Annotated in this window: 53 protein-coding genes and 2 pseudogenes (2 of these 55 running past the window's edge); 33 read left to right on the top strand and 22 right to left on the bottom strand. The window is 62.4% G+C overall.

The window, feature by feature from the left end; all coding sequences use genetic code 11:
- Both AC3WJW_RS21630 and AC3WJW_RS21625 read right to left on the bottom strand, forming a co-directional pair.
- Positions 1–1,306 carry the 5' portion of an aldehyde dehydrogenase family protein gene (locus AC3WJW_RS21630; RefSeq protein WP_493727313.1) on the bottom strand. It extends 185 nt beyond the left edge of the window, so only the first 1,306 of its 1,491 coding nucleotides appear in the window; its start codon is at positions 1,304–1,306; the stop codon falls past the left edge of the window.
- A 101-nt stretch (positions 1,307–1,407) separates the two neighbouring features.
- Positions 1,408–1,797: a c-type cytochrome gene (locus tag AC3WJW_RS21625; RefSeq protein WP_218484066.1), complete on the bottom strand. Its 390-nt coding sequence runs from the start codon at positions 1,795–1,797 to the stop codon at positions 1,408–1,410.
- A 283-nt stretch (positions 1,798–2,080) separates the two neighbouring features.
- Between AC3WJW_RS21625 and AC3WJW_RS21620 the strand changes: the two genes are divergently transcribed.
- The 3 genes and pseudogenes from AC3WJW_RS21620 to AC3WJW_RS21610 all read left to right on the top strand — a co-directional run bounded on the left by AC3WJW_RS21620 (position 2,081) and on the right by AC3WJW_RS21610 (position 5,584).
- Complete coding sequence (locus AC3WJW_RS21620; protein ID WP_493727312.1) at positions 2,081–3,403, top strand: alginate export family protein; 1,323 nt, start codon at positions 2,081–2,083, stop codon at positions 3,401–3,403.
- 15 nt (positions 3,404–3,418) lie between these two features.
- A pseudogene (locus tag AC3WJW_RS21615) lies at positions 3,419–4,729 on the top strand (methyl-accepting chemotaxis protein); the annotation flags it as partial.
- 15 nt (positions 4,730–4,744) lie between these two features.
- Positions 4,745–5,584, top strand: coding sequence for a methyl-accepting chemotaxis protein (locus AC3WJW_RS21610; protein ID WP_493727402.1), 840 nt, complete (start codon positions 4,745–4,747; stop codon positions 5,582–5,584).
- A 559-nt stretch (positions 5,585–6,143) separates the two neighbouring features.
- On the opposite strand, the gene srmL is transcribed toward AC3WJW_RS21610, so the two are convergent.
- On the bottom strand, positions 6,144–7,289 hold the full coding sequence (srmL, locus tag AC3WJW_RS21605) for a PheS-related mystery ligase SrmL (RefSeq protein ID WP_493727401.1): 1,146 nt from the start codon (positions 7,287–7,289) through the stop codon (positions 6,144–6,146).
- Positions 7,290–7,616: 327 nt separating this feature from the next.
- Between srmL and AC3WJW_RS21600 the strand changes: the two genes are divergently transcribed.
- From AC3WJW_RS21600 to AC3WJW_RS21590, 3 genes are read left to right on the top strand one after another with little or no spacing between them, the layout of a single operon-like run.
- Complete coding sequence (locus tag AC3WJW_RS21600) at positions 7,617–8,930, top strand: amino acid permease (protein WP_493727311.1); 1,314 nt, start codon at positions 7,617–7,619, stop codon at positions 8,928–8,930.
- Complete coding sequence (locus AC3WJW_RS21595; RefSeq protein ID WP_493727310.1) at positions 8,923–10,203, top strand: aspartate aminotransferase family protein; 1,281 nt, start codon at positions 8,923–8,925, stop codon at positions 10,201–10,203. Before AC3WJW_RS21600 ends, AC3WJW_RS21595 begins: the two co-directional genes overlap by 8 nt.
- 9 nt (positions 10,204–10,212) lie before the next feature.
- Complete coding sequence (locus tag AC3WJW_RS21590) at positions 10,213–11,229, top strand: phosphotransferase enzyme family protein (RefSeq protein WP_493727309.1); 1,017 nt, start codon at positions 10,213–10,215, stop codon at positions 11,227–11,229.
- A gap of 178 nt (positions 11,230–11,407) precedes the next feature.
- Here AC3WJW_RS21590 and AC3WJW_RS21585 read toward each other — a convergent pair whose 3' ends face one another.
- Both AC3WJW_RS21585 and hpaC read right to left on the bottom strand, forming a co-directional pair.
- On the bottom strand, positions 11,408–11,704 hold the full coding sequence (locus tag AC3WJW_RS21585; RefSeq protein ID WP_493727308.1) for a DUF6124 family protein: 297 nt from the start codon (positions 11,702–11,704) through the stop codon (positions 11,408–11,410).
- 477 nt (positions 11,705–12,181) lie between these two features.
- A complete protein-coding gene (gene hpaC / locus AC3WJW_RS21580) occupies positions 12,182–12,694 on the bottom strand; it encodes a 4-hydroxyphenylacetate 3-monooxygenase, reductase component (protein WP_007978142.1) in 513 nt (170 codons plus the stop codon).
- 260 nt (positions 12,695–12,954) lie between these two features.
- Here hpaC and AC3WJW_RS21575 point away from each other — a divergent pair, with 260 nt between their 5' ends.
- Complete coding sequence (locus AC3WJW_RS21575) at positions 12,955–13,584, top strand: response regulator transcription factor (protein WP_493727307.1); 630 nt, start codon at positions 12,955–12,957, stop codon at positions 13,582–13,584.
- A 291-nt stretch (positions 13,585–13,875) separates the two neighbouring features.
- Here the strand turns inward: AC3WJW_RS21575 and feaR are convergent, their stop codons facing one another.
- From feaR to AC3WJW_RS21530, 9 genes are all read right to left on the bottom strand, one after another.
- Positions 13,876–14,796, bottom strand: a complete 921-nt coding sequence (gene feaR, locus AC3WJW_RS21570) for a transcriptional regulator FeaR (protein WP_493727306.1) — start codon at positions 14,794–14,796, stop codon at positions 13,876–13,878.
- A gap of 152 nt (positions 14,797–14,948) precedes the next feature.
- A complete protein-coding gene (locus AC3WJW_RS21565) occupies positions 14,949–15,899 on the bottom strand; it encodes a PDR/VanB family oxidoreductase (RefSeq protein WP_493727305.1) in 951 nt (316 codons plus the stop codon).
- A gap of 140 nt (positions 15,900–16,039) precedes the next feature.
- Positions 16,040–16,780 carry an SDR family NAD(P)-dependent oxidoreductase gene (locus AC3WJW_RS21560; RefSeq protein ID WP_407802492.1) on the bottom strand — a complete coding sequence of 247 codons (741 nt, stop codon included), beginning with the start codon at positions 16,778–16,780 and terminating at the stop codon, positions 16,040–16,042.
- 10 nt (positions 16,781–16,790) lie between these two features.
- Positions 16,791–17,291 carry an aromatic-ring-hydroxylating dioxygenase subunit beta gene (locus tag AC3WJW_RS21555; RefSeq protein ID WP_407802493.1) on the bottom strand — a complete coding sequence of 167 codons (501 nt, stop codon included), beginning with the start codon at positions 17,289–17,291 and terminating at the stop codon, positions 16,791–16,793.
- Positions 17,288–18,571 (bottom strand): aromatic ring-hydroxylating oxygenase subunit alpha, encoded by a 1,284-nt coding sequence (locus tag AC3WJW_RS21550; protein WP_493727304.1) that lies wholly within the window; start codon positions 18,569–18,571, stop codon positions 17,288–17,290. Before AC3WJW_RS21550 ends, AC3WJW_RS21555 begins: the two co-directional genes overlap by 4 nt.
- Before the next feature lie 23 nt (positions 18,572–18,594).
- A complete protein-coding gene (locus AC3WJW_RS21545) occupies positions 18,595–19,719 on the bottom strand; it encodes an amidase (RefSeq protein ID WP_493727303.1) in 1,125 nt (374 codons plus the stop codon).
- Positions 19,716–20,201 carry a nuclear transport factor 2 family protein gene (locus tag AC3WJW_RS21540; RefSeq protein ID WP_493727302.1) on the bottom strand — a complete coding sequence of 162 codons (486 nt, stop codon included), beginning with the start codon at positions 20,199–20,201 and terminating at the stop codon, positions 19,716–19,718. The genes AC3WJW_RS21545 and AC3WJW_RS21540 overlap by 4 nt, the downstream gene beginning before the upstream one ends.
- 3 nt (positions 20,202–20,204) lie before the next feature.
- A complete protein-coding gene (locus AC3WJW_RS21535; protein WP_007978123.1) occupies positions 20,205–20,576 on the bottom strand; it encodes a hypothetical protein in 372 nt (123 codons plus the stop codon).
- 30 nt (positions 20,577–20,606) lie between these two features.
- Positions 20,607–21,776 carry an acyl-CoA dehydrogenase family protein gene (locus AC3WJW_RS21530; protein ID WP_493727301.1) on the bottom strand — a complete coding sequence of 390 codons (1,170 nt, stop codon included), beginning with the start codon at positions 21,774–21,776 and terminating at the stop codon, positions 20,607–20,609.
- Positions 21,777–21,845: 69 nt separating this feature from the next.
- On the opposite strand from AC3WJW_RS21530, the pseudogene AC3WJW_RS21525 reads away from it, so the two are divergent.
- From AC3WJW_RS21525 to AC3WJW_RS21485, 9 genes and pseudogenes are all read left to right on the top strand, one after another.
- Positions 21,846–21,923 (top strand): annotated as a pseudogene (locus AC3WJW_RS21525) (outer membrane lipoprotein carrier protein LolA); the annotation flags it as partial.
- Positions 21,924–22,110: 187 nt separating this feature from the next.
- On the top strand, positions 22,111–23,583 hold the full coding sequence (locus tag AC3WJW_RS21520; protein ID WP_493727300.1) for a PAS domain-containing sensor histidine kinase: 1,473 nt from the start codon (positions 22,111–22,113) through the stop codon (positions 23,581–23,583).
- Positions 23,584–23,805: 222 nt separating this feature from the next.
- Positions 23,806–24,954, top strand: coding sequence for an amine dehydrogenase large subunit (locus tag AC3WJW_RS21515; protein WP_493727299.1), 1,149 nt, complete (start codon positions 23,806–23,808; stop codon positions 24,952–24,954).
- A gap of 11 nt (positions 24,955–24,965) precedes the next feature.
- The gene (locus tag AC3WJW_RS21510) at positions 24,966–25,505 is read left to right on the top strand and encodes a MauE/DoxX family redox-associated membrane protein (RefSeq protein ID WP_493727298.1); all 540 of its coding nucleotides are present in this window, start codon (positions 24,966–24,968) and stop codon (positions 25,503–25,505) included.
- A gap of 5 nt (positions 25,506–25,510) precedes the next feature.
- Positions 25,511–26,131: a methylamine dehydrogenase accessory protein MauD gene (gene mauD, locus AC3WJW_RS21505; RefSeq protein WP_095968172.1), complete on the top strand. Its 621-nt coding sequence runs from the start codon at positions 25,511–25,513 to the stop codon at positions 26,129–26,131.
- Between the two features lie 18 nt (positions 26,132–26,149).
- Positions 26,150–26,671 (top strand): methylamine dehydrogenase light chain, encoded by a 522-nt coding sequence (locus tag AC3WJW_RS21500; protein WP_007978110.1) that lies wholly within the window; start codon positions 26,150–26,152, stop codon positions 26,669–26,671.
- A 232-nt stretch (positions 26,672–26,903) separates the two neighbouring features.
- Positions 26,904–27,455 (top strand): cytochrome C, encoded by a 552-nt coding sequence (locus AC3WJW_RS21495; protein WP_493727297.1) that lies wholly within the window; start codon positions 26,904–26,906, stop codon positions 27,453–27,455.
- Positions 27,456–27,506: 51 nt separating this feature from the next.
- Positions 27,507–27,719: a DUF4287 domain-containing protein gene (locus AC3WJW_RS21490; protein ID WP_493727296.1), complete on the top strand. Its 213-nt coding sequence runs from the start codon at positions 27,507–27,509 to the stop codon at positions 27,717–27,719.
- A 14-nt stretch (positions 27,720–27,733) separates the two neighbouring features.
- On the top strand, positions 27,734–28,405 hold the full coding sequence (locus AC3WJW_RS21485) for a class I SAM-dependent methyltransferase (RefSeq protein WP_493727295.1): 672 nt from the start codon (positions 27,734–27,736) through the stop codon (positions 28,403–28,405).
- 494 nt (positions 28,406–28,899) lie between these two features.
- Here the strand turns inward: AC3WJW_RS21485 and metE are convergent, their stop codons facing one another.
- The 3 genes from metE to AC3WJW_RS21470 all read right to left on the bottom strand — a co-directional run bounded on the left by metE (position 28,900) and on the right by AC3WJW_RS21470 (position 34,285).
- Positions 28,900–31,188 carry a 5-methyltetrahydropteroyltriglutamate--homocysteine S-methyltransferase gene (gene metE, locus AC3WJW_RS21480; RefSeq protein WP_493727294.1) on the bottom strand — a complete coding sequence of 763 codons (2,289 nt, stop codon included), beginning with the start codon at positions 31,186–31,188 and terminating at the stop codon, positions 28,900–28,902.
- A gap of 145 nt (positions 31,189–31,333) precedes the next feature.
- Positions 31,334–31,705 (bottom strand): nuclear transport factor 2 family protein, encoded by a 372-nt coding sequence (locus AC3WJW_RS21475; RefSeq protein WP_493727293.1) that lies wholly within the window; start codon positions 31,703–31,705, stop codon positions 31,334–31,336.
- Positions 31,706–32,056: 351 nt separating this feature from the next.
- Positions 32,057–34,285, bottom strand: a complete 2,229-nt coding sequence (locus tag AC3WJW_RS21470) for a TonB-dependent hemoglobin/transferrin/lactoferrin family receptor (RefSeq protein ID WP_493727292.1) — start codon at positions 34,283–34,285, stop codon at positions 32,057–32,059.
- 243 nt (positions 34,286–34,528) lie between these two features.
- Between AC3WJW_RS21470 and AC3WJW_RS21465 the strand changes: the two genes are divergently transcribed.
- The 8 genes from AC3WJW_RS21465 to AC3WJW_RS21430 all read left to right on the top strand — a co-directional run bounded on the left by AC3WJW_RS21465 (position 34,529) and on the right by AC3WJW_RS21430 (position 41,546).
- The gene (locus tag AC3WJW_RS21465) at positions 34,529–35,329 is read left to right on the top strand and encodes an energy transducer TonB (RefSeq protein WP_493727291.1); all 801 of its coding nucleotides are present in this window, start codon (positions 34,529–34,531) and stop codon (positions 35,327–35,329) included.
- A 17-nt stretch (positions 35,330–35,346) separates the two neighbouring features.
- Positions 35,347–36,417: a hemin-degrading factor gene (locus tag AC3WJW_RS21460; protein ID WP_493727290.1), complete on the top strand. Its 1,071-nt coding sequence runs from the start codon at positions 35,347–35,349 to the stop codon at positions 36,415–36,417.
- 12 nt (positions 36,418–36,429) lie between these two features.
- On the top strand, positions 36,430–37,314 hold the full coding sequence (locus AC3WJW_RS21455) for a heme/hemin ABC transporter substrate-binding protein (protein WP_493727289.1): 885 nt from the start codon (positions 36,430–36,432) through the stop codon (positions 37,312–37,314).
- 50 nt (positions 37,315–37,364) lie between these two features.
- A complete protein-coding gene (locus AC3WJW_RS21450) occupies positions 37,365–38,348 on the top strand; it encodes a FecCD family ABC transporter permease (RefSeq protein ID WP_162130359.1) in 984 nt (327 codons plus the stop codon).
- Positions 38,348–39,115, top strand: a complete 768-nt coding sequence (locus AC3WJW_RS21445) for a heme ABC transporter ATP-binding protein (RefSeq protein WP_493727288.1) — start codon at positions 38,348–38,350, stop codon at positions 39,113–39,115. Before AC3WJW_RS21450 ends, AC3WJW_RS21445 begins: the two co-directional genes overlap by 1 nt.
- Positions 39,116–39,170: 55 nt before the next feature.
- Positions 39,171–40,055 carry a ChaN family lipoprotein gene (locus AC3WJW_RS21440; protein ID WP_493727287.1) on the top strand — a complete coding sequence of 295 codons (885 nt, stop codon included), beginning with the start codon at positions 39,171–39,173 and terminating at the stop codon, positions 40,053–40,055.
- Positions 40,056–40,429: 374 nt separating this feature from the next.
- Positions 40,430–41,035: an SCO family protein gene (locus AC3WJW_RS21435; protein WP_429389471.1), complete on the top strand. Its 606-nt coding sequence runs from the start codon at positions 40,430–40,432 to the stop codon at positions 41,033–41,035.
- A gap of 1 nt (position 41,036) precedes the next feature.
- Positions 41,037–41,546 carry a copper chaperone PCu(A)C gene (locus tag AC3WJW_RS21430; protein ID WP_493727286.1) on the top strand — a complete coding sequence of 170 codons (510 nt, stop codon included), beginning with the start codon at positions 41,037–41,039 and terminating at the stop codon, positions 41,544–41,546.
- Between the two features lie 262 nt (positions 41,547–41,808).
- Here AC3WJW_RS21430 and AC3WJW_RS21425 read toward each other — a convergent pair whose 3' ends face one another.
- Both AC3WJW_RS21425 and AC3WJW_RS21420 read right to left on the bottom strand, forming a co-directional pair.
- Positions 41,809–42,225 carry an organic hydroperoxide resistance protein gene (locus AC3WJW_RS21425; protein WP_095968188.1) on the bottom strand — a complete coding sequence of 139 codons (417 nt, stop codon included), beginning with the start codon at positions 42,223–42,225 and terminating at the stop codon, positions 41,809–41,811.
- 123 nt (positions 42,226–42,348) lie between these two features.
- On the bottom strand, positions 42,349–42,678 hold the full coding sequence (locus AC3WJW_RS21420; protein ID WP_493727285.1) for a hypothetical protein: 330 nt from the start codon (positions 42,676–42,678) through the stop codon (positions 42,349–42,351).
- A 183-nt stretch (positions 42,679–42,861) separates the two neighbouring features.
- Between AC3WJW_RS21420 and potE the strand changes: the two genes are divergently transcribed.
- From potE to AC3WJW_RS21385, 7 genes are all read left to right on the top strand, one after another.
- Positions 42,862–44,271, top strand: a complete 1,410-nt coding sequence (gene potE, locus AC3WJW_RS21415; protein WP_493727284.1) for a putrescine-ornithine antiporter — start codon at positions 42,862–42,864, stop codon at positions 44,269–44,271.
- Complete coding sequence (locus tag AC3WJW_RS21410; RefSeq protein WP_493727283.1) at positions 44,268–46,553, top strand: Orn/Lys/Arg family decarboxylase; 2,286 nt, start codon at positions 44,268–44,270, stop codon at positions 46,551–46,553. Before potE ends, AC3WJW_RS21410 begins: the two co-directional genes overlap by 4 nt.
- Before the next feature lie 183 nt (positions 46,554–46,736).
- Positions 46,737–47,138 (top strand): hypothetical protein, encoded by a 402-nt coding sequence (locus tag AC3WJW_RS21405; protein WP_015094584.1) that lies wholly within the window; start codon positions 46,737–46,739, stop codon positions 47,136–47,138.
- Positions 47,138–47,677 carry an HD domain-containing protein gene (locus tag AC3WJW_RS21400; protein WP_428607769.1) on the top strand — a complete coding sequence of 180 codons (540 nt, stop codon included), beginning with the start codon at positions 47,138–47,140 and terminating at the stop codon, positions 47,675–47,677. Before AC3WJW_RS21405 ends, AC3WJW_RS21400 begins: the two co-directional genes overlap by 1 nt.
- Positions 47,678–47,871: 194 nt before the next feature.
- On the top strand, positions 47,872–49,485 hold the full coding sequence (locus AC3WJW_RS21395; protein ID WP_493727282.1) for an arylsulfatase: 1,614 nt from the start codon (positions 47,872–47,874) through the stop codon (positions 49,483–49,485).
- 69 nt (positions 49,486–49,554) lie between these two features.
- Positions 49,555–50,823: an OmpP1/FadL family transporter gene (locus AC3WJW_RS21390; protein WP_493727281.1), complete on the top strand. Its 1,269-nt coding sequence runs from the start codon at positions 49,555–49,557 to the stop codon at positions 50,821–50,823.
- 50 nt (positions 50,824–50,873) lie between these two features.
- Positions 50,874–51,548, top strand: a complete 675-nt coding sequence (locus tag AC3WJW_RS21385; protein ID WP_493727280.1) for a DUF3313 domain-containing protein — start codon at positions 50,874–50,876, stop codon at positions 51,546–51,548.
- Between the two features lie 147 nt (positions 51,549–51,695).
- On the opposite strand, the gene ligD is transcribed toward AC3WJW_RS21385, so the two are convergent.
- Both ligD and AC3WJW_RS21375 read right to left on the bottom strand, forming a co-directional pair.
- Positions 51,696–53,723 carry a DNA ligase D gene (ligD, locus tag AC3WJW_RS21380; RefSeq protein WP_493727279.1) on the bottom strand — a complete coding sequence of 676 codons (2,028 nt, stop codon included), beginning with the start codon at positions 53,721–53,723 and terminating at the stop codon, positions 51,696–51,698.
- 393 nt (positions 53,724–54,116) lie between these two features.
- A complete protein-coding gene (locus AC3WJW_RS21375) occupies positions 54,117–54,845 on the bottom strand; it encodes a tellurite resistance TerB family protein (RefSeq protein WP_493727278.1) in 729 nt (242 codons plus the stop codon).
- Between the two features lie 257 nt (positions 54,846–55,102).
- On the opposite strand from AC3WJW_RS21375, the gene pcsA reads away from it, so the two are divergent.
- Entirely contained in the window at positions 55,103–55,825 is a 723-nt protein-coding gene (gene pcsA, locus AC3WJW_RS21370) for a phosphatidylcholine synthase (protein ID WP_007978340.1), read from the top strand.
- A gap of 2 nt (positions 55,826–55,827) precedes the next feature.
- Positions 55,828–56,214, top strand: a complete 387-nt coding sequence (locus AC3WJW_RS21365) for a DUF488 domain-containing protein (RefSeq protein WP_493727277.1) — start codon at positions 55,828–55,830, stop codon at positions 56,212–56,214.
- A 122-nt stretch (positions 56,215–56,336) separates the two neighbouring features.
- Here the strand turns inward: AC3WJW_RS21365 and AC3WJW_RS21360 are convergent, their stop codons facing one another.
- On the bottom strand, positions 56,337–56,743 hold the 3' portion of the coding sequence (locus AC3WJW_RS21360; protein ID WP_493727276.1) for a class I SAM-dependent methyltransferase. It continues 406 nt past the right edge of the window; only the last 407 of its 813 coding nucleotides appear in the window; its start codon lies beyond the right edge, outside the window; it ends in the stop codon at positions 56,337–56,339.

Genomic DNA, 56,743 nt, shown 5'->3' with positions numbered 1-56,743 from the left:
CGTTGGTCCACAGGCTGGCGGCCAGGCCGTAGCGGTTGTCGTTGGCCAGTTCGATCACGGCGTCTTCGTCGTCGAATGGCATCACGCCCAGCACCGGGCCGAACACTTCTTCGCGGGCCACGGCCATGCTGTGGTCGATGTCCGCCAGAATGGTCGGCTGCACGAAGAAACCATCGCCCTCCAGCAACTCACCGCCAGTCACCACCCGTGCACCTTCCTGGCGGGCCAGTTCGATGTGCTTGAGCACGCTTTGTTGTTGCTTGCGCGACACCAGCGGGTTGATCGCCGCGTCACCGTTCATGCCCGCGCCAATCGGCATCGCCGAGACCGCGGCGGCCAAGGCCTCGACGAATTTGTCGTGGATCGAACGGTGCACATAGAAGCGCGATGCCGCGGCGCAGACCTGGCCGTTGTTCAGCAAGCCACCGAGGATCGCGCCTTGCACGGCTTTTTCGATGTCGGCATCGGCAAGCACGATCATCGGGTTCTTGCCGCCCAGTTCCAGGGAGAAGCGCGTCATGTTTTCCATGCACGCCACGCCGACGCTCTTGCCCACGGCGGTGGAACCGGTGAACGACACCTTGCTTACCAGAGGATGCTGGGTCAACACACCGCCAACGGAAGCACCGCCACCGGTGACTACGTTGAATACACCGGCCGGGATGCCCGCGTCCAGCGCCAGTTCAGCCAGGCGCATGGCGGTCAACGGGGTTTCCATCGCCGGCTTGATGATGACGGTACAACCAGTGGCCAGGGCCGGCATCAGCTTCCAGGCGGCGATCAGCAGCGGGAAGTTCCACGGCACGATGCCAACCACCACGCCCACCGGCTCACGTTTGGTGAACGCGGTAAATTTGGCGCCCGGTGGCAGCGGGATCGACACGTCGAAGGTCTGCCCTTCGATCTTGGTCGCCCAGCCGGACATGTAGCGCATGAATTCCACAGTGGCGTTCAGGTCCAGCGCGCGGGCCATGTTGATCGATTTGCCCTGGCTCAGTGTTTCCAGCTGGGCCAGTTCTTCGGCGTGTTCTTCGACCAGGCGGGTGAAGTTCAGCAGGATGCGCTCACGGTCGGCCGGGCGCAGGCTCGACCACACGCCGGATTTGAACGCCTTGTGCGACGACTGTACGGCGCGCTCGACGATCTCCAGCGGCGCATCCAGGGTTTCGCACAGGGTTTGCCCGGTCGCCGGGTTGACCACGGCGATGCTGTCGCCCTCGGCAAACACCCACTGGCCGTCAATGAAGCAGCCGTGACGGCGCTCAAGGAATGCAGCCACCTGGGGCAGGATTTCAACGTTGCTCATAAATCACCTTTCATTCAGGTGCAGGAGCCGACTCAAGGCCGTCTTCGCTGGCAAGCCAGCTCCCACAGGGGTTGGTGGTTGTCAGGCGGAAATTCGACTGATCAGTGTTGTTCTTTGAGGAAGCACGCGACCGCCTGACGGTCGTCGGCGGATGCAAGGCCCATGTACGGCATGTAGGTGCCCGGCACGTAGGCCTGGGGCTGAGTGATCAATTGCGTGATGTTCTCGGCTTGCCAGCTGACGTCTTTGTCGCGCATGGCCTGTGAGTAGCTGAACCCTGGGAGCGAGCCGGACTTGCGCCCGTACACGCCGAACAGGTTCGGCCCCATCATCCCGGTCGTACCCTTGGTCACCGCGTGGCAGACACTGCACTCAGTGGCAAACACTTCGGCACCACGCTGGGTATCCGTGGCGCACTCGGCGGCAGACACCGCCTGAACCAGGGTGAAGGACAGCAAGCCGATGAGGGGCAAACGCAGCGAAGTGAACATAAGAAAACGCCCTTGAAAATCCACGCGCTCGCCGGCAGGCGAACGCCAACATCAAAAAATGCCGAGGCCAGGGTGCTTCGGCAGCTTGGTGGGGATTGTCGGTGGTCGCCGGCACGCAGGTTTTGCCCTGCGTGCCAGTTATGTTGGCGGGGCTGCCAATCCGGACAATCTGGCATGCACAACCAACTAATTGGCAAACAGGGAAAAGGGCAAACGAAAGCCGCGACTTAGTATCCGGGCAGACCGCAAACCTGCGCTCAAGAACAAGAACGGATGCCACACCATGCTCAAGTCCCCCTTGCTTCGTCTCTCGACGCTCGCGCTGATGATCAGCGCCGGCCAGGCCAATGCCTATGAGCTGTACGCCGATGACGACAGCCATCTGAACGCCACCCTCGAAGCCGCGTTCGGCATTTTCCACAGCCAGGAAAACTACGCCCTGTCCGGCCGTCTCGACGAAGGTTCCTCGTCGTGGCGTGAGGGCTACATCAAATACGGTTTGAGTTTCGACAAGGGCCTGGGCGGTGCGGGCACGGCTTACGGCGCGGGCAACCTGCTCAGCTCCGGCACCTGGGGCGACGGCGATGCCGCCGGTTTCAGCGATGGCTCGGAACGCACCACCAAGTTCGAAGACGCCTACCTTGGCTGGCGTTCGGCCGATCTGTTCAGCGCCTTGGGCAGTGACGGCGTCGACCTGTCCTTCGGCCGCCAGAACATCGTGGTCGGTGATGGCTTCCTGATCGACGGCGACGCCCTGAACATGGGCAAGGGCCTGGCCGACGGCGAGTTCAACCGTGGCGGCGCCTACTACCTGGCCGCTCGCAAAGCCTTCGACGAAACCGCCGTATTGCGTCTGGGTGGCAAGGAAGGCTGGCGCAGCGACCTGATGTGGCTCAAGTCCGACAACCGCGCCCAGGCCAAGACCGAAATGTACGTCGGCACCCTGGAGCACGTGGCCGAGGCCGGCACGGTGGGCCTGACCTACATCAAGACCACCGACATCGACGAGCAGTACGCCTCGCCGATCCAGCTTGAACGCGACGGCATGAAGACCTACAGCGTGCGCGCGGCGGGCAATGCCGGGGTGAAAGACCTGTTCCTGTCCGGCGAATACGCCAAGCAGGACAAACCCCACGCCGCCACCGAAGACGCCTGGTACCTGGAAGCCGGCTGGACCTTCTCCGACGCGATCTGGACCCCGAACGTCAGCTACCGCTACAGCCGCTTCTCGGAAGGCTACGACACCTTGTTCTACGGCATGAGCCGCGGCTATGGCACCTGGTTCCAGGGTGAAGTGGCGGGCAACTACGCCGGGCCGTTCAACAGCAACTCGCGGATTCAGAACGTCGGGCTGAAAGTCTCGCCGCTGGAAAACCTGAACCTGGGCGCGCTGTACTTCAACTTCGACACCATCGACCGCAGCCTGGGCAATACCGACGGCCACGAAGTCGACCTGTATGCCGAATGGCACGTCAACGACCACCTGACCGTGATGCCGCTGGTGGGCATCTACCAGCCGGACAAGAGCGCCGAAAACGGCGGCACGCAACTGGGCAACAACGACCGGAACGTCTACGCCCAACTGCTGTTCGTCACCGGTTTCTAACCTCGGTCGTGGGCAATGGCGGCGTCATTGCCCACGTGGAAAAAGGTATTTCCAATGCACAAAAAACTCCTGACGATCCAGAGCAAGATCGCCCTCCTCGCCGGGCTCTGCCTGCTGCTGGTCGTCGGCTTGTTGATGGGTTTGTCGCTCTATCAGACCCACAAGAGCAGCCAGCAGGTTGCGCAAGCCAGCGGCGACATGCTCGCCAATGCGGCCAGGGAACACATGCAGGCCCTGGGCACAGTGCAAGCCATGCAAGTGCAACGCACCTTCATGCAGACCCACGAATATGGCCAGGGGTTATCGCGCTACCTGTTGTACCTGCGACAGCTGCAACAGCAGGGCAGCCTGACCCGCCCGCAACTGCGCCGGGAGCTGAGCACCCAGCTTCACCAGGCCCTGATCGACAAGCCCGACCTGCTCGGGCTTTATGTCATTTTCGAACCCGGCGGGCTTGACGGCGACGACGCCGCTTTCGCCCACCAGGCGGACATTGGCAGCAATGAAACCGGGCGCTTCGCCCTGTATTGGGTGCAGAGCAAACCCGGCGAACTGCAAGCGGTGATCGGCGACGAAGGCCTGCTCGCCAACACCGAGCCGGGGCCCAGCGGCGCGCCCTACAACGCCTTCTATACCTGCGCTCGCGACACCCGTCAGGCCTGTGTGCTCGAGCCTTATTTCGACGAGGCGTCCGGCAGCCGCAAACTGGTGACCAGCGTGGCCTTCCCGTTGCTGGAAAACGGCAAGGTGATCGCCGTGGTCGGGCTCGACATCAACCTCGCCGCCCTGCAACAGAACAGCCAGGCCAGCGCCCGTGAGTTGTTCGAAGGCAACGGTCAGATCAGCATCGTCAGCCCGCGCGGGGTGATCTCCGCCGACAGCCAGGACGTCAGCCGTCTCGGCCAGCCGATGGACAACGCCGAGGTGATGGACGCCTTGCGCCAGGGCAACCCCAAAGTGTTTGTCGACGCCCGGCAGATCAAGGTGCTAGAGCCGCTGTCACCGATTGCCGGCGCCGTGCCGTGGGGCGTGTTGGTCGGCGTGCCGCAAGAGGTTTTGCTGGCGCCGGTGACCACCTTGCAGAAGGAACTCGACGCCCAGGGCGTGCAAAGCACCGCGCTGGAATTGCTGCTCGGTGGCGGTTCGGCCCTGCTCGGCCTGCTGTTGATCGGGTACACGGCGCGGCGCATTACCCGGCCGCTGCAAGTGCTGACCCGCGTGATGGAGGATATCTCCCTCGGCGAAGGCGACCTGACCCGGCGCCTGCAGGTGCAATCGCGGGATGAAATCGGTCAACTGGCGACCGCCTTCAACCGCTTTGTCGAACGCATCCACCAGTCGATGCGCGAGGTGTCCTCGGCGGCCCTCGGTGTCAATGAAGGGGCGCGGCGCGTGCTGAATGCATCGAACGCTTCGCTGAGCAATTTCGACGATCAATCCACCCGCACCAGCAGCGTGGCGGCGGCGATCAACCAGTTGGGCGCGGCCGCCCAGGAGATCGCCCACAACGCCAGCGATGCCTCGCACCAGGCGTCCGGTGCCCGGCAACAGGCCGAGGACGGACGCCAGGTGGTGCAACGCACGATCGAGGTGATGAACGAACTGTCGGGCAAGATCAGTGCCTCGTGCGCCAACATCGAAGTGCTCAACGACAAGACCGTGAACATCGGGCAGATCCTCGAAGTGATCAAGGGCATCTCCCAGCAGACCAACCTGCTGGCACTCAACGCGGCCATCGAAGCGGCGCGGGCCGGTGAAGCGGGTCGTGGCTTTGCGGTAGTGGCGGACGAAGTGCGCAGCCTGGCCGGACGCACCCAGGCCTCGGCGCTGGAGATCCAGCAGATGATCGAGGAGCTGCAAGTGGGCGCACGGGAATCGGTCACCACCATGACCGAGAGCCAGCGCCACAGCGAAGAAAGCGTCACCATCGCCAACCTCGCCGGCTCCCGCCTGGGCAGCGTGACCCAGCGCATCGGCGAGATCGACAACGTCAACCAGTCCGTGGCCGCCGCCACGGAAGAACAGACGGCGGTGGTCGAGGCCCTTAATGTCGACATCACCCGGATCAACAGCCTGAACCAGCAAGGGGTGGAGAACCTGCAAGCAACGTTGCGCGCCTGTACCGAGCTGGAGCAACAGGCCGGGCGGTTGAATCAGTTGGTGGGGAGTTTTCGTATCTGAGATTTGGGTTGCCTGACACGCAGCCATCGCGGGCAAGCCCGCTCCCACACTGGATTTTTGGCGTACTCACTTCTTGTGTTCACCAGAGATCCCTGTGGGAGCGGGCTTGCCCGCGAAGAGGCCAGCACATCCAACATCATCATCGACTGACACTCCGCCTTCGCGAGCAAGCCCGCTCCCACATCTGGATTTTCTGCCACACACAATTTTCAGGTGCACCACAGATCCCCTGTGGGAGCGAGCCTGCTCGCGATGAAGCCAGCACAGCCAACATCACCGTCGCCTGACACCCCGCCTTCGCGAGCAAGCCCGCTCCCACATTTGGATTTTCTGCCACACACAATTTCCAGGTGCACCACAGATCCCCTGTGGGAGCGAGCCTGCTCGCGATGAGCCCAGCACATCCAACATCACCGTCGCCTGACACCCCGCCTTCGCGAGCAAGCCCGCTCCCACATTTGGATCTCTGCCATACACAAATCTTGTGTTTACCAGAGAACCCTGTGGGAGCGGGCTTGCCCGCGAAGAGGCCAGCACAGCCAACATCCATGTCGACTAACTAAACATTGGGAAGATCCATCCTGTAACCCGCACCCGGCGCTCCTTCATGCAGCGCCACTTGAAGGTTCGAATACAGGGCATTCGCCTCAGCAGTGGTGATTGATCTCGAACAATCACGCAGTACAACCCGTAGCAGCACATTCTCCTGGCCCGGCAGCAATCCGAGGCGATCAATGGCCTGCGCAGGCAGTTCCGTGAACGCCCAACGCCCTTTGATCTGCATTTCCTCGATCCAGTCTGAACAATCGCCAGCAGCCTGCAGCATCCTTTCAGTCAACACCTCCTCGCTTAGCCCCGGCGTTACCGCCAACGAAATATCACGCGTAATCGAAGGCAAACGAGAAACCGCGCTCCACGGATTCAGATCGTGCATCTGTGCCTGTACCCGTTCGTTCTGATCGCGCAGCAAACGAATATCAGGGATACCTTTTCGCAGCATTGTCAGGCGATCCAACCCCATTCCCAGCGCCAGTCCTCCATGACGCAAAGGATCGATCTTCAGTCGCTCCAACAACGATTTGGCAATTCGACCGCACTCCAGAACCTCTACCGGGACGCCGTCATTCAACAGATTTACTTCGATCCCGCCCTCAGTGTAGTGATGCGGACTATCACTGTAGATCCAAGGCATATCAGGCACGGCAGAATTGAGGATATCGCCGACCAGGCAAAGCAGATTCTCATGCGTCGACAAATCAGGATCACCGAGCACCCAGATATCCATCTGATGTGGCTCCGCGCAATGCCAACGGTCCCGGCTGTCGCGCCGAAAAGTGATACCAGGCGCCGCCAATAATATTGACTGTCCTGGCTGACGTAGCTTGGCCGCTCGCTGAAGCGCAGACGGAATTTGGCTAGTGGTTTGCGTCCGTAACAGAGACCACTCGTCAACCCATCGAGTGTGTGCACTCCCAAGCGTAATCTCAGATGGGTCATAACCAAGCAATCCGTAGTTTTCTTCAGCGGAGACAATCCTCGGGCCCGTTTGCATTTGCGCTTGTGGCCAGCCTTTATCCGTTATCCCCTGAAGGACCTCCTTCAGCAATAATCGAATGGCGTGATCGGGTGCAGCGGGTTCTGTTAGATCAGCCAGCAAAAGGGCTTGTTTGAGCCCTATGTCCGTAATGGTTCGCTTTGAAGACATCTCCATATTTTTTCTGCCCTGAATTCCGGATACACAGAACCGGCACAGTACACAGACATGGACAGGTATAGCCGCAGCACCAGAAAAATCAGATCGGACTGACAGCCATGTCTTACCCCGCATATGGAGCGCAAAAGTCCCACCCAAATCTGGCACCCACAACCAACCACATGGCACACACGCACACCTGCCGCGCCACACCCCCGGCGTAGTATCGAAGCCGACCTCTGGGGCACAACCCGCTCCAACGTGCCCTGCAATGCAACGCTGAACCCCTCCACATCTCACTAAAACAATAAATCGGCCTTCGGGTCGCGGGAGATTTCTGTGCTCAAGAAAAGTGCGCTGGGCTGGCCAAAGATTGCCGGCCTCGGAATTGCGTTGGTGGTGGCCGGGCAGTTTTCCGGCTGGAACTTCGGGCTGGCGGCCGGTGGCTGGTTGAACATGCTGATCGCCACGTTGTTGATGGCCCTGCTCTGCGGCGGCCTGGCCTTGTGCGTGGCGGAACTGTCCACGGCGTTGCCCAGCGCTGGCGGCGTGTTCGTGTATGCGCAAAGTGCGTTCGGGCCGTTCGTGGGTTATCTGGTCGGCGTCGCCTGTGCCTTGGCGCTGACCATCGGCACCGGGGCGGCGGCGACGTTCATCTGCGCCTACACCGAATCGATTTTCGGCCTCGGTGGCTGGCCGGTGAAGATCGCCCTGTTCGCGGTGATCATCGGCATCCACATGCGCGGCGTCGGTGAGGCCATGGGCCTGACCTTCATCGCCGGCATCATCGCCGTGGTCGCCCTGCTCACCTTCGGCGTGGCCATGGCGCCCCATGTCGAACTGGCCAACTTGCTGAAACTGCCCGCCAACGTCGCGACACCCGTGAGCCTCGGCGGCATCTTCGCCTGCGTACCCTTCGCGATCTGGTTGTTCATCACGGTCGAGCAAACCGGTTCGGCAGCCGAGGAGGCGCACAACCCCGGCCGCACCATGCCACGGGGCATTCTGGCGGCAATCGGCACCTTGCTGGTGACGGCGCTGGTGGTGCTGGTCTGCGCACCCGGTGCCGGTGGCGTCGAGCTGGTCGGTTCGGCAGGCGATCCGCTGTACGCCGCGATGTCCAGCGGCAGCGCCTTCGGTGACGGCTCCTGGCTGGCCAAGGTGATTGGCTGCGGCGCGGTGTTCGGCCTGATCGCTACCTTCTTTTCGCTGGTGTTCGCCGCGTCCCGGCAGTTGTTCGCCATGGCCCGCGACGGCCTGTTCCCGCAATGGCTGGGCAAGACCGGCAAACGCGGCACGCCCTGGCCGGCGCTGTTGCTGATCGGCGCCATCGGCCTGCCGCTGTCCGAAGTGGACCCGGCCACGGTGATGCTCGCGGTCGTGCTGCTGCTCAACGTTGGCTACCTGTTCATCTTCGCCGCGTACCTGCGCATCAAGACCCGCCAGCCTGACCTGCCACGGCCCTTCACCTTGCCCGGCGGCAAACTGGTTGCCTGGCTGGGCCTGGCCCTGACGCTGGTGGTGATCGCCGCCTGCTTCCAGCTCGACCTGCTGATGCTGATCGCCCTCGCCGTGACCTTCAGCCTGTGCATTTTCAACTATCTGCTGCGCAACCGTCGCGCCACCGTCATTGAGGTTCCGGACCATGCCTGAAGACACTCTGCTGCAACGCCGCCATCGCGTACTGGGCAGCGCCTCACCGCTGTTCTACGACAAACCCTTGCACCTGGTGCGCGGCGAAGGTGTCTGGCTGTTCGACGTCGACGGTCGTCGCTACCTCGACGTCTACAACAACGTGCCCTGCGTCGGTCACTGCAACCCTCACGTGACCGAGGCCATGCACCGCCAGGCCACTACGCTGAACATCCACACCCGCTACCTCGACGAGCAAGTGGTGCGCTACGCCGAACGCCTGACCGCGACCTTCGGCGAGTCGCTGGACACCGCGATGTTCACCTGCACCGGCAGCGAGGCCAATGAGCTGGCGCTGCGTCTGGCACGCTTTGCCAGTGGCGGCACCGGCATCATCGTCAGTGACTACAACTACCACGGCAACTCGGCGTCGCTGGCGCAAGTCACCACCGCCCTGCCCTCGCCGGAACCCTTCGCCGCCCATGCCCGCGCCGTGCCGATTCCATGCCTGTACCACGCGCCGGCCGGCACCACCGAGGCGCAACTGGCCGAACAATACGCGGCCAACATCGCCGCCGCGATTGCCTCGATGCAGGCCCAGGGCATTCGCCCGGCCGCGTTGCTGATCGACACCCTGTTCGCCAACGAAGGCCTGCCACGGGTGCCGGCCAGCTTCGTCAACAAGGCCGCCGCGCTGATCCGCGCCGCCGGCGGACTGTTCATCGCCGACGAAGTGCAGTCCGGCTTCGGCCGTACCGGTGATCATCTATGGGGTCATCAGGCCCACGGTGTGGTGCCGGACATCGTCACCCTCGGCAAACCCATGGGTAACGGCTATCCACTGGCCGGGTTGATCACCCACAAGGCCCTGGTCGAATCCTTCGGGCGCCACGCGATGTACTTCAACACCTTCGGTGGCTCGCCCGTGGCGGCGGCGGTCGGCATGGCGGTGCTGGACGTGATCGAACAACAGCAACTGCTGAAAAACGCGCAAGACGTCGGCGCTTACGTGCAACAACGCCTGCAAGCGCTGGCCGCCAGGCACTCGATCATCGGCGACGTGCGCGGCAAGGGCCTGTTCTTCGCCATGGAATTGGTGCGCGACCACGCCAGCAAGGAGCCAGCCGGCCTGGAGGCACGCAAGGTGGTCAACGACATGCGCGAGAACGGCGTGCTGATCAGCAAGATCGGCGCCGGCGACAACATTCTGAAGCTACGACCGCCGCTGGTGTTCGGCCGCGATCACGCCGACCTGTTTGTCGACACCCTGGACCACGCCCTGAGCGCGATTTGAGGCCCTGCCATGACTGAATTCCACACCCTGTCACACGACCAGCAAGTGGCCCGCCTGCACGAACTGGCGCGCCATGCCCTGCAACAATGGGACGGCGAGTTCGCCGACATTGAACTGGTGAAGTTTCGCGAGAACGCGGTGTTCTCCGCCCACCGCCACGATGGTCAGCGGGTCGCCTTGCGCATCCACCGCAATGGCTATCACGGCGAAGCCGCGCTGCGTTCCGAGCTGCAATGGATGGAGGCACTGGCCGGCGCCGGCATCACCGTGCCGCAGATCATCCGTGCGCAGAATCAAAGCCATCTGGTCGAAGTCACCCATCAAGCCATTGGCGAACCGCGCCACATCGACATGCTCGCCTGGCTGCCGGGCGCCACCGCCGGTACCTCGGAGAACGGGGTGCAGGCCGATACCGAAATCGATTTTCTGTTCCGCGAGGCCGGCGCGATTGCCGCGCGCATTCACCTGCATTCGGCGGATTGGCAGCAGCCGGACGAGTTTGTCCGGCACGCCTGGGATGAAGAAGGCTTGATCGGCGTCAATCCGTTCTGGGGGCGTTTCTGGGAGCTGGAACAACTCAGCGATGAGCAGCGGGATTTGCTGCAACAGGCTCGGCGCACGGCACGCAAGGACTTGCGTCAGTACGGTCGGCACCTGGGCAACTTCGGCATGATCCACGCCGACCTGGTGCCCGAGAATCTGCTCATCGAAGGCCCGCGCTTGCGCCTGATCGACTTCGACGATGCCGGGTTTGGCTGGCACATGTTCGAGTTGGCCACGGCGCTGTACTTCTGCCTGGATGACCCGCGCTACGAGCAGATCAAGGCCGCGCTGCTCGACGGCTACCACGCGGTCAAGCCGCTGACCGAGGCGGATCGCAAGACCCTGGCGCTGTTCCTGATGCTGCGTGGCACCACGTACCTGGGCTGGATTCACACCCGCCAGGGCACGCCGACGGCGATTGAAATGGCGCCGATGCTGATTGAGCGGGCTTGTTTGTTGGCTCGGGAGTATTTGCAGGTCTGATAGACCGCCTTCGCGAGCAGGCTCGCTCCCACAAGGGATTTTCAGTGAACTCAGAACTTGTGTTCGACGACGATCCACTGTGGGAGCGGGCTTGCCCGCGAAGAGGCCATCACTTCCAACATCAATGTTGACTGACACACCGCTTTCGCGAGCAAGCCCGCTCCCACAGTGTTCGTGGTTAGGCGGGGCGATCGACCTGATCCAAAGCCCGATTCACCGCCAACTCCCCCAGCATGATCACTTGCGCGATGCCCAGCAGGGTGTTGCGGTGCGTGCCTTCCAGGAAGCCCGCCAGGTCATTGGCCATGACACTCGCCGAGGCCAGCGATTCGCAGGCGTGGGCCAGCAGGGTTTCGGTGTCGATTTGCGGGTTGATGGTGAACATCGAGGAGGGTTTGTGCGGGGTGGCCATGATGTGCAGGGCCGGGTTGGGACAAGCGTCGTCTTGCGGTGGATCAGGGGTAACCTTCAACATCGTTCGGTCTCCAGAACTGGAGCCGTCACCGATTCGCTGCTAAACGAATGTAGGGTGGCGGCTGTACGCAGGTTAGCAGACCGGGGAGACACGAAACCGGCGCGCCCGAGGGCGCCCTGCGCACAGCTGCCATCAAGTGCAGGGATGGGGAATACCTGACTGTGTGGACTGCCAATGCGCCTCGTGTCACCACGGGCTGCTAAACCCGATCACTGGAAATCAGTGACGCGAATCAAGTTACCGATGGACCTCAAGGCGCACAAGCCGGCGGATTCTGGCGTAGCTGTAGGCAATGCCGCAAGGTGTTGTAGCTTGCAGGAAGTTACTCCTACAGCCGCTAAACAAGCATTCCAAACTGGCACCGCCATCGCGAGCAAGCTCGCTCCCACAGGGACTTTCAGCGAACGCAACATCTGTGTTCGACTCAGATCCACTGTGGGAGCGAGCTTGCTCGCGATTGAACGATAACGCGGTCTATCAGCAATGTGCGCCGGCATGTTCCAGGCGATGGAACAGGCGGTTGAAATACACCAGGCTGTCGCGTGGTTCGCGCACCCCGACCTTCGTCAGCTCCACGAACATCACCGAGTGCGAGCCCACTTCCTTGCACTCGCTGATGCGCCCTTCCAACTGTACCAGGGCATCGCGCAGCACCGGCACGTCGGCCGCGCCGTCGTCCCACAGGTCCCAGGCGAAACGTTCGGCCATCGGCACCTTCGTCATGCCGGCGAAGTGTCGGGCCAGCTCTTCCTGTTCACCACACAGCACGTTGACGCACAGGTGGCCGTTGGTGCGGAACACGTCGTGGGTGGCGCTGTTGCGGTTGACGCACACCAGCACGGTGGGCGGCGAGTCGGTCACCGAGCACACGGCGCTGGCGGTGATGCCGCAGCGCCCGCCGGGGCCGTTGGTGGTGATGATGTTCACCGCCGCAGGCAGCTGCGCCATGGCGTTGCGAAAGTCGATTTGCTGCTGGCTCAGGTCGGCCATGTCGATGCCCCTTCCTTCAGGAGGACCGCCATCTTGCGGCCCGTAGGTGATGGAACAAGACTAAGGCTGCGGGCGCGGCACAACCATTCTGACGATCCCCATGGCGGGGTTGGGTTTCCGCTAGTCGACTAGGTGGTTTCTTTATCGCAAGGGCCGGCCACAGTGGGTATTCTGCTTACTGGCTCCAGAAAGACGAGCCGATGCGTGCCGCGCGTTCGCGTGCGAAAACAATAATTAGAAAACTTTCGTGGCAGCCCCCGATGGATACCCGCAAACCGATTGTTTATATCGTTGACGACGACAAGGACCTGCGCACTTCGCTGGCGTGGTTGCTGGAGTCGGTCAGCGTACAGGCGCAATGCTTTGCCGGCGCCGAAGAGTTCCTCAGCCAGTACGACCCCAGGCAGCCCGCCTGCCTGGTGCTCGACGTGCGCATGCCGGAGACCAGCGGTTTCCAGTTGCAGGAAATCCTCAACCAGCGCGGCAGCACCTTGCCGACCATCTTCGTCTCGGCCCATGGTGACATTCCGATGTCGGTCACGGCGATGAAGAACGGCGCGCTGGACTTCGTCGAGAAGCCCTACAACCCGCAACAGATGATCGACCGCATCCAGGCCGCGCTGAAGACCGCCGTGCACGCCCAGGCCGATCAGCAACAGCGTCAGAACCTGCAGGGCAAACTGGCGTTGCTGACCAGCCGTGAGCGGGAAGTGTTGATGCTGGTGATCGATGGCAAGGCCAGCAAGGTGATCGCGCGGGAGCTGAACATCAGCGTGAAGACCGTTGACGTGCACCGCACCAAGATCAAGGAAAAGATGGGCGTGACCAGCATCGCCATGCTGGTGCGCGAGGTGCTGCATTTGCCGGTGGATGAGCCGGTGCGGCATTGATCATTCTGTATTCGCCGCTGGGGCCCCATCGCGGGCAAGCTCGCTCCCACAGGTTGATCCCGGCCGTACACAGGCTTTGTGTTCACTGGAGATCCACTGTGGGAGCGGGCTTGCTCGCGATGAGGCCGGCACATCCGAAATTGAAGGCGACTGACACGACGCCATCGCGAGCAAGCTCGCTCCCACATTTTTTGATCCCGGTCGTACACAGATTTTGTGTTCACCGCAGATCCACTGTGGGAGCGGGCTTGCCCGCGATGAGGCCGGTACATTCAACATTGATGGTGGGTGTCAGGTGTGGCTATAGCGCTTGCGATAAGCACCCGGTGACACGCCGAAGCGCGATTTGAAGGCCGACGAGAAGTAGCTCGAATCCGAGAAGCCCCAGGCATAACACAGTGCCGACAGCTTCTGCTCGACATCGGCGCGGCGCAGGTTTTCCGCGCAGAAGTCCAGGCGACGGTGCTTGATGTACTGCGCCACCACCAGCCCGCGCTTGGAGAACATCCGGTACAGGCCGCGCACGGAAATCCCGACTTCACGGGCGATCAGCTCGGGGCACAGTTCTTCGTCGCTCAGATGTGCGTCGATGAACGCGATGATCTTGCGGAACTGCCGCTCATGGGGATCGGCCGCGCTGTCCCGGGCGCTGATGCCCGGCAGCAACAAACTGGCCAGGGCATCGAGCACGGCCTCGCTTTCCTGCATGTCCAGCCCTTCCTGCTGGCGAGTCTCCAGCACCAGCCTGTTGGCCATCGCCGCCAGGGGGTTGCTGGCCGCGATGCGCGTGGCGCAGTTGACGGCATTGAAGTGCGAACCACGCTCGACCACCTGACGCGGAAGAATCAGCGACAGCTGTCGGCAATCGTCGTGGTAGGTCATGTCGCTCGGACGGCTGGCGTCGATCAGCGCGATGTCGCCACAACCCAGTTGCGCGCGGTTATCGCCCTGCTCCAGCTGTGAACTGCCACGCATCTGGAACACTGCGTAGTAGTGGCCGTCGCTGCTGGTGCTGACGTCCTTGCTGGTGCGATACAAATGCACGTGCGCCATGTCGACCACACTGAGGTTGATCGCACCGCTGCGAAATTCCGCCAGTTCGCCGTAGAAATCAGTGTCCAGCGCCCGCGCGTCGAAACGCCCGCAGGCCTGGTTCACCTGGCTCAACCAACTTTCGAACGCCTCGTTGCGCACCGTCGATGCTGTAATCATGTCCGCAAAGCCTCACGTTTTTTGTTGTTATTTTTCGACCGCTTCATCGAGCGGTTCGTCAAACCGTTGTTTCTGTAGCCATCGCCTCCCTCGACGGCCGCCGGGCGCCCATTCAACAGGCTCCGGCGCATGCTTTCCAGCCTTCCCGAGGCTTAAATGTCCAATACCAGACGAGCGGAAAGCGCCCGTGACACACAGGCGCAGATCTGCTTGTTGGACGCCTTTTCCTTGTTCGACAGGCAGTTGTCGCGGTGCTCCGGTACGCCGTCCAGCACTTCGACTATGCAGGTGCCGCAAATGCCCTCACGGCATTCGGTGTCGATGTCGCAACCGTGGGCCTGCAGCACATCGACCAGGCTGGCGTCGGCCGGCACGTGCAGCACCACGCCGGAACTGGCCAGCTCCACTTCGAAACCGCCGGCCGGGGCGCTGTTGGCCGCCGGGTCCGCCGCGAAGTGTTCGAGGTGGATGGCCTCATCCGGGCGACTGCGCGAAGCCACTGCCACCACGGTGTTCATGAAGGGTGCCGGGCCGCAGGTGTAGATGTGGGCAGCGCTGTCGGCACGCTCCAGGCATGCGCTCAATGCGCCGTCCAGGTCCGCGGGTTCCACGCCGTAGTGAAACTCCACGTGATCGGCAAAACGGGTCGCCAACAGCTCGGTAAACGCGGCGTACTGCGCCGAACGGGCGAAATAATGCAGGCGATACGGCTGGCCGCTTTCCGCCAGTTTGTAGGCCATGCTCAGCAGCGGCGTGACACCGATACCGGCGGCGAACAACAGGTGTTCGCCGGCACTTTCATCGAGACGGAACAGGTTGCGCGGCGCGCCCATTTCCAGCTCCATGCCCTCCTCGACCTGCTCGTGCAACGCCAGCGAACCGCCGCGCGACTGCGCTTCTTTCTTCACCGCCACCAGGTACGCACGGCGATCCTGCGGCGGGCTGCACAGCGAATACTGGCGGGTCACCCCGGTCGGCCCGGTCAGGTCGACGTGGGCACCCGGTTCATAGGTGTCGAGCGGCTGGCCGTCACTGCGCACGAGGCGAAAGGAGCGGATATCCAGCGCTTCGTCGACGATCCTTTCGATCTTCACCTTCATCATTGCATCACCTGAATATTTATTTTTTCGTTTAACACAACACCTGTAGGAGCTGCCGAAGGCTGCGATCTTTTGATTTTGTTTTTTAAAATCAAGATCAAAAGATCGCAGCCTTCGGCAGCTCCTACAGGGGGGTGTGCTGTTTAGCGCATGAACAAGCCGCCGTTGATGTCCCAGCACGCGCCCGTTACGGAGGCGGCGTTGTCGGCGATCAGCAGCAGCACGCTGTCGGCGATGAACGCTGGATCGCCGAGCGTGCCGGCCGGGATCATTTTCAGGATCTGCTCCAGACGCTCCGGCGCCACGGTTTCGCGCACCACCGGCAAGTCCAGCGGACCCGGCGAGATGCTGTTGACCGTCACCCCTTGCGGCGCCAGTTCACGGGCGAAGACCTTGGTCAGGGTCGCCACGCCGCCCTTGGCCGCCGCGTAGTGCGCGCCGGTGGCGGTACCGCCGTTCTGCCCGGCCAGGGACGCGATGTTGACGATGCGCCCGAAACCACGCTCGGCAAAGTGCGCGCCGAACACCTGGCAGGCCACGAAGGTGCCGCGCAGGTTGATCGCCATCGACTCGTCGAACTCTTCTGGCGTGATGTCCATCAGCGCCGCGACTTTCGACACGCCGGCGTTGTTCACCAGAATGTCGGTGCCGCCCCACTGCTCAACGAGCAGGTCACGGGCACGCTGGAAGTCGGCCTTGCTGCGCACATCCAGCTCGATGGCCATGGCGCTGGCGCCGCTGCCATCGAGTTGCAACGCCAGTTGCTGCACGCCATCGAGGCGCACATCCGCCAGGGCGACGCGATAACCTGCCGCGTGCAGACGGCGGGCGATGCACTCGCCCAGCCCGCGCGAAGCACCCGTTACGAGGGCTACTCGACTCATGTGGGTACCCTCACAAAAGAAAGCCGAGCGCGCTCAGGCTGTCGGTGGAGTTGATCAGGCGCACCACCTTGCGTTCCAGGGTCGGCACGCCGTCGGTGAAGCGGATGCGGTGGTTCAGGTCGGCCACGAATGGCGTGTGCACACCGCGCTTGTAGGCGTACAGCAACTGCGCGGAATTCACTTCGACGATGTCACCGGCCGCTTCCACCAGACGGAAACGCGAGACGGTGCGAATGGTTTTCGCCGCGTCCACCGCCGACGGCGAGAAGCCGGCGCTCAGGCGTTCGATGCGCAGGGCACGCATGCGTGCATCGTCGTAGGCGTAGTTGAGGGTCGCTTCGAAATCTTCGGTGTCCGGGTCGATCGGCACGATGTACTTGCCGCTGTCGCTCCACAGGGTCGCCCATTCGGCATAGTTCTTGTGGTCGAGCAGTTCGGCTTCGCGCCAGATGAATTCGATGGCCTGGGCCAAGGGACCGGTAAAACCGTTCAGGGTGTCGTGATTGCTCATTGGCTCATCATCCTTTTCCACATGTCGTAGGCACCGCGCATGCCGCCTTCGTCGGTGGCGTGGCTGACCTTGTCGCCGTTTTCAGCGGTGATTTCGCGGTTCAGGCCGCGGTTGACCAGGATCGGCGCATCGACGCCGGCATACGAGCCGCGCTGCACGCGGTCCCAGGCTTCGGCATCGTCGGGGCTGCCGAAACCGAACGGGCCCTGGAAGTGTTCGTGGATGCGCATGCGTTCGCGGTTGGCGACTTCCGGGCCGCCGTCCATGCCGAGGGCCACGTGACGGATCTCGGTTTCGGTGACCGACACCGGGCGCAGCACGCGGAAGAACGACATCGACATCGCCACGTTGGGGAACAGGTTCAGGTTGAAACCGGCGCCGTGCAGCGAACGCACGATGCGACGCACCTGATCGGCCGGCAGGGTTTTCGACAGCTCTTCGGTGACGTGGGCGAAGCGTTCCTGCAACTGTTCGGTGCCGTCGTCGTGATCCAGGTCGACGTGCTCCGGCACCATCACCATCACGCTGTGGCCGTTGCCCAGGGAGTGGGTCACGGCTTGTTCGTCGGTCATGAACGAGAGCATTTCCGAGGTTTCTTCATCCACCGACGACATGAACGACTTGTGCACGATCGGGAAGTGATAACCGTCGGTGGTGTTTTCCAGCTGGATCTTCCAGTTGCCCTTGAAGCTGAACTTGTGTTCGCCCTGGGTCTTGATCGGGTAGCCGGCGCCCTGCTTCATGAACAGGTCCATCCAGTGTCTGGCGCCGCCGAGGAAGTCTTCCAGCGGTTCGATCTCGTCGTTGTAGCTGGCGAAGACCATACCGGCGTAGCTTTCGACGCGCAGGCTGGTCAGCGGCAGTTCGGACTTTTCCAGGATGCCTTCGTAACCGTCCGGATACGGCAACGCCCGCAGCTTGCCGTCCAGGCCATAGGACCAGCTGTGGTACGGGCAGGTGAAACCGGTGGCGTTGCCCTTGTGCTTCTCGCACACGGTGGCGCCACGGTGCCGGCAACGGTTTTCCAGCACGTTGATGGTGTTTTTCTTGTCGCGCACGACGATCACCGGGCGACGGCCGATGGTGGCGGTCTTGAAGTCGCCGCTGTTGCGCACTTCGCTTTCGTGGGCCACCCACACCCAGGTGCGGTAGAAAATCTTTTCCAGCTCGGCTTCGAACAGCGCCGGATCGTTGTACAGCGAGACGTCGACGCGGTCGTGACTGACCAGGTCTTCGGGGCTTTTCGACGTTGCGATCAGCCGGTATTCATGAGTGCTCATGCGGTTCTCCTCATGGCTTCTTTTCAGATTTGGGTTGTAGAGGCTTGAAGTTGCGCACCAAAGGCGCAGACCAGCTCGTCCTGACCTTTGCGGCCGACGATTTGCAGGCCGACTTTCAATCCGCCGCAATCGAGTTCAACCGGCACCGTCAGCGCCGGGTGGCCGCTGAGGTTGAAAGGCCGCACCAGCGGGGTCATGCCGGCCACGGCCTTGCTGCCGGCGCGGGCTTCGCTGAGGGTTGGCGGCAGGCTTGGCAGCGTCGGCAGCAACAGCACGGCGAACTCTTCCAGCGCCGCATCCACCTGTTGCGTGAAGCGCGTGCGCACGGCCTCTGCCTCTGCGAGCTCTTCACGCGTAGTACGGCTGGCCGCCAGCAGGCGTGTCTCGACATCGGCGCCAATCAGGCCTTTTCCGGTGAGATGACCGAACGCGGCCCAGTTTTCAAAATTGATCACGGTCAGGCCGGCGGCGAACGCGGCTTCGAATTCGCTCAGGTGCAGATGGCTGCGACGCCAGCCGGCACGGTCGGACGCGGCACCGAGACTGGCTTGCAGATGCGCGTCACAGGCCACGTCGAGGAAGCCGACTTTCGCGCCGTCTGCGGGCAGTCCCTGCACGCCAAAGCCTGGGCAAATCACCTGCATGGCGGCGATCAGGTCGTCCATGGACCTGGCGAACGGCCCGACGCAATCGAGGCTGGACTCCAGCGGATGCGCACCGATACGGCTGACACGGCCATAGGTCGGCTTGAGCCCGGCGATACCGCAGCACGCCGCCGGCACCCGCACCGAACCTCCGGTGTCGGTGCCGATGGCGATGTCTGCCAGGCCGGCGGCGACGGCCGAGGCCGAGCCGCTGGAGGAACCACCCGGCACCCGGTCCGGCGCCTGCGGGTTCAGCGGTGTACCGGTCCAGTCGTTGATGCCGGTGACGCCGAAGGCCAGTTCATGCAGGTTGGTCTTGCCGACGATCTGCCAGCCGGCGTCGAGGATCGCGTCGACCACTTCGGCGTTTTTCGTGGCAGCGGGTGCATCGGCGAAGGCACGGCTGCCCGAGCGGGTCGGGTGGCCGGCGATGTCGATGGAGTCCTTGATGGCCACGCGCTTGCCGTTGCCACCGAGGAGGAATTCGCTGATGAAAGTACTCATGTGCCCGCTCCCAAGGTGAAGAGCTCCGTGTTGAACAGCCGTTGCGTGCGGAAATGGGCGATCAGCCAGGTGCCGTCGACGCAACGGAAATCGATGTTCAGCCGCGTGCCGAACAGCTCGCTGCGACCGTCGGCGTAGGTGGAAATCTGCTGCATGATCCACTGCCCTTGCGCCCGATCACCGTCGACCACGATCGACTCGCTGGTGAGGTAATGCAGGTTCAGTCGGAAGTGGTCCGACGGCGGCAGGTAACCGCCGACAAACGCGGCCACGGCCTCGCGCCCACGGTGCTGACCGAAGGTCTGCGCGGTCTGGCTGCCAATGCCTTCCCAGATCGCATCGATGCAGAACAGCTCAGACAATTCGCTGACATGGGTAAGCGCCCTCGGCACATCGCACAGGTCCATGTAGCGCGCCATCAAACGGCGCACTGCGCCTTCCCCTTCGAGCGTCGCCAGACGCTGCAGCAAGGCCTCGTTCATGGCTTACACCCTGGCCGCGTCAGGGATGGTCAGCGGGCGACCGATGCGCGCTTCGACCTTGGCGTAGCGCCACAGGCTGTACTCGCCCACCGGCGTGGTGCGAAACAGGTTGCAGGCGTCGATCACCGACTGGTGGCAGTCGACGTCGGCCATGATGTACACGGTCCAGGGCGAGGTGGTCGACGGGCCGACCATCAGGCGGTCGTCGTCCATGGCACCGAGCACGGTGATGCCGGGCATGGCGCCGAGGGAGCCCATCATCTGGCTGAAACCCTTCCACACGCTCAGGCCTTCGCCGGTGGGCAGGTCGAAAAAGTTCTGGGTGATGCCGATGCAGAAGACGACGCGCAACGGTTCCTGGGTAGCTTGGGACATGCTGTTGATCCTTGAAAAAGTAATGAAAAATCAGATGTAGCCCGGGAACGGCGGCACGCCGAGGAACACCGAGCCGGCGCCGTCGTACAGCCCTTCGCTGAGGAAGGCGTGCTGGGTCACCACCATCGAGTCGCGCAGGTAGCGTTGCAGCGGATGACGCAGGTAAATGGCGGTGGTCCCGGCCAGGCTGTAGGCGCTCTGCACCACCTCGGCACCCGCCTGCGAGACATGGATCGCCGACAGGCGCAGCAGGCTGGTCTGCTCCGGCGTGACCGGGTGGCCGGCCAGGATCGAGTTCCACACCTGTTCGGTGGCGTTGTAGAAGAACCCCCGCGCGGCCATCAGCTTGGCTTCGGCCTTGGCGATCTCGATGCGCACGTAAGCGCGGTCGGCCATTTTCGGCGCACCGGTAATGCCGCCGGCGCCGGCCATGCGACTGATTTCGTCCAGCGCTGCACGGGCCAGGCCGAGGTTGACCACCGCCAGCACTTGCGCGGCGTAGGCGATCGACGGGTAGCGGAACAGCGGTTCGTCGATGGTGGCGGCACCGCCACGGATGAAGGTCCAGCGGTCCTCGACGAATTTGTCGGTGACACGCAGGTCATGGCTGCCGGTGCCCTTGAGGCCGACCACGTCCCAGTTCTCGACGATCTCGACCTGGCTGGCCGGGAACACCGCCGTGCGCGGTTTGCCGCCGGCCCCACTGGCGCCGATGCCGACACCCAGCAGGTCCGCGCCTTTGCTGCCGCTGGCGAACTTCCAGGTGCCGTTGACCTGCCAGCCGCCTTCCACCGTCTCGGCTGGCTGCAGCGGGAACAAGCCGCCGGCGAACACCAGGTCCGGGCTCTGGGCGTAGATTTCAGCCAGGGTTTGCGGTGGCAAGGCCGCCAGATAGACACCGGCGCTGCCGAAGCTGGCGACCCAGCCCGCCGAGCCGTCGGCTTCGGAGATGCGTTCGATCATGTGCAGGAACAGCGCCGGCGCCAGGGCGTCGCCGCCGTAGCATTTCGGCGTGGCGGCGCGATAGATGCCCAGCTGCTTGAAGCGCTCGATCATGTCCCGAGGCACGTGGGAGCCGGCGTCGAATTCTTCGCGGCGTTGGCGAACCTCATCCAGCACCTGCTCAAATAGCTGACTCTCGACCATTGGCACGACCGGTCCGGACACAGGGTCTTGTTGCGCGACAGCTGAACGCAGCATGGGCTAGTTCTCCGTTTTGATTATTGTTAGAGGGCTCCACCGCTCCTTGTAGGAGCGAGCTTGCTCGCGATGGTCGTCAACGATGACGCTGGAAACCTGGCACCCCGTGGCGCTCTCAGGCTCATCGCGAGCAAGCTCGCTCCTACAAGGGTCGGGTCGTTGCCCTTGCATTGGGGTCCAGTGTAAAAACCGCATCCGCCCGCAACTATTGGTGCGTGCAGCCTCCTCGCTAAAGAAAACCCCTAGATCCACGCCGGTTACCTCTGAGCGCATCGCGCTGTGCGAGCAGGTATAAAACGCCATACTGCAAATCTCTGCCGCCAGGGGCCGTGCGATGTACCTGCCAAAACCGAACGACTTTTTTGCCCTGATCGAAGCCATGCCGCTGTGCATCATTCTTCATGACGCGCACACCAAGGAGATTCTCTGGGCCAACGCCGCTGCCCTGGCGGCGCTGGGCTTTACCCTGGAGGAACTGACGCCGCTCAAGGCCCCGGACATGACCCGCGATGCGCCGAAGTACCGACGTTCGGTCGGCTTGCGCTGGCTCGAAGGCGCCGCGCGCACCGGGCAGCGCGCCATCGAGTGGTGCTATCGCTCCAAACAAGGGGTGGAGATTCTTTCCGAGGCGGTGGCGACCCTGGTGCACCTGGACGGTCGCGATGTGTTGATGGTGCAGTTCCGCGACATCTCCAAAGAGGACAAGGTCAAGCGCGACCTCAAGCGTTTCGAGAGCCGGCTCAAGGCCTTCATGCAGGACCTGGCCGAAGGCGTGGCGGTGCTCGGCCCCGAGGGCGACATCCGCTTTATCAGCGACTCCGGCGCGCACCTGCTCAACAGCGAAGTGCACAAGCTGATGGGCAAGAACTTCCTGGCCTGGTGCGACGACGCATCCGGCCAGCGCCTGCTGCAACAACTTGCCCATGAAACGCCGGAGCACGCGCCGTTCAACGTGCATTACAAGGTGCAGCGCCGAGATGGCGAATGGCGTTGGCATGACGCGACCTGCCGCTACATCGAGATTGAAGATGATCTGGTCGGCCATCTGCTGTTGTTCCGCGACGTCACCGAGCAGGTCCAGGCCGAGGAGGCGCGGCGGGTCAGCGAGCAGAAACTCGAGTACCTGGCGCGCTACAACGCCATGGGCGAAATGGCCGTGGCCATCGCCCATGAACTGAGCCAACCCTTGGCCGCCACCCGCAACTTCATCGAAGGCACGATGATTCGCCTGGGCAACGCGGAGGAAACCGATCAGGACGTCGCCTGGGGTTTGCAAAACGCGGTACGGCAAATCGAGCATGCCTCGGTGATCATCAAGAGCGTGCGCGACTACGTGGTCAAGCTGGAGCAATCGGAAGAGCGGGTCGACCTTAATGAGCTGCTGCGCGAAACCCGCTACTTCATCAGCCTGCGGGCCGACCCGAGCCGGGTGCGCGTGGAAATCATCGCCTCACCCGAACCGCTGATGGTGAGTTGCGAGAAGGTGCTGATCGGCCAGGTGATCCTCAACCTGGCCTTCAACGCCATCGAAGAAATGGCCGACCTGCCCGCCGAACGCCGCGTGTTGCGTATCCAGGCCAGCCGCGACAACGAGGTGGCGCTGGTGCGCATCGAAGACTGCGGCCGTGGCATCCAGGCCCAGGCGCAGGAGAAGCTGTTCGACGGATTTTTCTCCTCCAAGGTCAGCGGCAACGGCATTGGCCTGGCGCTGTGCAAGAACATCATCGGCCGCCACCGGGGCGATATCTGGGCGCAAAACCTCGAGCCCTGCGGCGCTGTTTTCAGCTTTTCCCTCCCCCTCGCTTAAAGCAAAGATCGCAGCCTGCGGCAGCTCCTACAGGGTGCGCATTGCCCTGTAGGAGCTGCCGCAGGCTGCGATCTTTTCGCTGTTCATCACGACTGGCACAGACACACAAACACTTGGCAGGCAGGGCAATTCTCCTGATCGCGGGGCACGGCAGAATCAAAGGGTAAAAATCTGCCAAAGCACCCGCGATCCGCGTTACCAACAATTCAGGAAGTTCCCCTTATGCGAACAAACAGGATCTCCGTACAGTCAGCGCTTGGCCTGAGCCTGCTTGTACTCGGTTTGAACAGTGCCCGCGCGGATTTGCCCGCCGGTACGATTGGCCAGACCGTTCTGGCGTTTCCACCCGAAGCTCACCGCGCGTTTGTCATCGACGTCGAGTTCGACAGTTTCGTCGCTGGCCGCGTGACCGTGGTCGACCCGGACCAGAAGCGCATCCTCGGCATGGTGCCGACCGGTTTTGCCGCGCCGTCGACCCTCAGCCATGACAAGAAGATTCTCTACAGTGCGGACATCTGGTATTCGCGCGGCACCCGCGGTACCCGGACCGATGTGCTGACCGCATGGGACAGTTCTACCCTGTCGCCGGCCTGGGAAGTGCTGATCCCGAACAAGCGCGCCGAATCGCTGACTCAGCGTTATGCGCTCAAGCCGAGTGGCGACGACAAGTTCGTCTATGTCTACAACTTCACGCCGTCGACCTCGGTCACTGTGGTCGATACCCAGGCCAAGGCCGTTGCCACGGAAATCGCCATCCCCGGTTGCGTGCTCAACTACCCGATCGGCAACCGCCGCTTCGCCTCGCTGTGCGGCGACGGCAGCCTGCAAGTGGTGACCCTCAACGATCAGGGCCAGGAAACCGCGCGCAGCCGGACGCCGTTCTTTGATCCGAACGCGGAAAAACTGGTAGAGCGCGCGGTCAACGTCGGCGACACCTACTACTTCACCACCACGACCGGCACCGTGCGCCCGGTGGATTTCGCCGGTGACGCGCCGAAGATCCTGCCGTCCTGGTCGCTGGTTACCGACGAAGAAAAGAAGGCCGGTTGGGCACCGGGTGGCTGGCAGTTGATGGCCGTGGCACCGAAGCTGGACCGTCTGTATGTGCTGATGCACGACGCCCACGAAGCCATGAAGTGGGAAGACCCGAGCCCGCTGATCTGGGCGTTCGACCTCAAGACCCACAAGAAGGTAGCGACCCTGGAAGCCCCGGTTCCGGTGTGGAGCATGCAGGCCACTGGCGATGACAAGCCGCTGTTGCTCGGCACCGATGTGGAAGGCGGTTTGCAGATTTTCGATCTGAAGACCAACAAGCTCACCGGCAGCATGCCAAAAGTCGCGAAGACCGCGACTCAGGTCCTGAGCTACTGAGAGGTTCGGCCATGCACACAGATCCGATCTTCATCATTGCCAGCGCCATCGCCATCGCGGTGTTGCTGGCCAGCGCCGCGACCCACAAGTTGCGCGCGCCGGCCCGCTTCGCCCGGCAACTGGCGGACTACCAACTGCTGCCCCAGGCGCTGGTGCGCCCGACGGCACGGCTGGTGCCGCTGCTGGAACTGGCCATCGCCTTTGCCCTGCTAGTGCCGATCAGCCGTGGTTACGCCGCAATAAGCGCGGCCAGCCTGTTGGCGCTGTACGCCGCCGCCATCGGCATCAACCTGTGGCGCGGTCGCGCGGACATCGACTGCGGTTGCGCCGGTCCCGACCAGGCACAGCCGCTGCGCCCGGTCCTGCTGGCGCGCAACAGCGCACTGGTGCTGCTTGCGCTGGTGGCCAGCGTGGCGCCGGTGGCCCGCGACCTCAACCTGTTCGATGGCTTCGTGACCCTGGCCGCCGCCGCAGTCGCGTTGCTCATCTACGCCGCGGCCGATGGCTTGCTGGCGAACTCCCCTCTTCTGCTCAAATTGATTGGTAGGTAATCGAAATGGAAGGCTTGATTGTTTCCAACGTTCTGCTCTGGGTGCTGCTGGTGGCCGTGGCGTTTGTCGTCATGGGCCTGGTGCGGCAGATTGGCGTGCTGCACGGGCGTCTGGCCCCGGCCGGCGCGCTGATGGTCGACAAAGGCGTGGCGGTCAATGAACCCGCGCCGCAAATCACTGCCAGCGATCGTCACGGTCGCCCGGTGAACTTCGGCTATGCCGGTGAAAAATCGCAATTGCTGTTCTTCCTCTCGCCGACCTGCCCGATCTGCAAGTCGCTGCTGCCGGCGATCAAATCCATCGCCAGGGAGCAAGCCGGCAGTCTGGACGTGGTGTTCGTCAGCGATGGCGACATGGACGCCCAGCAAGCGCTGATCCGTGAACACAAACTCGAAGACGCCACCTACGTGGTCGGCCCGCAAGTGGGCATGACCTACCAGATCGGCAAGCTGCCGTACGCCGCGCTGATCGACAAGGCCGGCACCCTGCGCGCCAAGGGCCTGGTCAACTCCCGCGAGCACCTGGACAGCCTGTTCGAAGTCGAGCACCTCAAGCACGCCACGCTGCAGCAGTACCTCAATGCCCAACCCCACACCCACGACCACAGCCACGGCCATAGCCACTGATAAGGCAGGGAGACGTTTATGAAACTGCTGGATCTGTTGTTCGAGCGCTCGACCCGCCGCGTGGCCGACACCACCTCGCGCCGCAAATTGCTGTCGCGCATGGGCTCGCTGATGGTGGCCGGCGCCGCCCTGCCCTTGCTGCTGCCGCTGGACCGTACCAGCAAGGCCCTGGCCGCGGAGCCGGCGCAGGCTGGCGACCCGGGTGATCCGAACAGCTGCGACTACTGGCGCTACTGCTCCATCGACGGCTTTCTGTGCAGCTGCTGCGGCGGATCGGTGACCTCCTGCCCGCCAGGCACCGAAGCCTCGCAAGTGACCTGGATCGGCACCTGCCGCAACCCGGCCGATGGCAAGGACTACATCATTTCGTACAACGACTGCTGCGGTAAGCAAAGCTGCGCCCAGTGCGCCTGTACCCGTAACGACAGTGAAGAACCGGCTTACCGCCCGTTCAACAACAACGATGTGAACTGGTGCCTGGCCGCCAAGTCGCACATCTACCACTGCACCGTTTCGGTGATCCGCGGCGTCGCCGTCTAAACGCGCACTTTCCGCCGGTTGCTCGGGCAACCGGCGGTTTTTTTCTGTGGCTGCTTTTCTCTTTTTTACGGCTTTGTGTGTGTGTGTGTGTACCTGTAGGAGCGAGCCTGCTCGCGAAGAACTCAAGGGCGACGCGTTAAACCAGATAGCCCGCGTTATCGTTGACGTCCTTCGCGAGCAGGCTCGCTCCTACATTGAGGTGCCAAACCGGTCATCAGCGGAGGTCTTTTTTATGCGTAGGTTGATATTGCTCGGACTCGTCTGCGCCCTGAGCGCCCCGCTCGCGTTCGCCCGGGCTATTCCCGACCCGGCGCAGGGCCATGCGCCGGGCAACGAAGCGGTGCAAAAACCGATTGCCCAGGCCGGGTACGGCGTAGGCGTCAACTATCAGCTGCAATGCGCCGGTTGCCACCTGGGCGACGGCACGGGTTCCGCCGCCAACGACACGCCGCGGATGAAAGGCTTTGTCGGCAACTTCCTGAAGGTACCGGGCGGCCGCGAATTCCTCGTGCGGGTGCCGGGCATGTCGCAGTCGGCGCTGAACAACGCGCAACTGGCGGACTTGCTTAACTGGCTGATGCGTAAAGACGGCATGGCGGGCGAAAGCCTGCCGGCCGACTATCAGCCTTACACCGCCGAAGAAGTCACGGCGCTGCGTGCCCAGACCATGCTCAACCTGCCCGGCACCCGCAGCGAGTTGATCAAGGCCATGCGCGCCCGGGGCATCGCGATCGATGACGGGATGACCGCTGGAACGATGGACTCGCCGACCGCAAATCAGTAACGTAACCGGTGCTGCTTTCGAATCCACAAAAGCGAAAAGGGAGTTTGCATCGTGACCGAAGAGACAAAACCCAAAGGACCGGCTTCGTACTTCCCGTCAATCGAGAAGAAGTATGGGCAGCCGATCAGCCATTGGCTGGACCTGCTTAAAACCGTCCGCGACAAGAAACACATGGAACTGGTGGCCTGGCTCAAGACCGAACACGGCATGGGGCATGGCCACGCCAACGCGTTGGTTGCCTATCACTTGGCAACTGCCACCTAGCGCCGGACAACGCCATGCCCGCCCCCGAATCCACCCTCCTCGACAGCTGGCACCACAATGCCCGGGCCTGGATCGACGCCATCCGCACGGGCACCATCGAAAGCCGTCTGAAGGTCACCGACCAGGCCATCCTGCTGGCGGTGCTGGGGCGCCAGCCCGAGCGGGTGCTCGACCTGGGCTGCGGCGAAGGCTGGCTGTTGCGTGCGCTGACGGACCGGGGCATCGAGGCGGTCGGTGTGGATGGCGATGCGACGCTGGTGGAAGCGGCACGGGCGGCGGGCGCTGCACCAGTGCATCTGGCGAGCTATGAACAGCTGGCAGAGGCAGCCGTCGACATCGGCCGCGACTACAACCTGATCTGCGCCAACTTCGCCCTGCTGCATCAGGACATCATCCCCCTGCTCGGCGCCATGAACAGCCTGCTCGCCCCTGGCGGCGCGCTGGTGATCCAGACGCTGCATCCGTGGGCCGTTGCGGCGGGCGACTATCAGGATGGCTGGCGGGAAGAGACCTTTGTCGGATTCAAGGGCCAGTGGCAGCCCATGCCATGGTACTTCCGTACCCTGTCCAGTTGGCTCAACGCGCTGGACATGGCGGGTTTCGTACTGGTCGGCTTGCAGGAACCGCAGCACCCGCAAAGCCCTGTACCGCAGTCGTTGCTGCTGGTGGCCGAGCCGCGGCTGTAGGAGCAAAGAGGCCGGCACATTCGACATCGATGTTGCCTGACACTCCGTCATCGCGAGCAGGCTCGCTCCCACAGGTTAAGGGGCTGTACGCACAATCTGCGAATTAACCAGGTCACTGTGGGAGCGAGCTTGCTCGCGATTGCGGTCTGGCAGTCACTACACCGGCGTCTGTCGTGCCGTCATCGCGAGCGAGCTCGCTCCCACAGGTTAAGGGGCTGTACGCAAAATCTGCGAACTAACCAGGTCACTGTGGGAGCGAGCCTGCTCGCGATAGCGATCTGGCAGTCACTACACCGGTGTCTGTCATGCCGCCTTCGCGAGCAGGCTGCTCCCACAGGTTCAGGGCTGTACGCAAAATCTGCGAACTAACCAGGTCACTGTGGGAGCGAGCCTGCTCGCGATTGCGGTCTGGCAGTCACTATACCGGTGTCTGTCATGCCGCCTTCGCGAGCAGGCTCGCTCCCACAGGTTTCAGTGGTGCATCCAGCAAAGCGTCAGGCCCATTCTTTACGCAACTGACGCGCAGCGTTGACCATGTGCACCAGCGCCGCTTCGGTTTCCGGCCAGCCGCGGGTTTTCAGGCCGCAGTCCGGGTTGACCCACAGGTGGTCGGCGGGAATGCGCCTGGCGGCCTTGCGCAGCAGGTTGGCCATTTCCGAGGCGTCCGGCACCCGTGGCGAGTGGATGTCGTACACGCCGGGGCCGATGTCGTTCGGGTAGGCGAAGGCTTCGAACGCGTCCAGCAACTCCATGTCCGAGCGCGAGGTTTCGATGGTGATCACATCGGCATCCATGGCGGCGATGGACTCGATTACATCGTTGAACTCGCTGTAGCACATGTGAGTGTGGATCTGGGTTTCGTCCCGCACACCCGAGGCGCACAGGCGGAACACTTCGGTCGCCCAGTCCAGGTAGTGCTGCCATTGCGCCTGGCGCAACGGCAAGCCTTCGCGGAACGCCGCTTCGTCGATCTGCACGATCCTGATCCCGGCGGCTTCCAGGTCCACCACTTCGTCGCGAATGGCCAGGGCCAACTGACGGGCCTGTACTTCACGGGTCACGTCTTCACGCGGGAACGACCACATCAGCATGGTCACAGGACCGGTCAGCATGCCCTTCATCACTTTGTCGGTGAGGCCTTGGGCGTAGCGGATCCACTCCACCGTCATGGCTTTCGGGCGGCTCAGGTCGCCGAAGATCACCGCCGGTTTCACGCAGCGCGAACCGTAGCTCTGCACCCAGCCAAAACGCGTGAACACATAGCCGTCGAGTTGCTCGGCGAAGTATTCGACCATGTCGTTGCGCTCGGCTTCACCGTGCACCAGCACGTCCAGGCCCAGGTTCTCCTGCACTTGCACGGCGTGGCGAATCTCGCTGTGCATGGCTTCGGTGTATTCGGCCTCGGTCAGCTTGCCTTGCTTGAACGACTGGCGCGCCAGACGGATCGACGCGGTTTGCGGGAACGAACCAATGGTAGTGGTCGGGAACAGTGGCAGGTTCAGACCGGCGCGTTGCCTGGCGATGCGCTGGGCAAACGGCGATTGACGCTGGCTATCCCTGGCGCTGATCGCGGCGACACGCGCCTGAACGGCCGGCTTGTGGATGCGTGGCGATGCAGCACGGGCCGCCTGAACGGCGCGGCTTTGGCTCAGCGCTTCAAGCACGTTCGGCGCCTCGGGCTCGTTGACCGCCTGAGCCAGTAGCGCGACCTCTTCACACTTCTGCACGGCAAACGCCAGCCAGCTTTTCAGCTCGGCATCGAGCTGGTCTTCGCGGCCCAGGTCAACCGGGCTGTGCAGCAGCGAGCAGGACGGCGCGACCCACAGGCGATCACCCAGGCGTTCGTGAGCATGCTGCAGGGTGGCCAGGGCGTTTTCCAGGTCACAGCGCCAGACGTTACGACCGTTGACCACACCCAGCGACAACACTTTATAGGCTGGCAGGCGGTCGAGAATGGTCGGGTATTGTTCAGGCGCACGCACCAGATCGATGTGCAGACCATCCACCGGCAGATTGGCGGCCAGGCCCAGGTTCTCTTCCAGGCCACCGAAATAAGTGGCGACCAGCTTCTTCAGCGGGTCGCGCTGGATCAGGTTGTAGGCGCGTTCGAAGGCGTTTTTCCAGTCCTGAGGCAGATCGAGGACCAGGATCGGCTCGTCGATTTGCACCCACTCAACGCCCTGTGCCGCCAGGCGCTGGAAGATCTGGCCGTACAGCGGCAGCAGGCGTTCGAGCAGTTCGAGCTTGTCGAACCCGGCCCCCTTGGCCTTGCCCAGCCACAAGTAGGTCAGCGGACCGATGATCACCGGCTTGACGTTATGCCCCAGTGCGCGGGCTTCTTCGACTTCTTCGAACAGTTGATCCCAGCCAAGCTGGAATTGCTGGTCGGCGCTAAACTCCGGGACCAGGTAGTGATAGTTGGTGTCGAACCACTTGGTCATTTCCTGGGCGTGGGCGCCGCCGCAGCAGCTGTCGCTCACACCGCGCGCCATGCCGAACAGGGTCTGCAGGCTGGCCTTGCCATCGTGCGGGCGGAAACGCTCCGGGATCACACCGAACATCAGCGAGTGGGTCAGGACCTGGTCGTACCAGGCGAAGTCGCCGACCGGCAACAGCTCGATCCCGGCCTTTTTCTGCAAGTCCCAGTGGGTCTTGCGCAGGTCACGGCCAACGGCGCGCAGGCCGGCTTCGTCGAGCTCGCCCTTCCAGAACGCCTCTTGGGCCTTTTTCAGTTCACGGTCGCGGCCGATGCGCGGAAATCCAAGGGAATGGGCCAATGCCATGACAATAAAACTCCATGTGGTTGATGGCGTCATTGTCGGTAGTTGAGCCCCGGTGAGACAAACTCATTTAAATCGTGATGATCACGAGTTTATTTCATGAAGATAGACGCAGGCCTTTGCGTCGAATGCGTCAAAGCGCGGCGCACTACTCCTGATAGTAATAAAGCTTGTTGATGATCACCCAGCGACCGTCCACCTTCAGTAACGACAGGTAATCGGTAAACCGTATCCCGGCGAAATCATCGATGACCTTGACCGCCGCGGCATCGCCGGTGACATCGAGACTGATCACCTGCCAAAACGGCTGCGTACCGGCAGGTGCCGGAATTTCGGCCTTGATGGCGATGACAAACTCATCCAGGGAAGCCCATTCAAGCACCTTCTGGAAGTGACCGATGATGCGACAGTCTGGATGAAAGGCCTTGCGCAACAGCGCTTCATTGGCGAAGACCATGCCCTCCACGTAATGACGCACCACCAGGTTGATCTGTTCGGTATCTATCGATTGAGTGCTCATGATTGAACCTCTGGTTGTCTTGACCGACAGTCTCCCCCAGGCTGATCAAGCAGAAAGTCTAGGCAGCGCCCGCGCAGTTGCGCGGTTTTACGACCGGAGGCGCTGAGCAGGATGCAGGTTGGGTCGCGAATCGGCCCCCCAAAAAAAGGTTCTTCACGGCACAGATTACGAAATATCTGTAGGAGCTGCCGAAGGCTGCGATCTTTTGATCTTGCTTTTACGATCTGGAGATTTCTGAAGATCAAGATCAAAAGATCGCAGCCTTCGGCAGCTCCTACAGTTTCCCGGAATTACGTGATGAACCAAAAAAGGGGACTGCCCCCTCACCACAATGGAAGTGTTTCTGCCTGATCAGATTTCCCAGATCAGGTTGACCGCCGCATAACGCCCAGGCTGAGTCATACGATCAAGACCCGCTGCGTTTTCGTCGCGGCCCTGCACGTCACCCCAGTTCCAGTACTTCTTGTCGGTGACGTTGAACAGGCCGCCGTTGATCGACACTTCCTGCGTCACCTGCCACCAGGCCGTCAGGTCGAGAGTGCCGTAGCCCGGGGTCTCGAACTGGCGGTTGATCAGCAAGTCGGCATCGCCGCTGTGGTCGACGCGGTCCTTGGACTGAACCAGGGTCCACATGACCTGGCCGCCATACACACCGCTCGGTGCATCGTAGGCCAGGCCCATGACCGCCTTGAGCGGGTCGACACTGTTGAGCGCCTCGCCGGTTTCCTCATTCTTGCCACGTGCATAGGCAATCGAACCCAGCGCACGGGTACCTGCCGGCATGAAGGCGTCCAGCTTGATGTCACCCTTGGCTTCGGCACCACGGATGGTGACCTTGCTCACGTTTTGCGACTGGAAGGTCAGCGGGATGTCGCTGGTCGGATCCGTGAAGCTGACCGTTTCGATGAAGTCCTTGTACTTGTTGTAGAACAGCGCGATGCCGAAGCTGCCCAGGTCGTAGCGACCGCGCAGGCCGGTCTCGAAGCTGTTGCTGGTTTCCGGCTTGAGGTTCGGGTTGCCGATTTGCTTGTAGCCAAATTGCGGGTTGCTGAACTCACCGTACATGTTGACCGGGTTCGGCGCGCGGAAGCCGGCAGCGTACTGGCCGTAGACGCTTTCGTGTTCGGTCAGCTGATAGGTCACGCCGAACTTCGGCGAAATGTGATCGTCGGAGAGGCGCGAGGGATCGGTGTCCGAGGGCAAACCGTTGAGGTATTCCTGGGTGACGTGCGGTGTCTGACGGTAGTAGTCGTAGCGCAGGCCCGGCAACAGGGTCCAGCGGCCGACCTCGATACTGTCCTGGACGAACAGGCCCAGGGATTCGCTGGTTGGATCCGGGAAGTCGCTGACCGGGAAGTTCTCCGTGGCCGGCACAATGGCGCCAGTGTCCAGGCGCACTTCTTGACCCGTACGCTTGTTGCTCGACTCGATGCGTTTGACTTCGGCACCATAGATCAGGTGATGCCGGGTGTCGGCGATCGCGAATTCCTTGTCGAGCTGGGTGTTCAGGCTCCACAGGCGCTCATCGTAAGTCGACTGGCGGGTGCGCACGCGGTTGACCCGCGAGACGGTCTGGCGCTGCTGATAAGTGTCCTGGTCGTTGCTGCTTTCCTGATAGTTCAACTGCCATTGCAGCTTGTCGGCCATCGCGCTGTCCAGGGCCAGGGTATGGGCCAGGCTGTAGCGGGTGCGGTCGATGCTGTCATCGGCCGTGGAGCCGAGAATCGCCGGGCTGGTCAGGGTGGCGCGGGTGACGATGTCGCTCAGCAGGTTGCTGTTGGCGTCATCCTGGTAGCGCTCGTAAGTGAACTGCAGGCGGTCGCCCTCGCCGTAGTCCCAGCCCAGTTTGGCCAGCACGTTTTCGGTGGTGTAGTTCAGCGGGTTGGCTTCGGTGCGCGATGCGCCTGCGCCACCGACGTTGCCGGCGGTGTCGGTGGACTGGCCGTCGCGGCGACCCAGGTGCAGCAGGCCGTCGACGGTACCGGTACGCCCGGCGAACGTAGCGCTGCGCTGCCAGCTGTCATCGCTGCCGTCGTAGCCGGTCTTGAAGCGCGCGTAGGTGTCGTCGCCGTCTTCGAGGTACTCGCCGGCATCCTTGGTGAGGTAGCTGACCGCACCGCCGATGGCGTCGCTGCCGTACAACGAGGACGCCGGGCCGCGGATGATTTCCACCTGCTTGATGGTGTCGAGGTCGACGTAGTTGCTGCGCACGTCCTGGAACGGGCTGAAAGCGTTGCTTTGCGGCACGCGCACGCCGTCGACCTGGGTCAGTACCCGATTGCCGTCGATGCCGCGGATGTTTGCCCCGGACAGACCGAAACGGCTGCCGGTGCCGCTGACCGAAACACCCGGCTCGTAACGCACCACATCCTTGAGGTCCTTGTCGTTCTGCTGATCGATTTCACGCTCGCTGTGCACCGACACGGTACTCGGCACTTGCAGCAGGGTCTGCTCGGTGCGAGTGGCGGTCACGCTGACGGTATCGAACTGGGTAACGGGTTCAGCGGCAAAGGCCAATGAAGGCGAGAGCAACAGCAAGCAGAGCCAGGGACGCATGGCGAATGGCGGGCGGATCGACATCTAACTTTTACTCCTGGGATCTGACAGGGGTCACTTGCATGCAGGGTGTTGAAGGGGGTCTGCATGGGCGACGGACACTGTCCGGCGTGTGTTTGATTTTTTATGGACAAAGCGTTTGGCCCCGTTCTGCTGATGGGATGTATACAAAAACGCTCGTCGGCAGCGGCGGCGAAGATAACCAGCTTGACTTGTAAATGCAAATTATTACCATATGCATTCCGCTTAAAACTGGAACGAGTGTGCATGAAGCACTTCTGGGGTTGTCTGGGGTTATCGATTGCGCTGCATCTGAGCGCCGGATGGCTCGTTCGCGAGATTCAGGCCGCGCCTGAACCGCTGGCCTTTCAGCCGCCGATGGCGATTCAGCTGGTGACGCTGGCGCCGATAGCCGTACCCGCACCGGCTCCGTCGCAGCCCCTGCGCGCGCCTGCCCCAATGCCGGCACCAGCATCTGCGCCTGTACCTGCGAAGCAACCTGAAACGGCGAACGCCGAGACCGCACCGACACCGGTCAAGCCGCTGCCGGTCAGCACCCAGCCGTCCATGGTCAAGGCGCCAGGCAAGCCGCAACCGCCTGCCAAACCCCGTGGCGAAACCAGACCGGAACCCCGTCGTGCCGAACCCGTAGAGCTTCCGGCCACCATGGCGCAGACCCCGACTCGACCGGCACCGGCAACGACGCCCGCCGCCGCGCCCGCACAGAACGCCAAGCCGACCCTCCCCGTCGCTGCCGCTCCGGCACCCATGCTCACCCCGGTGGTCAGCCTGCGCCCGTCCTTCGTCACCCCTCCCCCGGCGCCTCGCTACCCCAACACTGCCCGCCGCCGCAACCAGCAGGGCGTGGTGCGGATCGAGGTGCGCCTCGATGAACGCGGCCAACAACTCAAGCTGACGCTGGTGCGTTCCTCGGGGGTGGAGAGCCTTGACCAGGCCGCTCTCGAAGCAGTGACCAGCTGGCGTTTCCGCCCCGAAATTGTCGACGGCCGGGCTGTGCCCAGCCGTGTAGAGATACCAATAGAATTCGCCCTCACGGCGAACCGTTGATCCTGAAGGAGCATCACATGACCGCCAATACTTCCGCCCTGCCAGTCGCCCCGGCCCTGTACCAGACCTGGCAACAACTGCGCGCCGAACAACCCGGCCTGCGCGCCCGCGATGCCGCGGCCAAACTGGGTGTCAGCGAAGCTGAACTGACCGCCAGCCGCCTGGGCACCGACACCGTGCGCCTGCGCCCGGAATGGAAGGAACTGCTGCCGGCGCTGGGTGAACTGGGCACCATCATGGCCCTGACCCGCAACGAGCATTGCGTACACGAACGCAAAGGCGTGTACAGCGAAGTGACCGTGATGGGCAGCGGCCAGATGGGCATGGTGCTGTCGCCGGACATCGACCTGCGCCTGTTCCTCAGCGGCTGGGCCAGTGTGTTCGCCGTCGATGAAAGCACCCCGCGCGGCACGCAGCGCAGCCTCCAGGTGTTCGACCGCCAGGGCCTGGCCGTGCACAAGGTCTACCTGACCGCCACCAGCTTCGATGCTGCCTGGGCACCGCTGGTCGAGCGTTTCCGTGCCGAAGAACAGACGACCGAACTGGACCTGCAACCGCTGCCGCAAGCCAAGACGCCACGCGCCGACAGCGAAGTCGATGTAGATACCCTGCGCAGCGAATGGTCGCAGCTCAAGGACACCCACGACTTCTTCATGCTGCTCAAGCGCAACGACGTGGCGCGCACCCAGGCCCTGCGCCTGGCCGGTCACGAGTGGGCCGAACCCTTGGCCACCGTCGAGCTGACCCGGGTCATCGAAGAAGCCGGCAAGCGCGAAGTGCCGATCATGGTGTTTGTCGGCAACAAGCACTGCATTCAGATTCACTCCGGCACCGTCAGCAACCTGCGCTGGATGGACACCTGGTTCAACGTGCTCGACCCGATGTTCAACCTGCACCTGAAGACGACCGGCGTGACCGAGTTGTGGCGTGTGCGCAAGCCGAGCGTCGATGGCATCATCACCAGCTACGAAGGTTTCGATGCCGAAGGCGAACTGGTGATCCAGTTGTTCGGTGTGCGCAAGCCGGGCATTCCTGAGCGTGACGACTGGCGTGCCCTGGCTGAAACCGCCACCCCTCTGATCGGCTAAGGAAAAGTCCCGATGCGTATGAAAACACTGCTGGCCTGTGCCAGCGTGCTCGTCAGCCAGATGGCCGTCGCCGATGCCCTGCCCCAGCGCTGGGTCAGCGCCGGCGGCGCATTCAGCGAATGGGTGGTCGCCCTGGGCGGCGAAAGCAAGCTGGTGGGTGTCGACAGCACCAGCCAGTACCCACAATCGCTGCATAGCCTGCCGGGCGTCGGCTACCAGCGGGCGCTGGCGGCCGAAGGCATCCTGGCCCTGAAGCCGGACATTCTGGTGGGCAGCAACGAAATGGGTCCGCCACCGGTGCTGGAGCAACTCAAGGCCGCCGGCGTGCGCATTGAATTGCTGTCGGCCAAGGCCGACGTGCCGGCCCTGCAACACAACCTGACCGAACTCGGCCAACTGCTGGGCAAGGAAACCGAGGCCCAGGCGCTGATGGCGGGCTACCTCAAGCGTCTGCACACCCAGGCCGATTGGGTCAAACTGGCGCAGCAACAGCAACCGGCGCCCCGGGTGCTGATGCTGCTCAGCCACTCCGGTGGCAACCTGCAAGTGGCGGGCAAGGACACTCTGGCGGCCTGGATGATCCAGCAGGCCGGCGGCAAAAGCCTGGGTGAGCACAACGGCTACAAACCGGTCTCCAGCGAAGCCATGCTGAGCCTGGACCCGCAGGTGATCATCTTCGCCGGTGGAAAACTTCAAGGCGATGCGGCCCGTAAAGCCCTGCTGGAACAGAACCCGATCCTGGCGCAAACCCAGGCCGGGCGTGATGGTCGGGTGCTGGTGATCGACCCGACGCTGCTGGTCGGTGGCCTTGGCCCGCGAGTGCCGGACGCCTTGACGCGTCTGTCCACGGCGTTCTATCCGGATGTCAAGGCGCAGACTGCCGAGACCCAGCCATGACGGCCATTTTCCGGCCGCGTCCGACCTTGATCTGTTTACTGCTGTTGCTGGTGCTGGTGTTCTGGCTGTCCCTGGCCCTCGGGCCGGTCAGCCTGCCGCTGGGCGATACCTTGCTGGCCGGGATGCGCCTGCTGGGGTTGCCGCTTGACGGGGGTGACACACAACAGGCGGAGCTGATCCTCGGTCAGATCCGTCTGCCGCGCAGTCTGCTCGGCATCGCCGTGGGCTCGGTGCTGGCGTTGTCCGGCGTGGCGATGCAGGGGTTGTTCCGCAACCCCTTGGCAGACCCGGGCCTGGTCGGTGTCTCCGGCGGTGCCGCGCTGGGTGCCGCCCTCGCCATCGTCGGCGGCAGCCTGCTGGGTGGCGTGCCACCGGCCATCGAACCTTACCTGCTGTCGGTCAGCGCCTTCGCCGGTGGCTTGATCGTCACGGCGGTTGTGTATCGCTTCGGCCGCCGCAACGGGCAAACCGACGTTGCCACCATGCTGTTGGCGGGTGTGGCGATGACGGCCATGGCGGGTGCCGGCGTGGGTCTGTTCACCTACCTGGCCGATGACGCGACCTTGCGCACCCTGACGTTCTGGAACCTGGGCAGCCTCAACGGCGCCAGCTATCCGCGCCTGTGGCCGTTGCTGATCGTCACCCTGGGTGTGGCGCTGTGGTTGCCACGTCGCGCGGCGGCACTCAACGCCATGCTGCTGGGCGAGTCGGAGGCCCGTCACCTGGGCTTCGACATCGAGCGCATCAAGCTTGAGCTGGTGTTGTGCACGGCGCTCGGCGTCGGCGCGGCCGTCGCGGCGGCCGGCCTGATCGGCTTCATCGGCCTGGTGGTACCGCACCTGATGCGCCTGCTGGTCGGCCCGGATCACCGGGTGTTGCTGCCCGCGTCGTTGCTCGCCGGTGCGAGTCTGCTGTTGCTGGCCGATCTGGCCGCGCGCCTGCTGTTGGCGCCGGCCGAATTGCCGATCGGCATCGTGACCGCACTGATCGGCGCGCCGTTCTTTCTTTATCTGCTGGTACGAGGGCGTTCCTGATGCTGCGGGCAAACAACTTGCTGGTACGTCGTGGCAACCGCACGGTACTGGCGAACATCGATATCCAATTGCGCGCCGGCGAAGTGCTCGGCGTGCTGGGACCGAACGGCGCCGGCAAAAGCACCCTGCTCGCTGCCTTGTGCGGCGAACTGCCAACCAGCGAAGGCACGGTCAGCCTCGACGAGCGTCCACTCGCCGACTGGCCGGGCCAGGAACGGGCCAGGCGCCTGGCCGTGCTGCCGCAGAGTTCGAGCCTGAACTTTGCGTTCTCGGTCAATGAAGTCGTGGGCATGGGGCGCCTGCCTCACGCCAGCGGCCGCGTGCGCGATGGCGAAATCGTCGCCGAGGCGCTTTCAGCGGCCGATGCGCTTCATCTTGCCGGGCGCAGTTATCTGGCGCTGTCCGGCGGTGAACGCCAGCGCGTGCATCTGGCGCGGGTGCTCGCTCAACTCTGGCCGGGGGCCGAAGGGCAAACCCTGCTGCTCGATGAACCGACGTCGATGCTCGATCCGCTGCACCAGCACACCATTTTGCAAGCCGTGCGCGACTTCGCCGAGCGCGGTGCAGCGGTGCTGGTGATTCTGCACGACCTCAATCTGGCGGCGCGCTACTGCGACCAACTGCTGTTGTTGCAACAGGGCTTGCCCCACGCCTACGGCCCACCGGCACAGGTGCTGACCGCCGAGGCGCTGGCGGCGGTGTATGGCCTGGAGGTGCTGATTCACCAACACCCGGAACGCGGCCACCCGTTGATCATCGCGCGCTGATACCGCCCCCCTCCTTCGTTGATCGAGGGGGCTTCTGTCTATTCAAGGAAAACCGATGCGCTTTCTGCTGCTGTGTGTGTTCAGCCTGTTGGCTGCCTGCCAAACCCATTCTGTAACGCCGCCCCCGGCGCCGATTGCCCCGCAAGGGCGCGATCACGCCGATCTCGGGGTCATCCGCGAACTCGCCAGCGGTCGCACGCTGACCCCGCAGGAACTGGTCGAACGCCTGGCCGTTGCGCCGCGGGTTCTGGTCGGTGAGCAGCACGACAACCCGGACCACCACGCCCTGCAATTGTGGTTGTTGCGCGAGCTGGCGGCACAGCGTGCCCAGGGCAGCCTGCTGATGGAGATGCTCAATCCCGATCAACAGGCCAAAGTCGATGCCGCGCAAGCCGCGACCCGCGCTGGCCAGCCGCCGGCCGATGCGTTCAAGGCGCTGGCCTGGCAGGCCAATTGGGACTGGAGCGTCTACGGTGCCCTCGTCACCTACGCGCTGCGCCAACCCTATCCGCTGCTGGCGGCGAATCTGGACCGTGCGCAGATCATGCAGATCTACCGACAGCGCCCTGAGTTGAAGGGCGAAGCGTCCACCACTCGACAGGTGCAAGCGACCTTGCTGGACGACATCCGCCAATCCCATTGCGGCCTGCTGCCCGAATCACAAATGCCGGCCATGCTCGCCGTGCAGCAACAACGCGACCGGCGCATGGCCGAGCGCCTGATGGCCGCGCCGACGCCGGCGTTGCTGCTGGCCGGGGCCTTTCATGTGCGCAAGGATCTGGGGGTGCCGCTGCACTTGAAAGACCTCGGTGCCGGTGCAGGCAACGCCGTGCTGATCCTCGCCGAAGCGGGCAAGACCGTGACCGCCGAGAGCGCGGATTACGTGTGGTACACGGCTGCACAGCCGGAACAGGATCATTGCGCGAAGTTGCGTCGATAATTGTGGCGAGGGAGCTTGTCGGATCGCCGCACCATCCCTCTGGGTTGCGAAGCGACCCAAAAAAAGGTTGTTCACGCAATTGCGGGGAACACCGATACCTGTAGGAGCTGCCGAAGGCTGCGATCTTTTGATCTTGCTTTTGCGATCTGGAGATTGCTGAAGATTAAAAGATCGCAGCCTTCGGCAGCTCCTACAGATATATTGCCCTCTGCCGAACATGCTACGGCGCGACACTATGTCACGCCTCTGCGCCGGTCCAATGGTCGTATCCACCCCGCCGCTACCGGCACAGTTTGTTAAGATCCCCGCGATTTTTTCGTCTGTACAGTCACCACGCTGTCAGTTTCAGCCTGTTCAACAGGATGCTTTTTTCCATGAGTACTTTGTATACCCGCCGAACTGTCCTGCAAGGCATGGGCCTGTTGAGCCTGGGCCTGCTCGCCGGTTGCGACGACAGCAGCAAGCTGTCGTTCAAGTACGGCAAAGACCTCAGCGACAAGATCATGGGGCGTAACTTCAAGCTCACGAACACCGAGGGCGAAACCAGGATGCTGGGCAGCTATCGCGGCCTGATGCCATTGGTGTTCTTCGGTTTCACCCAGTGCCCGGCCGTGTGCCCCACCACGCTGGCCCGTGCCGCCCAGGCCAAAAAGCTGATGGGCCGCGATGGCGAAAGGCTGCAGGTGATCTTCATCACCCTGGACCCTGAGCGCGACACGCCAGAGCTGCTCGACAAGTACGTCAAGGCCTTCGACCCGAGTTTCGAAGCGCTGTACGGCACCCTGGAAGAAACCGCTGCCACCGCCAAGGAATTCGGCGTGTTCTTTGAAAAAGTCCCGAGCGGCGATACCTATACCCTCTCCCATACCGCGACCAGTTATGTCTTCGACTCCCGGGGCAATCTGCGCCTGGGGCTGTCCGCGTCCCTGACGGCCAAAGAGTGCGCAGAGGACCTGCTCACCGTAATGGAGGTTTGCTGATATGAACGCCCCGCAGGCTAACAACCGTTTCGCACAACGCTGCAAGCAACTGGCACTGGGCTTGTCCCTGGTCGGCCTGGCCTTCCAGGTGTCGGCACAAACCCGGGTCGACGACGCCTGGGTCCGCGCCACCGTAGCCGGCCAACCATCGAGCGGCGCCTTCATGACCGTCACCGCGAGCAGCGACAGCAAGCTGTTGAGCGTGCAAACGCCGGTGGCAGCTCTGGTGCAGATTCATGCAATGAGCATGAAGGACGACGTGATGAAAATGCAGCAGGTGGACGCCGTGGCACTGCCGGCCGGTAAAGCGGTGAGCCTGGACCCCAATGGCTACCACATCATGCTCATGAACCTGACGGGCCAGATCAAGGAAGGCGACAAGGTGCCGCTGACCCTGATCGTCGAAGACGCCAAGGGCGAGAAAGAGTCGATCCAGGTTGAGGCCGTTGCCAAGGCGATTGGCACCATGGATCACGGCAACATGGCGCATGATCACAGCAAGATGAATTGATTTTCCGGTAGCGCCGCAACGTCAAAAAGATCGCACATTGCGGGTCAGGTAAAACACAGTACCTGTGGGAGCGAGCTTGCTCGCGATTTACGGCGGGTCAGTCAACATTGATGTTGAATGGTACGCCGCCATCGCGAGCAAGCTCGCTCCCACAGGAGTTGCCAAAAAAACATCCCGTGGAAATCCACCGTCACCGACAATTTCAATGCCCTCGGCTCACCCTGGGTCAGGTCATTGTTGGCGCCGAGCTTTTCACGTCAACTCAAACGAGCTTGAGCACAACGTTGATGTTGTTGCGCGTGGCTTTCGAATACGGGCAGTACTGGTGCCCGGTGTCGACGATTTTCTGGGCGGTTTCACGGTCCAGCCCCGGCAGGCTGACATTCAGCCGCGCCTGGAGCAGGTAGCCGCCTTCATTAGTGCCCAGGTCGACTTCCGCATCGACAGCCACATCCTTGGGCAACGCCACTTTCATTTCCCTGGCTGCCACTTGCATGGCGCCGATAAAGCAGGCTGACCACCCGGCAGCGAACAATTGCTCGGGGTTGGTACCGCCACCGCCCGCACCTGGCGACGAAAGCTTCACATCGAGGATTCCGTCGGAGCTGCGGGAGGCGCCGTCGCGCCCGCCGGTGGTGTGGGTCTGGGCGGTGTACAACACTTTATCGATCTGGTTCATGCTGACCTCCTGATTGAGTTGTAGGAAACCGGTTTTAACACCCATCCAGTCGCCGGGATGGTCAATCAATATAGACGTCACCGGCCCGCGCCGCGGTCGATCCGACCAGCGCCCGCTTCTTCCTTATTTACGCGCCAACTTGTACCTGACGCAGTCCTCATAAAAGCTTTGCCGTACGGCAGTCGGTTTCAATCGCGACGAACTGTCATAAGTTTGCTCTGTAATACCAAGTGCCATCATGCGCATCCATGTTTTGGCGAACTTGTAGGCCTGGATTTTCTGGCGCGCGGCGTATAGAGAAACTCCTGAAAGCTTGAGCTCCTGTGCCCTTGCAGCAGTGCCCGCGCCCCAACTGCACATGTATTGATCCTGGGTGGCCAGTTCTTTGGCTTGCGTTGAGTTGCTGATACCCGCAACAACTAGCGGAATTAACGCGATCCATACCTTGCGCATCTTGACCTATCTAACTAGTTGAAAATGAACTAATTTTGCGGGGGATTTTTTAACTTGGGGGCCAGCATCGTGCCTTTTTTGCAAATGAGTGCAAAAAACGAGATGGCTGAGGCCATTTCTTGCGAGTTTTCAATCCTTTGCTATAGCTAAGACTCTCAATCGCCAACTAAGTGAGGCAACGGAATGTCAGTCGCAAAAAAAATGAGTGTAGGGCAACTGACAATGTTGACCGCAGTCAACATGTTGGGCTCAGGCATTGTGCTACTACCGACGAAACTAGCGGAAGTCGGTGCAATTTCGATTCTTTCCTGGCTGGTGACGGCCACCGGCTCTCTGGCTCTGGCCTACGCCTTTGCGCGATGCGGGATGCTCAGCCGCAAGACCGGCGGCATGGGCGGCTATGCCGAATACACGTTCGGTAAAGCCGGTAACTACATCACCAACTACACCTACGGCCTCTCACTGTTGATTGCCAACGTGGCGATCAGTATTACCGCGGTTGGCTATATACAGACGCTGTTCGGAATAAAACTTGATTCACTGCAAGTCGGTCTCGCGACCATTGCCTTGTTGTGGATTACCACCTTCGCCAACTTTGGCGGCGCGAGCATTACCGGCCGGATCGGCGCGATCACCGTCTGGGGTGTGATTGCACCGGTGGTGCTGGTGTCCACGGTGGGTTGGTTCTATTTCGACAGCAGCGTCTACGCCGCTGGCTGGAACCCACATGACAAGGGCTGGTTCGAAGCGGCGGGCGCCTCGGTGGCGATCACCCTGTGGGCCTTCCTTGGCCTGGAATCGGCTTGCGCCAACACCGACGCGGTGGAAAACCCTGAGCGCAACGTACCGATTGCGGTGCTGGGCGGCACCCTGGGTGCGGCGGTGATCTACATCGTCTCCACCAACGTCATCTTCGGTATCGTCGGCAACGAAGAACTGGTCGCGTCCACCGCGCCGTTCGGCCTGGTGTTCGCCAAGATGTTCACCCCGATGGTCGGGGACATCGTGATGGCGGCCATGGTGCTCGCCTGCATCGGTTCGTTGCTGGGTTGGCAGTTCACGATTGCACAGGTGTACAAAAGCTCGGCCGACACCGGTTACTTCCTGTCGATCTTCGCCAAGGCCAACAAGGCAGGTACGCCGATTGTCGGCATGCTGGTGCTGCTCGCCGCACAGACCGCACTGGCCCTGCTCACCATCAGTCCCGACCTGAGCAAGCAGTTCGACACCCTGGTCAACCTCGCGGTGGTGACCAACCTGGTGCCGTACATCCTGTCCATGGCCGCGCTGATGACCATGCAGAAAGTCTCCAACGTGCCGGAAGGCAAGGCACTGGCCACCAACGTCATTGCGCTGATCGCGGCGGCCTACAGCTACCTGGCGTTGTACAGTTCCGGTGAGCAGGCCCTGATGCTCGGTGGCGTCGCCACGATCTTCGGCTACACCCTGTTCGGCTTCGTCAACAACCGCCTGATCCGCCTCGAAGCACTCAACAACAGCGTACCGACGCAAACCGTCAGCGCGCAGCACCTCACTGCCGAGCCAGTGCCGGTGAACAATCTGAATAAAGCCACTCTGGAGGTTCAATCATGACGGACTATAAACACTCGCTGGGCATGCTGGCGCTACTGGTCAGCAGTCCACCGGACAAACGAACGGTGTTTGGCCGCGCCCTGGATCATCTGGTCCACGATGTAGAGGGACGTGGCGTCAGTGTTCTGGCCTCGGAAAGCCTCTCGGATGCCGCATCGATCCTGCGTTCGGACCCTGCCGTTCAGTGCGTGCTCATCCGCTGGGAAATGGACACTAGCGAAGGCCACGCCGACTGCATCAAGCTGCTGGTCAAACTGCGCGAGCGCAACACCCGCGTGCCGGTGTTCCTGATCAGCGACCGTACCACTGCGTCGAGCATTCCGTTGCTGGTCATGCAACACGCCGACGACTTCATCTGGCTGCCCGAAGACACCACCGGCTTCCTCAGCGGGCGCATCCTGGCCGCCATCGAACGCTATCGTCAGGCGGCCCTGCCACCGATGTTCGGCGCGCTGGTGAAGTTTGCCCGCACCTATGAATACTCCTGGCACACCCCGGGTCATGCCGGCGGCACCGCATTTCTCAAGAGCACTGCCGGGCGTGCCTTCTACGAGTTCTTCGGTGAAAACCTGCTGCGTTCCGACCTGTCGATCTCGGTCGGCGAACTGGGCTCCCTGCTCGATCACAGCGGCCCCATCGGCCAGGGCGAACGTTATGCCGCCAAGGTCTTCGGTGCGCACCGCACGTACTACGTGACCAACGGTTCGTCGATGTCCAACCGCGTCATTCTCATGGCCAGCGTCACGCGCAACCAGATCGCCCTGTGCGACCGCAATTGCCACAAGTCCGCCGAGCATGCGATGACCCTGTCCGGGGCCATTCCGACCTACCTGGTGCCGACCCGCAACCGCTACGGCATCATCGGCCCGATCCTGCCGCAGACCCTGAGCGCCGAAGGCGTGAAAGCCGCCATCGCCAGCAACCCGCTGGTCAAGAAAGGCATCGACCCGACGCCGGTGCACGCGATTGTCACCAACTCGACCTACGACGGCCTGACCTACAACGTCACCCGCGTCGAAGAGCTGCTGGGCGAAAGCGTCGACCGCCTGCACTTCGACGAAGCCTGGTACGGTTATGCGCGCTTCAACCCGCTGTACAGCGGACGCCATGCCATGCACGGCAACCCGGCCGACCACGACAAGTCCAAGCCGACCGTGTTCGCCACCCAATCGACCCACAAGCTGCTGGCCGCGCTGTCCCAGGCCTCGATGATCCACGTGCGCGACGGCCGTAACCCGATTGAACATGCACGCTTCAACGAGTCCTACATGATGCACGCCTCGACCTCGCCGAACTACGCGATCATGGCGTCCTGCGACGTCAGCTCGGCCATGATGGAAGCGCCGAGCGGACAGATCCTCACCAGCGAGTCGATCGAAGAAGCCATCAGCTTCCGCCAGGTTCTCTCGCGCATGCACAACGAGATGCTGAGCAAGGACGACTGGTTCTTCACCTGCTGGCAGCCGCCGACCGTACAGGTGGGCGCCGCGACCGTGCCGTTCCATGAGGTCGACCCGGTTACGCTGAAAACCGACCCGAACTGCTGGGTCCTGCACCCGAACGCGGTATGGCACGGTTTCGGTGACATCGAAGACGGCTACTGCATGCTCGACCCGATCAAGGTGTCGGTACTTGCCCCGGGCATGGGCGACGACGGCAACCTGCTCGCCTCCGGTATCCCGGCCTGTGTGATCACGGCGTATCTGGGCCGCCAGGGTATCGTGGTCGAGAAAACCACCGATTTCACCATCCTGTTCCTGTTCTCCATCGGTATCACCAAAGGCAAGTGGGGCACGCTGCTCAACGCCCTGCTCGACTTCAAGCGCGACTACGACGACAACGCCGAACTGGAGCTGTGCCTGCCCGACCTGTACAACGCCAACCAGCGACGCTATGCCGGCATGGGCCTCAAGGATCTGGCCGACGAAATCTTCGCCGCCATGAAGAAACACAAGACCACCGCCAACATGTCCCAGGCCTTCGGCACCTTGCCAAAAGCCGAATTCAGCCCGGTGGAGGCCTACGAGAAACTGGTGCGCAACGACATCGAACTGGTCACCCTCGAGCAAGCCGCCGGACGCCTTGCCGCCACCGGTATCGTGCCCTACCCGCCAGGCATCCCGTTGCTCATGCCAGGTGAGAACGCAGGCCCCGCGGACGGTCCGCTGCTGGCGTACCTCAAGGCACTGGAAGCCTTCGACAAATCCTTCCCCGGCTTCACCCATGACACCCACGGGATCGAGGTTGAGGATGGCGTTTATCGGATGCTGGTCTTGAAGTGAGGTAAGCGAGACTCACCGTAAAACCTGTGGGAGCGAGCCTGCTCGCGAAGACGGCCTGACAGTCACCCAAGATGGCGACTGACACTCCGCTTTCGCGAGCAGGCCCGCTCCCACATTGCTTTGCATACGCCCCAAAAAATCCCTATGGGCAAACTCAATCACCGCGCTCTATGATTGATCCCCATGACCACCACCGCTCCAATTCGCTCACCCTGCCCGCCCGGCGCCTGCGACTGCGGGCGTGACCCGCTGCTGGAAACACCAGGGGCGGACCTGCGCATTCTGTTTCTGACCCGCAACGAAGAAAAACGCCTGATCGAACGCCTGGAAAACCTGCAGAGCCTGAGCGATCTGGAGCACCTGCAACGGCGTATGCTCGAACAGTTGGGCATCCGTGTGGACATCGCCCCCGGCTTCAATGAGGTGCGCACCATGCGCGGCATCGGCATCCAGATCGGCGAACTGCCGGGGTTGTGCCGCAAGACCCGCGCCAACATCCCGGCCGCCATTCGCCGAGCCATGGAAAAGCGCCCGGAGATTGCCTACGAGCTGCTCAATGCCAACGACCTGTTGCGTGACGCCTGATGAAGCCCATTCTCGAGTTTCCCCTCACCGACGAGATCCTCACCTCGTTCGCCCTGGCCATCGGTGCCGACCTGCAGGGCTACCGCAACCACATTTACCGGGTGCTGAATTTCCATGCCGCCCTCAGCGGTACCGAAGGCTTGCCTCCGGATGCCGTACAGATCGCAGCGGCGTTTCACGACCTGGGTATCTGGACCGATGACACCCTTGACTACCTGCCGCCGTCCATTGCACTGGCCACTGAATATCTCGACAGCCGACAACGCCCGCAACTGAAAGATGAAGTCAGTGCGTTGATACTCGAGCACCACAAGCTGCGTCGGTATCGCGGCGCTTGTGCCGACAGCGTCGAACCCTTCCGCCGGGCCGATCTGGTGGATGTGTCCCTGGGCCTGGTCCGCTTCGGCCTGCCCCGAAGCTTCATCAAGACCGTGCAGTCGACCTTTCCCGATCACGGTTTTCACTCGATGCTGATGAAGCTTTCAGCCCGCCAACTGCTCCACTCGCCGCTACGACCGCTGCCCATGTTTCGCTGGTGAAACAGGCACCTGTTACCCGCGCGCTTTTGCGGACGGTCACTTCTGGGCAAATCGCCCTGAAACACCATCTTTCTGACTACTCATAACTGGATATTTCGCCATTCAAACCTACGCTCTTCGCGGGGGGGTTACGAATTTGAATGGCGTCTGGGGGCGCGTCTCTCTGTACTCACGAAGGTACGCAGGAGCTCGACATGAACCGGACAACCTTATCCTCGATGTTTGCGGTACCGCTGTTGCTGTCTGCAATGGCGATTCCCGGCCTGACCCTGGCCGCCGACAAAGCCCCCAACATCCTGGTGATCATGGGCGACGATATTGGCTGGTCGAATATCGGCGTCTACAACCAGGGCATGATGGCTGGCAGAACACCCAACCTCGACCAACTCGCCGCTGAAGGCATGCGCTTTACCGACTATTACGCCGAGGCCAGTTGCACGGCCGGGCGCGCCAACTTCATCACCGGCGAACTGCCGATTCGCACCGGCATGACCACCGTCGGCCAGGCTGGCTCGCCCGTGGGTATTCCCGCCGAAGCCGTCACCATCGCGACCGCACTCAAGGCCATGGGGTATGCCACCGGCCAGTTCGGCAAGAACCACCTGGGCGACCTGAACGAGTTCCTGCCCACCGTGCACGGCTTCGACGAATTCTTCGGCTACCTCTACCACCTCGACGCCATGGAAGACCCGGCGCACCCCAACTATCCGCAAGACCTGCTCGCCACCGTTGGCCCGCGCAACATGGTCCACAGCTGGGCCACCACCACCGATGACACGACCGTGATGCCGCGCTGGGGCAAGGTCGGCAAGCAGAAAATCGAAGATGCCGGCACGCTTTATCCGGAGCGGATGAAAACCGTCGACGACGAAATTCGCGACAAGGCCTTCTCGTTCATCGACAAGGCCAAGCAGGACAACAAACCGTTCTTCGTCTGGCTCAACCCGACCCGCATGCACATCGTCACGCACCTGTCCGACAAGTACGAAGCCATGCGCAATGCGCAAAATGGCTGGTCGGAACAGGAAGCCGGCATGGCGCAGCTCGATGACATCGTCGGCGAAGTCATGGCGAAGCTGAAGAAAGACGGCATGGACGACAACACCATCGTCATTTTCACCACCGACAATGGCGCGGAAAACTTCACCTGGCCGGACGGCGGCACCACCCCGTTCGCCATGGGCAAAGGCACGGTCATGGAAGGTGGCTTCCGGGTGCCGGCGATCATTCGCTGGCCGGGCAAGGTACCGGCCAACCAGGTCGCCAACGGCATCATGTCCGGCATGGACTGGTTCCCGACCCTGGTCGCAGCGGCGGGTAACCCGAACATCACGGCAGAGCTGCTCAAAGGCAAACAATTGGGCGACACCACCTACAAAGTTCACCTGGACGGCTATGATCAAACACCAATGATCACCGGAAAAGGTCCGTCGAACCGGCATGAAATCTTCTACTTTGGAGAGAGCACCCTGGGTGCGATCCGCATCGATGACTTCAAGTACCGCTTCATCGATCAGCCCGGGGGCTGGCTGGGTGCCAAGGTCACGCTGGACATGCCGATCCTGACTAACCTGCGCCTCGATCCGTTCGAACGTGCCGGATGGCCGGAGAATATGGCAGCCAATGGTTCGCTGGAGTATTTCGAGTGGTTCAAATTCCAGTTCTGGCGTTATGTGTTTGTGCAGCAACAAGTGGTCAAACTGGCCGAAACAGCCGTGGAGTTTCCGCCGATGCAGAAAGGCGCGAGCTTCAATCTTGAAGCGGTCAAGGCCAAGATCGAAGCGGCCCGGGCAGCCATGGCCAAGTAAACAGCCGAAACCATGGGTGGCCGGCACAGGCCACCCACGTTCGAAATGGACTTTTGATGAGGTAGTTACATGCGCACAAGCACACTGGCCCTACCCGCCTGTACGCTACTCGCCCTGTGCTGCCAGCCAGCCTGGGCCGGCGGCATCATGCTTTACGAAATCGGCACCGATAACGCCGGCCTGGCCAACGCCGGTGCCGCTGCCCGCGCCCAAGGCCCCTCGACCATCGCCAGCAACCCGGCGGGCATGAGCTACCTGCCAGGTACGCAAATCACCGCCGGCTTGCAGGTGCTGTACGGCGATTTGAGCTTCGACCGCGACGCCGGCACCAACACCCCGGGCAGCGGCAGTGGCAACGCCCTCGACCCCATTCCCGGCGGCAGCTTCTTCGTCAGCCATGAACTGGACGAGCACTGGAGCGTCGGTTTCGGCCAGTACGGCGACTTCGGGTTGGCGGTCAACTACGACAACGACTGGTCCGGTCGTTACTTCGCACAGAACTCCAGCCTGCTCGGCCTGTCGCTGGTACCGAGCGTGGCTTATCGCTTCAACGAGCAGTGGTCGGTCGGCCTCGGCGTCAAGGCCATGTACGGCATGTTGCAGGCGCAAACCGCCATCGACCGCTCCCCCTTCGGTTTCACCGACCGCGCCGACGGCCAGTACAAATACAAGGACGGCACCTGGGGCTATGGCGCCAACGTTGGGGTGATCTATGCCCCGCAAGCCGGCACGCGGATTGGCCTGACCTACACCAGCCAGGTCGACCTGGACTTCGAGGACCGCCTGGACGTGAAAGGCGATGGCCGACTGCTCGAGCGCGTCAACAACACCAAGACCGAACTCGACATGAAGGTGCCGCAAACCGTCACCCTGAGCCTGTTCCAGCAACTGGACCGGCAATGGGCCTTGCTGGCCTCGGTCAACTGGCAGGACTGGTCGGAATTCGGTGACATCGGCGTACAGGTCGACACCACCGCGGTCGGTGCGCAATCGACAACGGTCGACGCCGGCTTCAAGGACACCTGGCACCTGTCCCTGGGGGCGCAATACCAGGCCACCGAGCAATGGCTGTGGAACGTCGGTGTGGCGTACGACAGCAGTGCCGTGTCGGACGGCAACCGCAGCGTGATCGTGCCGATGAACGAATCCTGGCGCATTGCGACAGGAGCCACCTATGCTCTGAACAAGGACACCGATATCAACGTCAGTTGGGCCATGGTCTGGCTCGGCGACATGCCGGTTGACCAGACCAAGTCCGTATCCGGCAATCAAATTTCCGGTGAGTTCGACAATGCCTGGATTCAAGCCCTGAGCGGGAACATGACCTGGCGATTTTGATGTCTTGTAAACGAAAGAACGACGATTTTATCCAAGGAGTAGACACCACTATGAATCTGTCCCGAAAACTGCTGGTCGGCGCTGCGCTGGCAAGTCTGTTGCTAGGCGGCTGCACCTCGAAAGTGACTGAGAAGGAACAGTACTCAGGCTTCCTGTCCAACTACAACAACCTGCAGGAAGTCGAAACGCCGAGCGGTGGCACCGCGATGCGCTGGGTCAGCCCTTCGTGGAACCCGAACGCGTATGACACCGTGGTGTTCAACAAGCTGGAGCTGTATCCGGTGCCCAAACCCGATGAGCGGGTCAACCAGCAGACGCTGACCGACATTCAGAACTACATGACCAGCAAGGCCAAGGCCACGCTGGGTCAGCGGTACCGTGTAGTGTCGAACTCCTCAGCGGCTCCGGCGGGTTCCCGGCCCCTGATCATGCGCGCGGCGATTACCGGGGTGAACGCCGAGAACGAAGGCATGAAGTGGTATGAAGTGGTCCCCATCGCGGCCGTCGTCGGGGCCACCCAGGCAGCCACCGGTCACCGTGACCAGGACACCACCTTGTTCATCGAAGCCGAGTTCATCGACGCGAAGAGCAATCAGACCGTGGCCAAAGTGGTGCGCAAGGTGTTTGGCACTACCCTGGAAAATGAAAGCCAGAAGATTACCGCCAAGGACTTCAAGGCGGCGATCGACAAACTGGGTACCGACTTCCAGGCCTTCCTCAAGTAACACCCCACCCTTGTGGCGAGCGAGCTTGCTCGCGCCGGGCTGCGCAGCGGCCCCATGACTGTCGGCAACGACGTGTTGTGCGACTGCTGCGCAGTCGAGCGGGAGCAAGCTCCCTCGCCACATGAGGTCCCTTCCTGATCCTTCCGGTCACTTCTTCATCCCCACCCGCCGGCGCATTTCTGCAGTGATCGCCTGCCGGGTCTTGCGCATGTCCGCCCAGGGTTCATCGCCGACTTCAGCCAGTCGTTCAAGCGCGTTGTGCAGGTTCCACTGATTGCCGCCCTTGAGTTCGGCAACCTCTTGGCGAAAGATCGGCATCGACACCGGCAGGCCCTCACGGGTACGGACGGCGTAGGCACAGATGGTGGTCGCGCCCAGGCCATTGCGCAGGTAATCGATGAAGATCCGCCCGACCCGGTTCTTCGGTCCCGACACCGCCGAAAAACGCTCGGGCAACAGCCTGGCCATGTGGCTGACAATGGCATGGCTGAAGTCCTTGACCTCATCCCAACCGAGCTTGCGGGTCAGCGGTACCACCACATGGATGCCCTTGCCGCCGCTGGTTTTCAGAAACGCCTTGAGCCCCAGCTCATCCAGCACCGACAGCGTCAACTCAGTGGCCTCGACCATGCGTTTCCATGGCAGCGCCGGGTCCGGGTCAAGGTCGAGGACAAAACGGTCCGGCTTGTCGAAGTTGACCGACGTGGCGTTCCAGGTATGCAACTCCACGGTACTCATCTGCACCGAGCCAATCAGCGCCTCGGCATTGTTGATGAGCATCATCGGCTGACCCGTGAGCTGCTTGTCCAGCGTGGCGATGCCGGGGATCGCCAGGTGCTCGGCATTCTTCTGGAAAAACAGCTCGCCGGCGATACCATCCGGTGCACGCACCAGCGCCACCGGACGATCCTTGAGTTCGGGCAGGATCCACTCGGCGACACTCGCGTAGTACTGCGCCAATTGCAGCTTGGTGGTGCCACTGCCGGGGTCGATCACCCGGTCCGGGTGAGTGATGCGCACCTGACCCGCTTCCAGGCCGGTTTGCGAGGGTGCGGGGTCGGGCTTCTTTTGCCTGGCAGCAGGTTTTGCGGTGGCGGTTTTTTTCGCAGTGGAGGTTTTCACGGTTTTCGCGCGCTCCTCGGTGATGTCGTGTGCCGGTTTGTCATTGCGCAGGCCTTGGAACACGGCGTGGCGCACCGAGCCGTCCCGGGTCATTTCAGCGAAAGCCACTTGCGCCAGCAGCCTGGGTTTGAGCCAATGCACATCCCTGGCCTCGGCACCGCCGGGTGGATTGACCACCGACGGTTTTTTCACCTGCAACGGCTTGAGCTGCTCATGGAGGCTGCGCAGCGTCGCCTCGTTGAACCCGGTGCCGACTTTGCCGGCATAGCGCAACTCGCCACTGTCGCGATCATGCAGCCCCAGCAGCAGCGCGCCGAAAGCATGGCGCGAGCCTTTCGGCTCGGTGAATCCGACGATGACGAACTCCTGCCGATGCTGGCATTTGAGCTTGATCCAGTCGCTGCTGCGCCGGGAGACATAGGGCGACCCAAGACGCTTGCCGATCAAGCCCTCCATGCGCATCCGGCAGGCGCTGTCGAGCAAGGCATTCGGCTCCTCGCCAAACGACTCGGAGAAGCGCAGCAGCGGCTGGTCATTGGCCTTGAGCACAGTCGCCAGCGCGGCCCGGCGTTCTTCAACCGGCACTTCGCGCAAGTCCACGCCATTGAGGTACGGCAGGTCGAACAGGTAGTAGCGAATGCCGTCGCTGCGCTGCGCCTCGAAGGCGTTTTGCAGCGCCTGAAAGTCCGGCACACCCTGGTCGTCGGCCACCACCATTTCGCCATCGAGCCACGCCGATTCCAGGCCAAGCGCGACCAGCGCCTGGGCTTGTTCTGGCAGTTTGTGGGTCCAGTCGTGGCCATTGCGGGTGATCAGCCTGACGTCACCGTGGTCGATGCGGGCCATGATCCGGTAGCCGTCGAACTTGATTTCGTAGCTCCACGAGCCGTCCGGGACCCTGTCCACCAGCGTCGCCAATTGCGGCTTGAGCAGGTCCGGCAACCTGGCTTTGCGGGCGCCGGTCAGTGGCGATGGTTTTTCCTTGCTCGAGCGCTTGGCGGCTGGCTCGCCAGTCGCCGAAAAATCGCGCCTGTCATCGAGGTTGCGGGGCATGGCTCACCTGCTTCGCGCCAGGACGTCGGATGCAAACGTCTCTTAACCAAGCAGAGCCGGCGAGCGGCGCAATAATTCAATCGGCGTTGAAAAGGCCCGGACGGACGGGCTTGTGGCGCGGGGTGCGGCCGGTGTTTCAGCAGGTTGACCGCGTTATCGTTCTTCGCGAGCAGGCTCGCTCCCACAGGGATTTTCAGCGCTTGCAGAATCTGCGCTCGGCGCGGATCAACCTGTGGGAGCGAGCTTGCTCGCGATGGCGGTGGGTCAGGCGCCAAGGATGTTGACTGTGACGACCGCTTCGCGAGCAGGCTCGCTCCCACAGGGATTTTCAGCGCTTGCAGAATCTGCGTTCGGCGGGGATCAACCTGTGGGAGCGAGCCTGCTCGCGAAGCTTTAGGCAGTACCCTTGACCTGCTGCTCCAGACGCAATTGCAACTCCGGCTCGATCTGCAATGCCGCGGCCAGTTCATCCAGATAGTTGCGCTCGGCGTCCTGCTGGTCGTCCACCAGCATCACGCTGGCCAGGTACATCTCCGAGGCCATGCCGGGGTCGGTGGCCGACTGCGCCACTTCATTGGGGTCCAGCGGCTTGGCGACTTCATCGTCCAGCCATTGCTGCAATTGCGGATCGTCGGTGTGACGGCCGATTTCAGTGCTGATCATCTGCTTTTCGGATTCATCGATCCGGCCATCGGCCTTGGCCGCGGCAATCAATGCCCGCAGGATCGCATGGCTGTGTTCCTCGGCTTCCGGGCCGGCGAGCAAGTCCACGGTGCGTGGCGCTTCCTGCGGTGCCGACGCCTGGCTGCGTTGCCAGGCCTGGTACGCCTGGAACGCCATCATGCCGAGGGACGCCAGCGCCGCATAATTGGTGCCGCCACCGGAGCGGCTTTGGGGTGCGCCGCCCATCGGCGAACCGCCGCCCAGCAAACCACCGAGCAAACCGCCCAACCCTGCGCCACCGCCGCCCGCACCCGCACCGGCGCCACCGCCCAACAACCCGCCGAGCAATCCGCCCAGGTCGCCGAGCCCGCCCTGGGCCGACGCGCCACCGCCCCCTTGTTGCGCCATCGAGCCCTGGCCGGCGCGCAATAACTGTTCGAGCAGATCGCTGGTGTTCATGACGCTTGTCCTCTTGGGAAGGGTTCTATCCAGTCAGGCAACGATAGACCTCGCAGACGAATGTGCCAGCGCCGTTGGGCTGACGCGCCCGCGTCACTGCGGATTGTCCGGGGTATTTTTTTTCAGCGCGGCTAAGATTCATAGGTGGTGAACCTTATCCACGGAAACCCGGTCGATACCTGCAACCCGACCCGGTTGCCACCGCCCCCTCACGCGGGGCGTCAACTGGCTTGCTTCATTCACTGGAGAACGCCCCTGTGATTTCAACCCTGTACATCGCCAGACTCAAAGCATGGGGCGCCCATGGTTTTACGGCCACCGGCGTGGTCACCGCTTTCCTCGCCACGCTGTCCCTACTGGATAACCAGCCGACCCATTGCCTGCTGTGGCTGGGTGTCGCCCTGATCGTCGACGGACTGGACGGCGCACTGGCGCGCAAGGTCAATGTGCAGTCGGTGTTGCCGAGCTTCGATGGCTCGATCCTCGACCTGGTGATCGACTACCTGACGTATGTGTTTATCCCGGCGCTGTTCATCTATCGCTACATCCCGTTGCCGGACTACACCCTGCTGCTGAGCGTGTCGTTGATTCTGGTGTCGTCGCTGTTCTGCTTCTGCAACGTCAACATGAAGAGCAAGGACAACTACTTCCAGGGCTTCCCCGCCGCCTGGAACGTGGTTGCCCTGTGTCTGTACATCATTGCCCCGTCGCCGTGGATCACCTTCATGACCATCATTGGCCTGGCCCTGCTGACCGTGACCCGGATGAAATTCCTGCACCCGTTCCGCGTGCGCCGGTTCATGCCGATCAACATTGCGGTGACGGCCATCTGGTTGCTGTGCAGCTTGTCGCTGGTGCTCAACCATCCGGTGATCAACCCGATGGTGATGGGGCTGTGGCTGCTGATGTCGGCGTATTTCCTCGGTATCTGCTTCTGGCGCACGGCGCTGGAGTGGTTCGACGAATCGCGGCTCAAGTAGCCATGGCGGTCCATATCGTTCAATTGGGTTCGCCGCGTCGCCCCGACGAAGGCTTGCGCCTGGGCACGGTACGCCGCCCTCCCCGTGGCGTACCGAAAGCCGAATTCGCCAGCCGGGATTTTTATGATGTCTGGCAGCCCTTGCTGTCACCCAGCGCGGAACTGGTGGCCGAGGCCAAGTCTGCGCAGGATGCCAGGGCCTGGGAGGTGTTCCGGCGCAAGTTCAAGGCCGAGATGAACCAGCCCGCGGCCAGTCAGATGCTGGACCTGCTGGCCGCGCTGTCCCACCGGACGTCCCTGGCCGTGGGGTGCTATTGCGAGGATGAAGCGCATTGTCATCGGTCGGTGTTGCGCGAATTGCTGGAGGCGCGGGGGGCTGTAGTGATTTAGTTGCCATGGCCGCTCCACCTCTGTGCGTCTGGGTTTGACATCAAAAGATCGCAGCCTGCGGCAGCTCTTACAGGGGGACGGCATTCACAATGTAGGAGCTGCCGCAGGCTGCGATCTTTTGATCACCGCCGCGTGATCACCACCTCCAGGTATTCACTCGGCACCACCAGCGACTTGTCGCCCGCCCGGTTCATCCGGTTGATCAGCTCGGTGAGGTCCGCTTCCAGCGCCTTGGCGCCGTCCGCGGGCAGCGCGGCGAAGGCTTTGTGCACCGGTCCGTACCACTGGCGGAAGGTGTCGATGAAGTGCGCCGCCGAGCGATAGCGGAAATTGAACGTGCGACGCGTCACCTGCAACAGAAATTCCCGCTCGTCGAAATGCTCGTGCAGCCAGGCTTCGGTGCCCCAGCGCGAGGGCGGATTCGCTCCCGGCGGTGGCGGCAGGTGCTGGCCCAGGGTCTTGAACATCTGGCCGACGAAGCCTTCCGGCGTCCAGTTGGCCAGGCCGATCCGCCCGCCCGGGCGGCAGA

The sequence above is a fragment of the Pseudomonas sp. GW821-FHT07G06 genome, from assembly GCF_058986625.1.
Note: the sequence above shows the minus strand (reverse complement) of the source record. Positions and strands in the feature narration are given on the sequence as shown.

Coding starts and splice junctions, on each gene's coding strand:
- AC3WJW_RS21425 (WP_095968188.1), bottom strand. CDS start 42,225: ATGAACCAGATCGATAAAGTGTTGTACACCGCCCAGACCCACACCACC.
- AC3WJW_RS21500 (WP_007978110.1), top strand. CDS start 26,150: ATGAAACTGCTGGATCTGTTGTTCGAGCGCTCGACCCGCCGCGTGGCC.
- AC3WJW_RS21440 (WP_493727287.1), top strand. CDS start 39,171: ATGCGCTTTCTGCTGCTGTGTGTGTTCAGCCTGTTGGCTGCCTGCCAA.
- AC3WJW_RS21405 (WP_015094584.1), top strand. CDS start 46,737: ATGACCACCACCGCTCCAATTCGCTCACCCTGCCCGCCCGGCGCCTGC.
- feaR (WP_493727306.1), bottom strand. CDS start 14,796: ATGATTACAGCATCGACGGTGCGCAACGAGGCGTTCGAAAGTTGGTTG.
- AC3WJW_RS21375 (WP_493727278.1), bottom strand. CDS start 54,845: ATGAACACCAGCGATCTGCTCGAACAGTTATTGCGCGCCGGCCAGGGC.
- AC3WJW_RS21465 (WP_493727291.1), top strand. CDS start 34,529: ATGAAGCACTTCTGGGGTTGTCTGGGGTTATCGATTGCGCTGCATCTG.
- AC3WJW_RS21390 (WP_493727281.1), top strand. CDS start 49,555: ATGCGCACAAGCACACTGGCCCTACCCGCCTGTACGCTACTCGCCCTG.
- AC3WJW_RS21550 (WP_493727304.1), bottom strand. CDS start 18,571: ATGAGCACTCATGAATACCGGCTGATCGCAACGTCGAAAAGCCCCGAA.
- AC3WJW_RS21445 (WP_493727288.1), top strand. CDS start 38,348: ATGCTGCGGGCAAACAACTTGCTGGTACGTCGTGGCAACCGCACGGTA.
- AC3WJW_RS21520 (WP_493727300.1), top strand. CDS start 22,111: ATGTACCTGCCAAAACCGAACGACTTTTTTGCCCTGATCGAAGCCATG.
- AC3WJW_RS21365 (WP_493727277.1), top strand. CDS start 55,828: ATGGCGGTCCATATCGTTCAATTGGGTTCGCCGCGTCGCCCCGACGAA.
- AC3WJW_RS21510 (WP_493727298.1), top strand. CDS start 24,966: ATGCACACAGATCCGATCTTCATCATTGCCAGCGCCATCGCCATCGCG.
- metE (WP_493727294.1), bottom strand. CDS start 31,188: ATGGCATTGGCCCATTCCCTTGGATTTCCGCGCATCGGCCGCGACCGT.
- AC3WJW_RS21575 (WP_493727307.1), top strand. CDS start 12,955: ATGGATACCCGCAAACCGATTGTTTATATCGTTGACGACGACAAGGAC.
- AC3WJW_RS21485 (WP_493727295.1), top strand. CDS start 27,734: ATGCCCGCCCCCGAATCCACCCTCCTCGACAGCTGGCACCACAATGCC.
- AC3WJW_RS21595 (WP_493727310.1), top strand. CDS start 8,923: ATGCCTGAAGACACTCTGCTGCAACGCCGCCATCGCGTACTGGGCAGC.
- AC3WJW_RS21395 (WP_493727282.1), top strand. CDS start 47,872: ATGAACCGGACAACCTTATCCTCGATGTTTGCGGTACCGCTGTTGCTG.
- potE (WP_493727284.1), top strand. CDS start 42,862: ATGTCAGTCGCAAAAAAAATGAGTGTAGGGCAACTGACAATGTTGACC.
- AC3WJW_RS21530 (WP_493727301.1), bottom strand. CDS start 21,776: ATGCTGCGTTCAGCTGTCGCGCAACAAGACCCTGTGTCCGGACCGGTC.
- ligD (WP_493727279.1), bottom strand. CDS start 53,723: ATGCCCCGCAACCTCGATGACAGGCGCGATTTTTCGGCGACTGGCGAG.
- hpaC (WP_007978142.1), bottom strand. CDS start 12,694: ATGGCCGACCTGAGCCAGCAGCAAATCGACTTTCGCAACGCCATGGCG.
- AC3WJW_RS21385 (WP_493727280.1), top strand. CDS start 50,874: ATGAATCTGTCCCGAAAACTGCTGGTCGGCGCTGCGCTGGCAAGTCTG.
- AC3WJW_RS21540 (WP_493727302.1), bottom strand. CDS start 20,201: ATGAACGAGGCCTTGCTGCAGCGTCTGGCGACGCTCGAAGGGGAAGGC.
- AC3WJW_RS21400 (WP_428607769.1), top strand. CDS start 47,138: ATGAAGCCCATTCTCGAGTTTCCCCTCACCGACGAGATCCTCACCTCG.
- AC3WJW_RS21475 (WP_493727293.1), bottom strand. CDS start 31,705: ATGAGCACTCAATCGATAGATACCGAACAGATCAACCTGGTGGTGCGT.
- mauD (WP_095968172.1), top strand. CDS start 25,511: ATGGAAGGCTTGATTGTTTCCAACGTTCTGCTCTGGGTGCTGCTGGTG.
- AC3WJW_RS21495 (WP_493727297.1), top strand. CDS start 26,904: ATGCGTAGGTTGATATTGCTCGGACTCGTCTGCGCCCTGAGCGCCCCG.
- AC3WJW_RS21410 (WP_493727283.1), top strand. CDS start 44,268: ATGACGGACTATAAACACTCGCTGGGCATGCTGGCGCTACTGGTCAGC.
- AC3WJW_RS21470 (WP_493727292.1), bottom strand. CDS start 34,285: ATGTCGATCCGCCCGCCATTCGCCATGCGTCCCTGGCTCTGCTTGCTG.
- srmL (WP_493727401.1), bottom strand. CDS start 7,289: ATGTCTTCAAAGCGAACCATTACGGACATAGGGCTCAAACAAGCCCTT.
- AC3WJW_RS21620 (WP_493727312.1), top strand. CDS start 2,081: ATGCTCAAGTCCCCCTTGCTTCGTCTCTCGACGCTCGCGCTGATGATC.
- AC3WJW_RS21435 (WP_429389471.1), top strand. CDS start 40,430: ATGAGTACTTTGTATACCCGCCGAACTGTCCTGCAAGGCATGGGCCTG.
- AC3WJW_RS21515 (WP_493727299.1), top strand. CDS start 23,806: ATGCGAACAAACAGGATCTCCGTACAGTCAGCGCTTGGCCTGAGCCTG.
- AC3WJW_RS21625 (WP_218484066.1), bottom strand. CDS start 1,797: ATGTTCACTTCGCTGCGTTTGCCCCTCATCGGCTTGCTGTCCTTCACC.
- AC3WJW_RS21590 (WP_493727309.1), top strand. CDS start 10,213: ATGACTGAATTCCACACCCTGTCACACGACCAGCAAGTGGCCCGCCTG.
- AC3WJW_RS21555 (WP_407802493.1), bottom strand. CDS start 17,291: ATGAGCAATCACGACACCCTGAACGGTTTTACCGGTCCCTTGGCCCAG.
- AC3WJW_RS21545 (WP_493727303.1), bottom strand. CDS start 19,719: ATGAGTACTTTCATCAGCGAATTCCTCCTCGGTGGCAACGGCAAGCGC.
- AC3WJW_RS21560 (WP_407802492.1), bottom strand. CDS start 16,780: ATGAGTCGAGTAGCCCTCGTAACGGGTGCTTCGCGCGGGCTGGGCGAG.
- AC3WJW_RS21455 (WP_493727289.1), top strand. CDS start 36,430: ATGCGTATGAAAACACTGCTGGCCTGTGCCAGCGTGCTCGTCAGCCAG.
- AC3WJW_RS21565 (WP_493727305.1), bottom strand. CDS start 15,899: ATGATGAAGGTGAAGATCGAAAGGATCGTCGACGAAGCGCTGGATATC.
- AC3WJW_RS21610 (WP_493727402.1), top strand. CDS start 4,745: ATGCGCGAGGTGTCCTCGGCGGCCCTCGGTGTCAATGAAGGGGCGCGG.
- AC3WJW_RS21420 (WP_493727285.1), bottom strand. CDS start 42,678: ATGCGCAAGGTATGGATCGCGTTAATTCCGCTAGTTGTTGCGGGTATC.
- AC3WJW_RS21585 (WP_493727308.1), bottom strand. CDS start 11,704: ATGTTGAAGGTTACCCCTGATCCACCGCAAGACGACGCTTGTCCCAAC.
- AC3WJW_RS21535 (WP_007978123.1), bottom strand. CDS start 20,576: ATGTCCCAAGCTACCCAGGAACCGTTGCGCGTCGTCTTCTGCATCGGC.
- AC3WJW_RS21430 (WP_493727286.1), top strand. CDS start 41,037: ATGAACGCCCCGCAGGCTAACAACCGTTTCGCACAACGCTGCAAGCAA.
- AC3WJW_RS21460 (WP_493727290.1), top strand. CDS start 35,347: ATGACCGCCAATACTTCCGCCCTGCCAGTCGCCCCGGCCCTGTACCAG.